54 protein-coding genes (1 of these 54 running past the window's edge) are annotated in these 57,671 nt (G+C 38.4%); 46 read left to right on the top strand and 8 right to left on the bottom strand.

All coding sequences use genetic code 11. The features are described from left to right. Window positions 1–166, top strand: partial view of a cold-shock protein gene (locus RWU19_RS05630; RefSeq protein ID WP_002292860.1) — the 3' portion only. Its footprint begins 35 nt before the window's first position; 166 of the gene's 201 nt are visible here — the last part of the coding sequence; the start codon falls outside the window, past its left edge; its stop codon occupies window positions 164–166. 49 nt (window positions 167–215) lie between these two features. On the opposite strand, the gene RWU19_RS05625 is transcribed toward RWU19_RS05630, so the two are convergent. Then, complete coding sequence (locus tag RWU19_RS05625; RefSeq protein ID WP_123838065.1) at window positions 216–1,664, bottom strand: helix-turn-helix domain-containing protein; 1,449 nt, start codon at window positions 1,662–1,664, stop codon at window positions 216–218. 536 nt (window positions 1,665–2,200) lie between these two features. Between RWU19_RS05625 and RWU19_RS05620 the strand changes: the two genes are divergently transcribed. From RWU19_RS05620 to RWU19_RS05600, 5 genes are all read left to right on the top strand, one after another. Then, window positions 2,201–4,285, top strand: coding sequence for an adhesive domain-containing protein (locus RWU19_RS05620; protein ID WP_316032187.1), 2,085 nt, complete (start codon window positions 2,201–2,203; stop codon window positions 4,283–4,285). A gap of 108 nt (window positions 4,286–4,393) precedes the next feature. After that, window positions 4,394–6,073: a hypothetical protein gene (locus RWU19_RS05615; RefSeq protein WP_123838158.1), complete on the top strand. Its 1,680-nt coding sequence runs from the start codon at window positions 4,394–4,396 to the stop codon at window positions 6,071–6,073. Between the two features lie 5 nt (window positions 6,074–6,078). Beyond that, entirely contained in the window at window positions 6,079–6,318 is a 240-nt protein-coding gene (locus RWU19_RS05610) for a hypothetical protein (protein ID WP_024635873.1), read from the top strand. A gap of 37 nt (window positions 6,319–6,355) precedes the next feature. Further along, complete coding sequence (locus RWU19_RS05605) at window positions 6,356–7,846, top strand: Mur ligase family protein (protein WP_123838159.1); 1,491 nt, start codon at window positions 6,356–6,358, stop codon at window positions 7,844–7,846. Window positions 7,847–8,203: 357 nt separating this feature from the next. Next, window positions 8,204–9,430, top strand: coding sequence for an LCP family protein (locus RWU19_RS05600; RefSeq protein ID WP_024635874.1), 1,227 nt, complete (start codon window positions 8,204–8,206; stop codon window positions 9,428–9,430). 117 nt (window positions 9,431–9,547) lie between these two features. On the opposite strand, the gene RWU19_RS05595 is transcribed toward RWU19_RS05600, so the two are convergent. Continuing rightward, entirely contained in the window at window positions 9,548–10,018 is a 471-nt protein-coding gene (locus RWU19_RS05595; protein WP_002310332.1) for a TspO/MBR family protein, read from the bottom strand. A gap of 276 nt (window positions 10,019–10,294) precedes the next feature. Here RWU19_RS05595 and RWU19_RS05590 point away from each other — a divergent pair, with 276 nt between their 5' ends. Together RWU19_RS05590 and RWU19_RS05585 are read left to right on the top strand one after the other, a co-directional pair. After that, window positions 10,295–11,842 carry a fibronectin type III domain-containing protein gene (locus tag RWU19_RS05590; RefSeq protein ID WP_024634798.1) on the top strand — a complete coding sequence of 516 codons (1,548 nt, stop codon included), beginning with the start codon at window positions 10,295–10,297 and terminating at the stop codon, window positions 11,840–11,842. 157 nt (window positions 11,843–11,999) lie between these two features. Further along, complete coding sequence (locus RWU19_RS05585) at window positions 12,000–12,578, top strand: lytic polysaccharide monooxygenase (protein WP_002315302.1); 579 nt, start codon at window positions 12,000–12,002, stop codon at window positions 12,576–12,578. Between the two features lie 171 nt (window positions 12,579–12,749). Here RWU19_RS05585 and rlmD read toward each other — a convergent pair whose 3' ends face one another. Continuing rightward, window positions 12,750–14,132, bottom strand: coding sequence for a 23S rRNA (uracil(1939)-C(5))-methyltransferase RlmD (gene rlmD, locus RWU19_RS05580; RefSeq protein ID WP_002343015.1), 1,383 nt, complete (start codon window positions 14,130–14,132; stop codon window positions 12,750–12,752). Window positions 14,133–14,238: 106 nt separating this feature from the next. Between rlmD and recX the strand changes: the two genes are divergently transcribed. The 3 genes from recX to RWU19_RS05565 all read left to right on the top strand — a co-directional run bounded on the left by recX (window position 14,239) and on the right by RWU19_RS05565 (window position 16,834). Further along, entirely contained in the window at window positions 14,239–15,036 is a 798-nt protein-coding gene (recX, locus tag RWU19_RS05575) for a recombination regulator RecX (protein WP_025477265.1), read from the top strand. Continuing rightward, window positions 15,029–16,207, top strand: a complete 1,179-nt coding sequence (gene mutY / locus RWU19_RS05570; protein WP_316002453.1) for an A/G-specific adenine glycosylase — start codon at window positions 15,029–15,031, stop codon at window positions 16,205–16,207. The genes recX and mutY overlap by 8 nt, the downstream gene beginning before the upstream one ends. 93 nt (window positions 16,208–16,300) lie before the next feature. Then, entirely contained in the window at window positions 16,301–16,834 is a 534-nt protein-coding gene (locus RWU19_RS05565) for a DUF402 domain-containing protein (protein WP_002310342.1), read from the top strand. A gap of 79 nt (window positions 16,835–16,913) precedes the next feature. Here the strand turns inward: RWU19_RS05565 and RWU19_RS05560 are convergent, their stop codons facing one another. Further along, on the bottom strand, window positions 16,914–17,348 hold the full coding sequence (locus tag RWU19_RS05560; protein WP_002315298.1) for a GNAT family N-acetyltransferase: 435 nt from the start codon (window positions 17,346–17,348) through the stop codon (window positions 16,914–16,916). 141 nt (window positions 17,349–17,489) lie between these two features. On the opposite strand from RWU19_RS05560, the gene RWU19_RS05555 reads away from it, so the two are divergent. The 4 genes from RWU19_RS05555 (at window position 17,490) to RWU19_RS05540 (ending at window position 22,631) form a co-directional block, all read left to right on the top strand. Continuing rightward, window positions 17,490–18,608, top strand: coding sequence for an AI-2E family transporter (locus RWU19_RS05555; protein ID WP_002315297.1), 1,119 nt, complete (start codon window positions 17,490–17,492; stop codon window positions 18,606–18,608). Window positions 18,609–18,735: 127 nt separating this feature from the next. Next, window positions 18,736–20,112, top strand: a complete 1,377-nt coding sequence (locus tag RWU19_RS05550; protein ID WP_002315296.1) for a hemolysin family protein — start codon at window positions 18,736–18,738, stop codon at window positions 20,110–20,112. A gap of 396 nt (window positions 20,113–20,508) precedes the next feature. Next, window positions 20,509–22,089: a peptide chain release factor 3 gene (locus RWU19_RS05545; protein WP_002343012.1), complete on the top strand. Its 1,581-nt coding sequence runs from the start codon at window positions 20,509–20,511 to the stop codon at window positions 22,087–22,089. A gap of 290 nt (window positions 22,090–22,379) precedes the next feature. Beyond that, window positions 22,380–22,631 carry a hypothetical protein gene (locus RWU19_RS05540; RefSeq protein ID WP_002315293.1) on the top strand — a complete coding sequence of 84 codons (252 nt, stop codon included), beginning with the start codon at window positions 22,380–22,382 and terminating at the stop codon, window positions 22,629–22,631. A 40-nt stretch (window positions 22,632–22,671) separates the two neighbouring features. On the opposite strand, the gene RWU19_RS05535 is transcribed toward RWU19_RS05540, so the two are convergent. After that, window positions 22,672–22,992 (bottom strand): DUF1827 family protein, encoded by a 321-nt coding sequence (locus RWU19_RS05535; RefSeq protein ID WP_002315292.1) that lies wholly within the window; start codon window positions 22,990–22,992, stop codon window positions 22,672–22,674. A 283-nt stretch (window positions 22,993–23,275) separates the two neighbouring features. Next, window positions 23,276–25,510: an ATP-dependent Clp protease ATP-binding subunit gene (locus RWU19_RS05530; protein ID WP_002315291.1), complete on the bottom strand. Its 2,235-nt coding sequence runs from the start codon at window positions 25,508–25,510 to the stop codon at window positions 23,276–23,278. A gap of 476 nt (window positions 25,511–25,986) precedes the next feature. Here RWU19_RS05530 and RWU19_RS05525 point away from each other — a divergent pair, with 476 nt between their 5' ends. The 6 genes from RWU19_RS05525 to RWU19_RS05500 all read left to right on the top strand — a co-directional run bounded on the left by RWU19_RS05525 (window position 25,987) and on the right by RWU19_RS05500 (window position 31,729). After that, window positions 25,987–26,253, top strand: coding sequence for a phosphocarrier protein HPr (locus tag RWU19_RS05525; RefSeq protein WP_002287602.1), 267 nt, complete (start codon window positions 25,987–25,989; stop codon window positions 26,251–26,253). Continuing rightward, window positions 26,253–27,980 carry a phosphoenolpyruvate--protein phosphotransferase gene (ptsP, locus tag RWU19_RS05520; protein ID WP_123838161.1) on the top strand — a complete coding sequence of 576 codons (1,728 nt, stop codon included), beginning with the start codon at window positions 26,253–26,255 and terminating at the stop codon, window positions 27,978–27,980. Before RWU19_RS05525 ends, ptsP begins: the two co-directional genes overlap by 1 nt. 170 nt (window positions 27,981–28,150) lie before the next feature. Next, window positions 28,151–29,197 carry a glycosyltransferase family 4 protein gene (locus RWU19_RS05515; RefSeq protein ID WP_002315289.1) on the top strand — a complete coding sequence of 349 codons (1,047 nt, stop codon included), beginning with the start codon at window positions 28,151–28,153 and terminating at the stop codon, window positions 29,195–29,197. Window positions 29,198–29,213: 16 nt separating this feature from the next. Next, complete coding sequence (locus RWU19_RS05510) at window positions 29,214–30,437, top strand: glycosyltransferase family 4 protein (RefSeq protein ID WP_002341271.1); 1,224 nt, start codon at window positions 29,214–29,216, stop codon at window positions 30,435–30,437. Between the two features lie 88 nt (window positions 30,438–30,525). Beyond that, complete coding sequence (locus RWU19_RS05505; protein ID WP_002341272.1) at window positions 30,526–31,413, top strand: NAD(P)-dependent oxidoreductase; 888 nt, start codon at window positions 30,526–30,528, stop codon at window positions 31,411–31,413. A gap of 85 nt (window positions 31,414–31,498) precedes the next feature. After that, on the top strand, window positions 31,499–31,729 hold the full coding sequence (locus RWU19_RS05500; protein WP_002287607.1) for a YkuJ family protein: 231 nt from the start codon (window positions 31,499–31,501) through the stop codon (window positions 31,727–31,729). Between the two features lie 56 nt (window positions 31,730–31,785). Here the strand turns inward: RWU19_RS05500 and RWU19_RS05495 are convergent, their stop codons facing one another. Then, window positions 31,786–32,751: a GIY-YIG nuclease family protein gene (locus tag RWU19_RS05495; protein ID WP_002343008.1), complete on the bottom strand. Its 966-nt coding sequence runs from the start codon at window positions 32,749–32,751 to the stop codon at window positions 31,786–31,788. A gap of 305 nt (window positions 32,752–33,056) precedes the next feature. On the opposite strand from RWU19_RS05495, the gene RWU19_RS05490 reads away from it, so the two are divergent. The 21 genes from RWU19_RS05490 (at window position 33,057) to RWU19_RS05390 (ending at window position 49,327) form a co-directional block, all read left to right on the top strand. Next, window positions 33,057–33,497: a MarR family winged helix-turn-helix transcriptional regulator gene (locus tag RWU19_RS05490; RefSeq protein ID WP_002310362.1), complete on the top strand. Its 441-nt coding sequence runs from the start codon at window positions 33,057–33,059 to the stop codon at window positions 33,495–33,497. Window positions 33,498–33,506: 9 nt separating this feature from the next. Then, complete coding sequence (locus tag RWU19_RS05485; RefSeq protein WP_002341274.1) at window positions 33,507–34,469, top strand: beta-ketoacyl-ACP synthase III; 963 nt, start codon at window positions 33,507–33,509, stop codon at window positions 34,467–34,469. A gap of 53 nt (window positions 34,470–34,522) precedes the next feature. Continuing rightward, window positions 34,523–34,747 (top strand): acyl carrier protein, encoded by a 225-nt coding sequence (locus RWU19_RS05480; protein WP_002287614.1) that lies wholly within the window; start codon window positions 34,523–34,525, stop codon window positions 34,745–34,747. A 106-nt stretch (window positions 34,748–34,853) separates the two neighbouring features. Continuing rightward, a complete protein-coding gene (gene fabD, locus RWU19_RS05475; RefSeq protein WP_002341275.1) occupies window positions 34,854–35,771 on the top strand; it encodes an ACP S-malonyltransferase in 918 nt (305 codons plus the stop codon). Window positions 35,772–35,782: 11 nt separating this feature from the next. After that, window positions 35,783–36,520, top strand: coding sequence for a 3-oxoacyl-[acyl-carrier-protein] reductase (fabG, locus tag RWU19_RS05470; RefSeq protein ID WP_070770762.1), 738 nt, complete (start codon window positions 35,783–35,785; stop codon window positions 36,518–36,520). A gap of 18 nt (window positions 36,521–36,538) precedes the next feature. Next, entirely contained in the window at window positions 36,539–37,774 is a 1,236-nt protein-coding gene (gene fabF, locus RWU19_RS05465) for a beta-ketoacyl-ACP synthase II (RefSeq protein WP_002344091.1), read from the top strand. Between the two features lie 2 nt (window positions 37,775–37,776). Beyond that, entirely contained in the window at window positions 37,777–38,253 is a 477-nt protein-coding gene (gene accB, locus RWU19_RS05460; protein WP_002341278.1) for an acetyl-CoA carboxylase biotin carboxyl carrier protein, read from the top strand. 24 nt (window positions 38,254–38,277) lie between these two features. Continuing rightward, complete coding sequence (gene fabZ / locus RWU19_RS05455; RefSeq protein WP_316002443.1) at window positions 38,278–38,697, top strand: 3-hydroxyacyl-ACP dehydratase FabZ; 420 nt, start codon at window positions 38,278–38,280, stop codon at window positions 38,695–38,697. A 7-nt stretch (window positions 38,698–38,704) separates the two neighbouring features. Continuing rightward, complete coding sequence (locus RWU19_RS05450) at window positions 38,705–40,084, top strand: acetyl-CoA carboxylase biotin carboxylase subunit (protein ID WP_070770764.1); 1,380 nt, start codon at window positions 38,705–38,707, stop codon at window positions 40,082–40,084. Further along, the gene (accD, locus tag RWU19_RS05445) at window positions 40,085–40,954 is read left to right on the top strand and encodes an acetyl-CoA carboxylase, carboxyltransferase subunit beta (protein WP_002310370.1); all 870 of its coding nucleotides are present in this window, start codon (window positions 40,085–40,087) and stop codon (window positions 40,952–40,954) included. Next, window positions 40,947–41,732: an acetyl-CoA carboxylase carboxyl transferase subunit alpha gene (locus tag RWU19_RS05440; RefSeq protein WP_316002442.1), complete on the top strand. Its 786-nt coding sequence runs from the start codon at window positions 40,947–40,949 to the stop codon at window positions 41,730–41,732. Before accD ends, RWU19_RS05440 begins: the two co-directional genes overlap by 8 nt. A 227-nt stretch (window positions 41,733–41,959) precedes the next feature. Then, window positions 41,960–42,487 (top strand): YqeG family HAD IIIA-type phosphatase, encoded by a 528-nt coding sequence (locus tag RWU19_RS05435; RefSeq protein ID WP_002310373.1) that lies wholly within the window; start codon window positions 41,960–41,962, stop codon window positions 42,485–42,487. Further along, a complete protein-coding gene (yqeH, locus tag RWU19_RS05430; protein ID WP_002310374.1) occupies window positions 42,484–43,593 on the top strand; it encodes a ribosome biogenesis GTPase YqeH in 1,110 nt (369 codons plus the stop codon). Before RWU19_RS05435 ends, yqeH begins: the two co-directional genes overlap by 4 nt. A gap of 15 nt (window positions 43,594–43,608) precedes the next feature. Further along, window positions 43,609–43,920 carry a ribosome assembly RNA-binding protein YhbY gene (yhbY, locus tag RWU19_RS05425; protein WP_002310375.1) on the top strand — a complete coding sequence of 104 codons (312 nt, stop codon included), beginning with the start codon at window positions 43,609–43,611 and terminating at the stop codon, window positions 43,918–43,920. A 9-nt stretch (window positions 43,921–43,929) separates the two neighbouring features. Beyond that, entirely contained in the window at window positions 43,930–44,580 is a 651-nt protein-coding gene (locus RWU19_RS05420) for a nicotinate-nucleotide adenylyltransferase (RefSeq protein ID WP_002316969.1), read from the top strand. After that, window positions 44,564–45,157, top strand: a complete 594-nt coding sequence (gene yqeK / locus RWU19_RS05415; RefSeq protein ID WP_002314176.1) for a bis(5'-nucleosyl)-tetraphosphatase (symmetrical) YqeK — start codon at window positions 44,564–44,566, stop codon at window positions 45,155–45,157. Before RWU19_RS05420 ends, yqeK begins: the two co-directional genes overlap by 17 nt. Window positions 45,158–45,178: 21 nt before the next feature. Further along, window positions 45,179–45,538, top strand: coding sequence for a ribosome silencing factor (gene rsfS / locus RWU19_RS05410; RefSeq protein WP_079997869.1), 360 nt, complete (start codon window positions 45,179–45,181; stop codon window positions 45,536–45,538). Window position 45,539: 1 nt separating this feature from the next. Beyond that, window positions 45,540–46,280, top strand: a complete 741-nt coding sequence (locus tag RWU19_RS05405; protein ID WP_024634809.1) for a class I SAM-dependent DNA methyltransferase — start codon at window positions 45,540–45,542, stop codon at window positions 46,278–46,280. A 219-nt stretch (window positions 46,281–46,499) separates the two neighbouring features. Next, window positions 46,500–47,651 carry a nucleotidyltransferase gene (locus tag RWU19_RS05400; RefSeq protein ID WP_002343003.1) on the top strand — a complete coding sequence of 384 codons (1,152 nt, stop codon included), beginning with the start codon at window positions 46,500–46,502 and terminating at the stop codon, window positions 47,649–47,651. 130 nt (window positions 47,652–47,781) lie between these two features. Continuing rightward, window positions 47,782–48,501, top strand: a complete 720-nt coding sequence (locus RWU19_RS05395) for a YebC/PmpR family DNA-binding transcriptional regulator (protein ID WP_002290860.1) — start codon at window positions 47,782–47,784, stop codon at window positions 48,499–48,501. Window positions 48,502–48,679: 178 nt separating this feature from the next. Then, window positions 48,680–49,327: a hypothetical protein gene (locus RWU19_RS05390; protein ID WP_002290861.1), complete on the top strand. Its 648-nt coding sequence runs from the start codon at window positions 48,680–48,682 to the stop codon at window positions 49,325–49,327. A gap of 82 nt (window positions 49,328–49,409) precedes the next feature. On the opposite strand, the gene helD is transcribed toward RWU19_RS05390, so the two are convergent. After that, window positions 49,410–51,689, bottom strand: coding sequence for an RNA polymerase recycling motor HelD (gene helD, locus RWU19_RS05385; RefSeq protein WP_123838162.1), 2,280 nt, complete (start codon window positions 51,687–51,689; stop codon window positions 49,410–49,412). A 277-nt stretch (window positions 51,690–51,966) separates the two neighbouring features. Here helD and RWU19_RS05380 point away from each other — a divergent pair, with 277 nt between their 5' ends. From RWU19_RS05380 to RWU19_RS05365, 4 genes are all read left to right on the top strand, one after another. Further along, a complete protein-coding gene (locus tag RWU19_RS05380) occupies window positions 51,967–53,790 on the top strand; it encodes a heavy metal translocating P-type ATPase (protein ID WP_123838163.1) in 1,824 nt (607 codons plus the stop codon). A gap of 46 nt (window positions 53,791–53,836) precedes the next feature. Further along, window positions 53,837–54,016 (top strand): 2-hydroxymuconate tautomerase, encoded by a 180-nt coding sequence (locus tag RWU19_RS05375; protein WP_002287649.1) that lies wholly within the window; start codon window positions 53,837–53,839, stop codon window positions 54,014–54,016. A gap of 335 nt (window positions 54,017–54,351) precedes the next feature. Further along, complete coding sequence (thrS, locus tag RWU19_RS05370) at window positions 54,352–56,295, top strand: threonine--tRNA ligase (protein WP_002290867.1); 1,944 nt, start codon at window positions 54,352–54,354, stop codon at window positions 56,293–56,295. A gap of 221 nt (window positions 56,296–56,516) precedes the next feature. After that, window positions 56,517–57,365, top strand: coding sequence for a MurR/RpiR family transcriptional regulator (locus RWU19_RS05365; RefSeq protein WP_002290869.1), 849 nt, complete (start codon window positions 56,517–56,519; stop codon window positions 57,363–57,365). Window positions 57,366–57,671: the final 306 nt, after the last annotated feature.

Genomic DNA, 57,671 nt, shown 5'->3' with positions numbered 1-57,671 from the left:
AAAAGGATTTGGGTTTATTACAGTAGATGGCGGAGATGACGTATTTGTTCATTTCTCAGCAATTCAAGGAGACGGCTTCAAGAGCCTAGAAGAAGGCCAAGAAGTAGAATTTACGATTGTTGAAGGTGCGCGCGGTCCTCAAGCTGCTGAAGTGACTAAATTATAATAATTTGTTGGATAAAGACACGACTTCTTAGGGAGTCGTGTCTTTTTGTCTATTCAAGAAGTTTTTTGATTTCTTGACTAAGTAAATAGATTTGTTCACTAGACATTTCATAACTAATTGTCAAGCAAGGTACATCTTCTTCATAAGTAACGGTTTTTAAAGAAGTATCAGTTGTTCGGATGATCAATTCCGGCTTAAATAAAAGGTCGTTAGTAAACACAACATTTAAATACATACTCAGCTGTTCTTGAAGAATTTCCATATATGCTAACTCCAAACCAATCGGAAGGTCACTCTCAAATTTGATTTTGATTTCTTTATTAAAGTAAGTAGGAGAAATGATCAACATGAACGCTTCTGCTAAATTCCAAGAATGCAACCAATCAAGTTCCTCAGATTCGTTTTTAAATTGTTCCGTCAATCGGTTGATTTCTCGGTGGAATGCCGGATAACTCATCTCGATAAAAGAGGTAATTTCATGTTTGACGATCGAAAATTGAGGAAATAGCAATCCATGCATCCCATTTGCGAGCAGTGTACTGTTCAACAGCGACTTTTTTGAATGGAGTTGGGCAGACTTAAATCGATTGGAATGAATATAAGAATAAAAACTAGTCTGCAGTTGTTTTACAGGGGTCGCAATTTTTGTATGGATACGCAAAGCAGTTTGCAGATAGTCCTCTTTCAAATAAAAAGCAGCCCGAGATTGCATCCAAAGAAACAAGAACATGCTATCTGTCAGACTGAAACGCATACGTTTATAATTCGTTGTTAACTCTTCAGCCATTTTTTCAAAGCCATTCCAAAGGTCAAGTGAAAAATCAGGTAATTCTTTTGCTGGAATAACGTGTCCTTGTTGAGAACGAAGATAAGTAACAGCTAGTATAAAGGACCATTCGATCATTTTTATCTTATTTGGTTTTTGATGGACAATGGCAAAAGAATCCTCCACTTCTGAGAATAATTGATGAAACTCTATTGAAGCAAAAGGCCATTCAACACTGCGATAGGATGGCCATAGTATCAAATAAATCAAATAACGAATTTGCATCTCACTTCCTTTGAAATACATCTCGCCTTTTTTTGTTTTGATCTGCAGTTGATATTTTTTTAGTATCTGATTGATGCGAGTAATGTGCCGCCGAAGGATGGATTCACTGATGTTATTATCTTCAGTGAATTCCGCAATCGTTACTTTCGAGTCAAGGCATAAATTTTTCAATAGATGAAAAATAGGCGAGCGCTTCAAAATGGAAAGAATCAATTCTTGAAAATCCGAATTGGTACCTAAAAATAAATAATTACGCCCTTCCTTTCTGAACTGATCGCTAATGGAGAGGGTACGTACTTGTTCACAATAATTTTGTACAGAACGTTTGTCACAAGCAGTGAATTCAGCTAATTGTTCGATAGACCAAATTTTATTGGAATGATAGATGGTATCAAGAATAGTAATCTGCAAACGTGTGGTCTTTTCCAATAATGAATAAAAATCCATGAATTTTAGTTCCTCCAATCAATAATTAGTACTTAAGTTATCTTGATATTAAAAAATAATGTTATTTTTATCAAAAAATGTATGAATAAAAAACAATTTATAATAAAAAAAGTTTGTTATATGAAAAGCTATACCTTTAGTTTGATAGACAAAAGATTAATTTTCTCGTTATTTTATTTATTTGTGAATAAATTTACTTCAAAAAAGATAAAAATATTTTTTATTCTTTTATGCTTAATTTCATTATAATTCATCTCATAAAAAAAGCATAATTTTATACTAAAAATAGAAAATCGATTATTTTGTACTTTATTTTCGTGAAAACTGGATGGTTATTTAAAAAAAGATTAAAACTTAATAATAGATTTATCATTGAGATGTTGTTAAACTTCCTCTGACTTAAGTTGAAAACAAAATCTGCACAAAAAGATATCTTTTTGATTAAAAAATGATAGCTAAGGGGTGTTGTAATCTTTTCTTTTTTATAACGATCAAAAATTTGGGGATGAACGATAGAAGGGTGACAGGAGGACAAAATGAAAAAGGATTATAAAAAAAGTATGAACCAGAAGGCACGGGCAAAAAGTAGATCGAAAAAAATCTTGCTTGCCGGTACATCCATTGCAGCTGGCGTGATGTTAGGGATCACACCAATCTCAATGGCTACGCCATTATTTACTATTGGTTCTCAACAAGTACATGCAGATGTAATCAGTGGGCAACTGTTTAACAATTTAAGTACAACGAATACTAGTGGGACTACAGCTGCTGCCCCATTTCTTCTTCAGGGGGCGAGTCGGGATGTTGATTTTGTTATATCAGCGAATAGTGGTATTGATGTTAGCGTGATTAATGGAACGCGTCGTGCTGTCTTAGCTATTCCAGAAGAAATGCAAGGATTGGTCACTCCGAATGGAACGGGTACTTTCTACACAGATATTTTGCTTCCAGGAAATAGTTTAGCACCTCTATTAAATATTGTAGATGGAGCGGTGACTACTTTGGTAGGAGCAGTAGAAGGTTTGATTAATTTGAATCCTTTAGCTACAGTGAATCTTTCGGAAGTTTATGAACAACTTGCTTTATTGAATAATCTAAGTACACTGACTTCTGCTGAAGTAGAATTGCAGCTTCAAATGCAAGGGGATGAATACATCTACGGAGAGCTAGACGGTGCCTTGGAAACCGTGTTACGAGAAAATTTAAGTAATATATTGAGCGGAATCAATAATGCAGTTCAAGCAATCGAGGCAACTTCAACTGGAGGGCTTCTTGGAGATGCAGCGGCCGGAACAATCAATACTGCTTTAGCAGTTACAGTCAAGCCAGCGTTCAATCTTACGTTTAATACCGCTTTGGCATTGGTGAATGTCGGTTCTTCTTTCCTTGGTAATCTTGCTGATGCAAGTATTTTGGGTGAAACGACTGTTACTATACCGACAACGATCCAAGATCCTACTTATGCAGACTTAACAAATGCAGGTGTCGACATGACTGTTCCTTATGAAGCAGGATTTATCGGTACCATTCTTAAATCAGACATTCTATCGATCTCTATTGCTTCGAATGTTGATGGCTATTCTCCAGTGTTTTATGCAGCTGAAGAAGTCACTGCTCCTTATAACGTAGAAGTTACAGGTAATTCTACTGATGGTTATGAGGTGACTGGGATGGCAGATCCCAATGCCACAGTTCGTATTTATGATGACGAAGGAAATATGATTGCAGAGGGACAAGCAGATGAAAATGGTAATTTTGCTATTCCAGTCTCGGCAGAAGATGTTGTGCCCTTAGAACAGATCCAATTGATTGCTTATGATGAAAATGGTGTAGCAAGTGCGCCAACAGCAGCAATTATTCCAGATGATGATGAAGGAGATGCGGACGCGGATGCTGATGCGGACGCCGATGCCGACGCAGATGCTGATGCGGACGCCGATGCCGATGCTGATGCTGATGCTGATGCTGATGCCGACGCCGATGCTGATGCCGATGCTGATGCTGATGCCGACGCTGATGCCGATGCTGATGCCGATGCGGATGCTGATGCCGACGCAGATGCCGATGCGGATGCTGATGCGGATGCCGACGCTGATGCAGATGCCGACGCGGATGCCGATGCGGACGCTGATGCGGATGCTGATGCTGACGCGGATGCCGATGCGGACGCGGATGCAGATGCCGATGCTGACGCTGATGCTGATGCCGACGCTGATGCAGATGCCGACGCTGATGCTGACGCTGACGCGGATGCGGATGCCGATGCTGACGCGGATGCGGATGCGGATGCCGATGCGGATGCCGATGCCGATGCCGATGCCGATGCTGACGCCGACGCTGACGCCGATGCTGATGCTGATGCCGATGCTGACGCTGATGTTAATCATCCAATGGGAGACATACATTCTCATGATCGAGATCCAGGCCAGATGCCAATAAGACATGGTCATTCAAATACACCAAAACCAAGTACTACAGGTGGTTCTACACCGAAATCCTTGCCAAAAACTGCTGAGACACTTCATAGTTCACTTTCTTGGTTAGGAGCAGCTCTGTCTACACTATCTGGTTTAGGAATTTGGAAAATCAAAAAAAATAAAAAAACAGATAACAATGAATAATTAAGAAAGAAGCCGTTGCGGCAAGCAGTTCCGTATCTATGATTTTTTGATAAAAACGGATGTTCAGATTTTGTTTGCCGCAACTTCTTTTTAATATGAGGTGATTGAGTGCTAGTTAAGACAAAAGAAAGCTATTTGCCAGCAATCAAAGAAATGATAGAAACAATTGAAACAAATGTATCAAAACAATTGTTGATCGTCTCTACAGGAGATTTTACGAATAGAGGAAAGATCTTTGAATTCTACGGCAGTAATTTTGATATGATTTGGCGGAATTTTTTGACAGCTTACCATGTCAATAAGCTGGATCAGACGACTTATTTAAGAATTGATATTGCTATTGAAGAAGAAAAAACCAACTATGAACAGTTTATACAGCGCTTAAAAAAAATTAGAAGAAATAATTACATTGATTTCAATGTGAGAATCGATGGGTTGAGAAAAAGAAGTTTTTTAAAAGAAGAACTGGTAGCAAATGCGATCATCAAACCTAGTAAAACACATAAAGTTGGGAAGAATCTTCCTGATTTAAGAATCGACGCTCAAAATTACCGCAGTTATGTGAAACGCAAGTATGGTCGTGAAGAGACAGATCTCAGCTACTTGGAGCGTTCTGCGTTCTATTATTTTAAAACAAAATCTTTTTATTTTGAAGACGGTCATATTTATCCTTTGAAAGATTACGGTAATGGAAATTGCTTACGGGAAGTTTCATATGAAAATTTATCAGAAATAACAGATTTAGTGATCGAAAAAGGAAGTATGTATCTACAAAACCAGCTAACTGCTACAGGGAAATTTATTTACGGATATTATCCTTGTTATAATCAACTGCTTAAAGGTTACAATTCCGTGAGACACTTTTCGTCTTTATATGCGCTAGCCGAAGCAGCAGAATACTTTTCAGATGAAAAAATGCTCTTAGATGTTGAAAAAGGTTTATCTTGGGGGATTGAAAATCTGACTTCGGAGACTGACGGTTATTTTTTAATCAAGGATTATTTAAACACAGAGATTGAATATAAGCTAGGAGCACAGGCTACAGCAATCTTAGCTTTTTCAAAATACATCCAACAAACAGGTGATGAACAATACGTTCCAATCCTAAATCGTCTGATAGAAACTGTTTCCGCTAAATTTTTAACAAATGAGCATCGAACGATTCATGTACTTAATGCACAACTAGAAACGAAAGAAAAATTTCGGATCATTTATTATGATGGTGAAATTTTATTCTCTTTGCTTCGAGCATATGAGATTTTAGGCAATAAAGAAGTTTTTGCTATATGTCAAGGTTTGATGGACCAGTTCGTAGCGAACGACTATCAAAAGTATCATGATCATTGGTTAAGTTATGCGACCAATGAAATGCTGAAACATAGCCAGACAGAAGAATATTATCGCTTCGGTATAAAAAATGCGTTAGATAATATCGACTTTATTGATAAAAGAGATACTGCTTATCCTACGATGCTGGAATTGCTTGTCGCTGCTTCAAAAATGATGAGAAAATTGGAGTTCAGCACGTGGAGAAAAACGATTTTTGCTGAAGAAACTGACTTCTATAAGGTAAAAGAAAGAATAAATACAGTAATGAAAAAAAGGGTGAGACATGAGATTACTACTGGGGTCATGTTCCCTGAATTTGCTCAATTCTTCAAAGAACCAGAAACAATAAAATATGGCTTTTTTGCACGTCATGATCGTTTTCGTATGAGGATCGATGATGCAGAGCACTTTTTATCAGGATTGATTAACTATCGAATGTATGATCAAAAGAAGGAGTGAGAAGAATGGTTGGATTCATTCGCTTTGCTGCATTAGCTGCATTTGGTGTTTTCTATTTAGGTCTTAAAATACGTCGGAAAAATGATCATAAAAATAATCTGAAAGAATCAGATTTAAGTCAATATAAGAAAAATGAAGATGGGTTGTATCCTTGGGAAGTGGATCAAGATGACTCTCCGAAAAGGATCGAACCGAATGCCTCCAGATATGTAAACCAAGCAAGGCCAAGAAGAGGCAGGTGGTAAACCATATAGAAAAAACAAGAAAAACAGGAGGAGAGTTATGACTTCTATACATTCATTATTAGTTGATATGGATGGCCATTATTTAAAGAAATATGGAGATTTAGATAGAAATATCCAAGATGTTGAATATTTCTCAGGCCACTTAAAACGAAACATGGATTATTCTGATACGATGTTTGTTTGTGTTTCGCCAGAAAGAAGGAGTTACGTCAATCGAAAGGTCGTGAGATGGCGAGATGGAAATGAACAAATCATCGGAAAAGAAAATTGGTTTGGTGTGATCGTTACTGAAAAACCAATCATGGATCCGTCAGTGACGACACCACAGTTCATCGTAGAAGACAGTTGGAAATTTTTATTGGAATTATCCGCGAAATTGCGGTCCTGTTTTGTAAATCCGGTTGTTGCGATTACCGGGTCAGCAGGGAAGACTTCTACGCGAATGATGATCACTCATTTGCTTCAAGAAGAGAAAGTTTTGGAAAACAGGGGAAATCACAACGTTCGGTTTGCTGTTCCTTTATACATGAGTAAATTACTTTCTAATCCTGATGTCTTGAATCTTGAAGTTTCTGTCAATGCTTTGAATTCATATGATACAGGGTCGATGTCTAATTTGATACAACCAGATATTGCTATTGTGACTTCGATTGGAGAAGCACATCTTAGTTCTTTAAAAAATACAAAAGGAGTAGCAGTGCATAAAGCAAAAATTTTCGAAGGCCTGAAACAAGATGGAATCGCCATCATCAATGGAGATATAGGAAAAGAAGAATTTTCAATTTTAGTAAGCGCTGCTGAGAAAAGAACCAGCAAAATAGTGGTCTATTCATTACATGATGCTTCAAGAGATGTTTTTGTGAAACAAATCTCACAAAAAAGAGAATATTGCGAAGTCCTAGTTTCTTTTTTCGGAGAAGATATTTTATTGAAACTTGCAGTTTCTTCAGAAGGGATGATCGCTAATTCATTGGCTGCGTTGATTGTAGCAAAAGAACTGAAAAAAGAGATCTCTCCATATATAAAAAAATTTGAGACATTCAAACCACTACCTAAGATATTGGAACGTACGATTTATACATCAGAAACAGGGACAGACTTCACCTTTATTGATGATACGCATAACGCTTCATTGCCTTCCATGAAAAATGCAATCAATTACTTTGATGGGATACAACCATTTTATAAAGGAAATAAAGTCTTGATACTTGGACAAATCGCTGATTTAGGCGATTCAACAAAGCAAATCCACCGCTTTGTACAAGAGGAGTTAAACCAATCGGCTGCCACGCATATTTATGGTTATGGGGAACATTTTAAATTGCTTTTTGAAGAAGGACAGAAAACAGATGATCGGCTTCAATGGTTCGATTCACTTCAGGAATTATGCAATGATCTGGAAACAAAACTAATAGAAGACAGTTTAGTTTTAGCAAAAGGATCAGTTACTGGAAGTGATTTTCATGAAATCGGCAAATATGTGCGTCAGATCGGAAACAAGCATAATATGAAAAGTCAGACTTTATAGAAGGTATTAGGGAAACGCCATGTTAGTCTGAACAGAGTAGAGAGGAATCGTTAAAATGACGGGAAAGGAGTGTGGCAGGTCGATGTCACACTCCTATTTTTGTGAAATACCTGGTTGTTCAATTTTTCTAGCAAAAAATGCATAAAAAAAGATAAAACGGTTGTAAACTGCGTATATTCGGGCTTTCGAACTTTTTCGTGGTGTGGTATGATAGTTAAGAATTTTGAGAAAATTTTTAAAAGAACGGTTATTATACAAGAATTATTTTTTAAAGTTTTCTTATGATTAAAAAGTGAATTTGCTGATTGAACAGTTGTATGAGACAATATTTTAGAAAATGTGAGACAGAGGTGTACTATGAAGCGATGGCAAAAAGTTCTATTAACCTTATTAGGTATACTCGTTTTGCTGATAGCCGGATTATCAGCATACGGTATCAGATTTATGGGAGAAGCGAGCCAAACAGTAAACAAAATATCTAAAAACTCTAATCGAATATCTTCCAAACGTTCTGAGAAAGTAAGTATTGATGACAAAGAACCGTTTTCGGTTTTGCTATTAGGTTTAGATACCGGTGGATTAGGAAGAACAGAACAAGGGCGTTCTGATACGATGATGGTAGTAACCGTTAATCCGAAACAAAAAAAATCAACGATTATCAGTTTGGACCGAGATATTTATACGAATATCGTAGGGTATGGAACGGTAGATAAATTAAATCATGCCTATGCATTTGGCGGCGTCGAAATGGCCATGGATTCAATTGAACAACTGCTTGATATTCCTATTGATCATTATGTAACCATCAATTTGGACGGTATGGAAGATTTGATCAATGCGGTCGGCGGCATCAAAGTGAATAATAAAATCGACTTTACGTTGGATGGTGTCCATGTACCAGTAGGTGAACAAACATTGGATGGAGAAAAAGGATTAGCCTATTCCCGAATGCGACACGAAGATCCAGAAGGAGATATCGGGCGACAACGTCGTCAGCGGGAAGTAGTGACGAAAATCGTCAATAAAGTTTTAAGTTTAGATGGCGTAAGCAATTATAGAAAAATTTTAAAAGCAGTCGAAAACAATGTGACAACGGACTTGAATTGGGATGACATGCTTGATGTAGCAACGAATTACACGGCAGCATTCGAAACGATCAAACAAGACCAGTTGCAAGGTGAAGGTCAAATGATCAATGAAGTCTACTATCAGATTTTAGGACAAAATGATCTTCTTTCGATTCAAAATGAACTGAAGAAACAATTAAATATCAAAACAAGTGACACATTACCTAATTTGAAAAATGAGAATGCTTCAATGATGTTCTTTGATGATTCGGAAGATGCCGATTCGACAACCGGTGATGGATCGAATAGTGAAGGATACACTGATTATTCTTCCTATTCAGAAAACACCTATGATCAGTACCAAGATCCGAATACCTATTATCAGCAAACAGAAGATACAAGTCAGTACTATACACCAAGTCAAGATACTCAAAGTTATGATCCTTATGCTGGACAGGAACAAAATGGTTATGGTTATGACCAGAATAATGAGTATGGAACAACAAGTGGGTACTAGAAAAAAATAGTTTGGTTAATAAAGAGTGCCACCTAAATTAGACAATAAAATCTAACTTAGGTGGCACTCTTTCTATGTGTTAAATATACTTTTTAACAAGTTTTCAGTTTTTAGCACTTAGTTTAAAAAATAAATCGAATAATTCAGTAGAGTTGCGAATAGAACCCATAAATAATAAGGAATCATGAGCCACATGACTAGGCGATGATGCAACCATAATTGATACATAAGCACTGACAAGAAAATAACCAAAAGTGTAATATCGATTGCTGCAACGAAGATATTTCTTAAATTAAAAAATAGAGCAGTCCATATGAAATTAAAAATGAACTGAATCACAAAAAGACCTACAAGGTTGTTTCGCTGTTTTTTGTTGTTGTGATTAAGCAACAAATAAAGAGAAATACCCATCAAAATATACAATAAGGTCCACATTGGTCCAAATATCCAACTAGGTGGTGCAAATGGCGGAAGTTGTAAAGAATAGTAATATTCTCCAGGATTTCCGCTAAGCAATCCTGATAAAAAGCCTAATATGACAATTCCTATAACACAAACCCAAAAACGAATATCTTTTATCATCTTCATTCTATTAACTCCTTTCTATAATAATATTTTACATGAAGAATCACAGCAATACCTGTATTTAGTTTGTGAAGTAAGAATAATGGAGAAATATTGTTATTTAAAAAAGTTAAAAATTTGTTTATATGAATCATGAATTTGAAAAAGATCGTATTAAATAATTCTCATGTTTTTTACAATTCGTTATTTTCTTATTAACTTCTGTTACAATCTATATTGTAATCGATTACATAAAAGCTTGGCTGAAGTAAAAAATTATACATAGGAAGGTTGATAAATATGAAAAGAGGTTTACGCAAAGTACTTACTGGGGCGGCACTCAGCACGATGCTTTTTTCTCCTGCATTGCTGATTCAAGTACAAGAATCATCTGCAATCGAACAAACAGTAGTGACTAATCCCGATTTTGGAGTAGGACAAGGAATTGAGTGGCCAAAACAAGTAGTTGCTCCTTATGTGGATATAACTGCTTATTCTTCTGATGAAGAACTATCTAATAATGGTGCATTGAACTTAGCAGCTGTTGCTCAACAAACAGGACAGAAATTTTTTAAATTAGGTTTTTTACAGGCAAGAGGTATTAGAAATGGTCGAATCGACTGGGCTTGGGGTGGTTTTAATGGTCTAAGTGAGATTGATAATGACGAATGGCAGTATGAAGGAATCAAAAAATCTATTCGGGAATTACGTCAAAATGGCGGAGATGTAGCTGTTTCGTTTGGCGGACTGAATTCAGGAGCATTTTGGGAGGTCACTCAAAATCAAGCACTTTTATATGATGCCTATATGGAAGTTATCCAAGGCTATGGATTGACACGTGTAGACTATGATGTCGAAGCCGCTGCGATGGGATATGAAGAGAATTTGGCAAATGCAAAAGCGGTAAAGAAAGTTCAAGAAGCAACTGGTGTAGAAGTAACGTTGACCTTGCCAGTCATGGATACTGGCCTGATTTCGACCGGATTAGCAGTGTTACAAGCTTATCTGGAGGCAGGAGTGGATTTGACAAATATCAATCTAATGACGATGTGTTACGGAAGCAGTGTACCAGATTATGCCCAAGGGTCGCTTGATGCTGTGGATAATACAATGGTGCAGTTAAAAGAGTATTATCAAAGATTTATGGGAACGACTTTGACGACAGAACAAGCATATGCTAAATTAGGAACCACTCCATCAATCGGATTTGAAAGCGAAGCTCATCCATACTTTACAGCAACGATGTTCAATCGAGTTGTTCAGCATGCAAAAGAACGAAATATTGGGATGGTTTCCTACTGGTCAATGAATCGAGATTCAAAGGTCGATGGAGGACAAGGACAAGTCAATAATCGGTATGAATTTTTAAATGTGGCACAACGTTTTACAGATGACACACCTCTTCCAGAAGACAAAGAAAAACCAACTATTCCAGAAAATTTTAAAGCAGAATTGGTGACCTCTAGGCGTGCTGCGCTAAGTTGGTCGCCTGCGACAGATAATGATTTTATTGAAAAGTATAACCTTCGATTGATTGGAAACGAAGAAGTAGTTGAAAGAAGCACAATAGATACCCGGTATACTTTTGAGAATTTAAAAGAGAATACAACTTATACAGTGGAACTTACAGCAGAAGACCGTTCTGGTAATATTTCGGATAAAACAACATTGACGTTTACAACATTAGCGGACAATGAAAGTGAATATCCAGTATGGGATCCTGAAAAAGTTTATATGGCTGGCGATCGTGTTGTATACGAAGGCATCATCTATGAAGCTAAGTACTGGACTCAAAACAATAATCCAAGTGAATCTGGAGAATGGGGACCTTGGAGACAGATTTCTTGATTCATAGGTATATATGAAAAATAAATAAAAAATGTAAACAGGAGTTTTATTTAGCTCCTGTTTCTTTTTATTTTAATATAAAATTATAAAAGCATAATGTTTGCGCTAACATAATAAAGCGTTTACAATGTGTGTATCAAATGAAGGAGGTTTCTACATGAAAAAGATTAGTACATTATTGTTTATCGGGTTAGTTAGTTTAGGGTTGTTCGGTTTCAGCATTCCAGGTTTCGCACACGGTTATATTACTTCTCCTGGAAGTCGTGCATACCTAGGAACATCAGCAGCAGGGAATCTAAACCAAAATGTCGGAAGAGCACAATGGGAACCGCAAAGTATCGAAGCTACCAAAAATACATTCATTGATGGAAAAATCGCCAGTGCAGGAGTCAGCGGATTTGAACCTTTAGACGAACAAACATCTAACAGATGGCATAAAAATATGGTCAATCCAGGAACATTGAATATTACTTGGAATTTAACAGCGCAACATCGGACAAGTACTTGGGATTACTACATTACCAAGCCAAATTGGAACCCTGATCAACCTTTGAAATTTAGCGATTTTGAATTGATCACAAAAATAGACGACAAAGCAACCGTCCCACCAAAAACAGTCAACCAAACAATCACACTTCCTCAAGACCGCAAAGGATACAATGTGATTTTAGCAGTATGGAATATCAGTGATACGACAAATGCATTCTATCAAGTGATTGACGTGAATATCCAATAATAATCAAAAGGGCTGTGACAAAAAACGTGTCACAACCCTTTTTTTGAATAAGCAGTGTTCGCCTGCCAACTCCTCGGTCACAAGTGACAATAGTCATCAAACATGAAAAGCTTTTTTTGAAATTGTTCCTTGTGACTCGGAGCTGAATGGCAGGCTCACGCCTTCTCTCATTTAATCAGCAAGTCTCGTCATCTTCACGACGACTTCACAACGTGCAGTCTGAGGAAACATATCAACAGACTGTAAATATTCAACATTGAACTTTTTACTTAAATGAACCAGATCTCTGGCAAGTGTAGAAACGTTACAGGAGATATAAACAAGTTTTTTTGGTGGAAATTTCAGTAACGATTGAATCAATGCGTTATCCAAACCCGTACGTGGCGGATCTACGATGATACCATCTGGCTGAAAACCTTCATTCAACCATTTAGGTAGAACTTGTTCGGCTGTACCGACTTCATATCGAGTGTTGTGATACCCTAATCTTTCCGCATTTCTTTTTGCATCAGCGATTGCTTGAGGAACGGTATCCATTCCTCGGACTTCTTTGACCTTTTTTGCTACACTTAAACCAATCGTACCAACTCCGCAATAAGCATCTACGATTGTTTCATCAGGCTGGGCATCTAATGCTTTGATTCCTTCACCATAAAGCAGTTCGGTCTGCTGAGGATTCAACTGAAAGAAGGCGCGAGGAGAAAGATCGAAAGTCACTTCATTGATTTGTTCTTCAATGGCTTCTTTTCCCCATACGTGGATCGTTTCATCCCCCATCACGAGAGATGTTTTTTGTGCTTGGACATTTTGCATGATCGAAACAACTTCGGGCAGGCGTTCATTGATCTCACGAATCATTGCGTTTTTTTGTGGGAATTTTTTACTGCGAGTAATAAAAACGACTTGCAGCTCTCCAGTTTTGACACCGATTCTGACCATGATCGTGCGGAAAATACCACTGTTTGTCCGTTCATCATAGATGGGTGCATCAAATTTATTCAATAGTTGAACAACAGTATTCATCACTTTTTGTGTTCGGGGTTCTTGTACCAAACAGTCTGTTATAGGAACTAACTGATGCGAGTTTGCTTCATATAAACCAGCTTCGGCCTTTTGCGTTTGTTTATTTTTTCGTAATTGAAATTGTGCTTTGTTTCTATAATGCCATGGATCATCCATCCCAATCGTCGGTAACAACTGGTAGGATCGAAAGCCTGCTGGTTTGAATTTTTCCAATGCTTGCAAGAGTAGATCCTTTTTAAAATCCAATTGTGCTTGATAGGCTAAGTGTTGTAATTGACAGCCACCGCATTCATAATAAACAGGACATGGCGCCACTACGCGATCTTTGCTTGGTTTTTTGACTTTTATTAATTCTCCTTCTGCATAACGAGGAGTTGCTTTCGTGATTTTGACTAGTACTTCTTCTTTTGGTAGTGCATACGGAACAAATATAATCAATCGTTTGAAATAACCAATTCCTTCGCCATTTATGCCTAAACGCTTGATTTTCAAAGGAACCGTTTGTCCATTTTTGACAATTGTTTCTGCCATAAGTATCTCCCTTTTTCTTTTTTCTGTGGTTTATTCTAACATATAATACCTGATTACGGGGATTTTCTATGGTATGATAGAGAATATATGTTCGAGGAGGATGTTTATGTTAACCGTTACGAGAATCAGTAAAGGCAAAGGCCCTTTCTATCGCGTAGATTTATCTGAAGGAGAAGCTTTACAAGTATCTGAAGATGTATTAGTACGCTATCGTTTGTTAAAAGGACGGGAATTAGACGAAGAAACTATCCAAGAGATCAAGAAGAGCAGTGGAGCTGATTTCGGATTTCAGCTAGCAATGAATTACTTAAGCTATCAGTTACGGTCAGAAAAAGAAATCCGAACATACTTAAAAGAAAAGGAAATCCTTCAAGAAGATCGAAATAAAATCGTAGCCCGCTTAAAAGAATTGGATCTTGTCAATGATTTGGTCTATGGGGAAAGTTATGTGCGCACGAATATGCGCTTAAGTGACAAAGGTCCAAAAAAATTGTCACAGCAAATGCAGCAAAAAGGATTAAAACCAGAGATTATTGAACAGGCGCTCGACCAGTATACAGTTGAAGACCAAGTTCAAAATGCACGTCAAACGGCTGAAAAAATATTTGGAAAAAATCATGGGAAAAGCCAAAAAGAATTATTGCGGAAAATCCAACAAACTCTGATGACAAAAGGTTTTTCTCAAGAAGTGATCCAACAAGCGATGGCTGATCTTCCGCAAGAAGTAGACCAGGAAACAGAATATGATTATTTAGTCAAACAAGGGGATAAACTATGGCGAAGAAATTCAAGATTTGAACCTAAAAAAAGAAACCTAAAAGTAAAACAAAGCTTATATCAAAAAGGATTTGATTTGGATATGATCCAGCGATTCATTACGGAAAAGGAAGAGGAAAGTGAATAAAGAATGGGAAAAATGGACAGACGAAGAAACAAAAGAATTTCAAGATCAGTTCATTCAATGGTATGAACAAGAAAAAAGAAACCTGCCATGGCGCTACAATCGGGATCCTTATCGTATCTGGATCTCTGAGATCATGCTCCAGCAGACCAGAGTAGATACAGTGATCGATTATTTCTATCGCTTCATGGAATGGTTTCCTACAATTGAAGAATTGGCAACTGCTCCAGAAGAAAAGCTTTTAAAAGCTTGGGAGGGGCTTGGTTATTACTCAAGAGCCCGAAACATCCAAGCAGCTGCTAAACAGATCATGTCTGAATTTGACGGAAAAATGCCGCAAACGCCTGAAGAAATCAGCTCATTGAAAGGGATAGGCCCCTATACGACAGGAGCGATAGCAAGTATAGCATTTGGACTTCCAGAACCTGCAGTTGACGGTAACGTGATGCGAGTAGTCAGCAGATTGTTTTGCATTGAAGCAGATATCGCCAAAGCTTCCAGCAGGAAAATCTTTGATGAAGCGATGCGGAAAATCATTGATGAAACGTATCCAGGTGAATTCAACCAAGCAATGATGGATCTAGGCTCAGCTATCTGTACACCAACTTCTCCAAAGTGTGAAGCTTGTCCGATCCAAGCCTTTTGTTTAGCCAACAAACGAGGGATCCAAACGAGCTTTCCTGTAAAAACAAAAAAAGCAAAGCCAAAAGACGTTTATTATATCAGTGCGGCTCTTCAAAATCATTCTGGAGCGTATTATTTTGAAGAAAGAGATAGCCAAAAACTGCTAGCGAATATGTGGACATTTCCAATGGTGGAAGTGACACAAGAGGAGTACGAGCGATTGAAAAAAGGATGGGAAGCAAAACGGGAAGTCGATTTGTTTGATGATCTAGTAGCAGAAGACGGAAAAGAGCTTCCCTTCGAAAAGCAGGAACTTTTTATTTGGCAGACACGTCATTTAGGAGAAGTTACTCATGTCTTTAGTCATCTGAAATGGCATGTCCTCCTTTTTTACGGACGGGCAACCGAGGAAGCAGAACAGGAATTTACCGAGAACAAAACTTCGAAGTGGTTGAAGCCTGCTGCATTTGATTCGGTCGTTTTTCCGAAGGTACAAATGAAACTAGTGGAAAAGTTGGAGAAAAATCGAAACAATAGGAATCCTTTCTAGGCAAAGCTCATTTTTATTGATATAATAATTATGATGTCGGTGTAATGAACACCCAAACACAAAGCACAAAATGCTGCTTAAGGAAGGGTTGCTATGGGAGTTCCAAAAGAAGGAGAGTTTGTGACGATCCAAAGTTACAAGCACGACGGCAGATTGCATCGAACGTGGCGAGATACCATGGTATTGAAAACAAGCGAACACTCTATGATCGGCGTGAATGATCACACATTAGTTACTGAATCTGACGGACGCCGATGGGTAACGCGCGAACCAGCGATTGTGTATTTTCATAAAAAATACTGGTTCAATGTAATAGCAATGATCAGAGAAAAGGGGGTTTCCTATTATTGTAATCTAGCTTCACCTTTTTTGCTGGACGATGAGGCCTTGAAATATATCGACTATGACTTGGATATCAAGGTGTTTCCTGACGGCGAGAAACGACTATTGGATGTCGATGAGTACGAGATGCACAGCAAAATGATGAATTACCCGAACGATATTGACTTCATCCTAAAAGAAAATGTGAAGATTCTGGTTGACTGGATCAATAATGGAGATGGCCCGTTCTCAGAAGGCTATATTGATATTTGGTATGACCGTTACAAGCAATTGTCGCGTAAGTAAACGCAAAAAAGAACAGTAAGCCAGTGAGAAATCTTTCTCAAAAGCTTGCTGTTTTTTTGTTTTTTTTTCGAAAAATTTTTTATAAAGTCTTTTTCATATAAATGTGAGGCATGCCAGCGTCTTCAAAAGGCTCACCGTAAGCTATGTAACCAAGCTTTTCGTAAAAAGCTTCCGCTGTAGACTGCGCTCCTAATAAAATCGTATTATAGCCTTGATTCTTAGCAAAGGTTTCTGCTTCTTCAATTAATAGCTTACCTAAGCCTTGGTGTCTGTATTCAGAAAGAATCGCCATTCGCTGTAATTTCATTTTTCCGTTTTCTAAAGGCAAAAGACGTACAGTTCCTTGCGGTTCTTTTTTATCTGAGTACAAGACGAAATGGATGCAATGTGCTTCATCTTTATCTATTTCTCGAGACAAAGGGACACCTTGTTCGACTACAAAGACTTGATGTCTGATTCTTACAGCATCTAAGTAAATATCGCTCATTGTATCTTTTGTTTGTACAACTTTCATGGTCTAGCCACCTTCCTTTCGTATAGTATACTGGAAAATAAAATAAATAAAAAGTATGGAAAGTTTTCAAAAATAAAAAAAGAATAAAAGAATTTTTAGCGAATATAATATATACTAGGAAGAAAGAAAGGAGGAAATCTATTGTTTGAAAAACTTAGACAGTCTAAACTAATGTTTTGGTCGCTTGAATTATTGATCATAGCTGCACTAATCATGATTTCATCAGAAATAAATTTTATTTTTGAACCGATCGGGACATTTTTTTCCACGTTATTTGCACCCGTACTGATTGCAGGCTTTCTTTACTATTTGCTGAATCCTATCGTCAAGCTGCTGATGAAAGCAAAAATCAAAAGAATATGGGCTGTCGCAATTGTGCTGCTCCTTTTAGTTGCAGCAATTATTTGGATTTTACTCAGTGTCATTCCAAGTCTAGTACAGCAAATTTCCTCATTGGCATCCAATATGCCTGATTTTATAAAACAGGTCGAAAATTGGTTAAAAGAGGTTGCCGAATTGCCTGTGTTCAAGGAAGTTGATATCAATAAATATTTTGAACAATTAGATATTTCTTACGGGACGATCATCCAACAATTCCTTAGTGGCGTTTCCAACAGTTTAGGTTCGATCGTTGGAACGATTGCTTCGGCAACCGTAGTGATCATTACGGCACCCTTCATCTTGTTCTATATGTTGAAAGATGGCGAAAAACTAGTGCCAAACATCCAACAGTTTTTCCCAGAGAAAAGAAGAAATCAAATTGTGGAATTATTGGGACAGCTGAATAAAACATTAGCTAATTATATTAGTGGACAAGCAATTGAATGTCTATTCGTCGGCACTTTTACATTTTTAGGATATATGATCATCGGTGTAGATTATGCTTTCTTGTTTGGGGTCATTGCAGGATTGACGAACCTGATACCATATTTAGGACCTTATCTAGGGCTAGCACCTGCATTTTTAGTGACGATCTTCAACGATCCGATAAAAGCATTGCTTTGTTGTTTAGTTGTACTAATCGTCCAACAGTTAGATGGAAACATCATTTATCCGAATGTAATTGGGAAATCACTGAAGATCCATCCATTAACGATCATTATCGTCCTTCTAGTAGCAGGAAACATTGCCGGATTGCTTGGTATCTTCTTAGGTGTTCCTTTTTATGCAATCTGCAAGACAATCATTTCCTATATAATCAAAATCATCAAGGAAGATAAACAAAATGAAAACAAGAAAAAAATTGCTACGACCTCGTAGATAGTTTTAGTACACTTGTTTTTATTGCAAAGAAAATTGCTTTGTGATACCATTTTAACGTGGCTATAGTGCCACGTTTTTTTCTATCGTAAACTAAAAATTAATTTTATAAGGAGAGAATGCGATTATGAATGCTGACCCTGAGAGTCAGTCGCTGTTAGCGCAGATTTTATTATTGATCGTTTTGACATTGATCAATGCTTTTTTAGCAGCTTCCGAAATTGCTGTTGTTTCGATCAATAAGAATCGAATCGAGCAAAAAGCTGATGAAGGAGATGTGAAATCTCAAAAGCTTTTAAAAATATTGCAGAATCCAAATAATTTCCTATCGACAATCCAAGTAGGAATCACTTTGGTCAACATTTTGTCTGGTGCGTCACTAGCGAATACTTTATCGGAACGGTTAGCTCCGGTATTAGGTGGCGGTACAGCAGCAAAAAATATTGCAAATATCATTGTGCTGGCTATTTTGACCTATGTATCGATTGTTTTTGGAGAATTGTACCCTAAACGTATTGCTTTAAATAAATCAGAAGAAGTCGCAAAGTTCACTTCAGGGCTGATACGCTTGATCGGCGTAGTAGCTAAGCCCTTTGTCTGGTTGCTTTCTGCTTCCACAAGTTTGTTGGCACGTATCACACCGATGACCTTTGATGATGAAGATTCAAAAATGACCAGAGATGAAATGCGTTATATGCTTGAAAACGAAGGCGTATTGAACAACGAAGAATTGGAAATGCTCCAAGGGGTTTTTTCTCTTGATACGAAAGTTGCCCGAGAAGTAATGGTCCCACGAACGGATGCATTTATGATTGATATCAATGACACTGTGGAAGAAAATGTGAATGAAGTTTTATCGGAAAACTATTCAAGAATTCCTGTCTATAATGAGGACAAAGATAAGGTAGTTGGAATCCTTCATACAAAGAATTTACTAAAAGCAGCCCATAAATTTGGCTTTGATCATTTAGATATCAAAAAAATCATGCAGGAGCCTTTATTCGTTCCTGAAACGGTCTTTATTGATGATCTATTATATGAAATGAAAAAGACACAGAATCAAATGGCTATTTTATTGGATGAATATGGCGGTGTCGTTGGTTTAGCAACATTAGAAGATCTTTTAGAAGAAATCGTCGGAGAAATCGATGATGAGTCAGATGAAGTTGAGAATCTTTATGAAAAAATCGATGAACACGAATATATTATCCAAGGACGAATGCTGATTGATGAATTCAATGAAGCTTTTGACAGTGATTTGCATATGAGTGATGTAGACACGATGGCTGGTTATTTGATTACAGCATTAGGCATGATTCCAGATGAAGGCGAAAAGTTATCGTTTGATGTCGATAATATTACGCTGGTTTCTGAAGAAATGGAAGGTTCTCGAATCCTTAAAATCCGTGTCATTTTTCATGATCCGGAAGAAACAGAAGCGGAACCTGAAGAAGAACGCAGATACTTCAGAAAAGAATTCGAAGATGACGAACCAAGAAGATAATTGGAAACTTGGTTATAAAAGAAAGACGTGTTGCTTGAATAAACAAGCAACATGTCTTTTCTTTAGTCAGCTGACAAAAATATTTGACTCTTATGATTTGGTGGCTTTTTCATTCGCTGAATCCATGCTATACTGATTCAGTTGTAGTAGTTAACAGAGGTTGTAAAAAAGCTGTCCTGTATCAAGTAATAAAAACAGCCAAGCAAAAACAGCTTCTCCTGTTTTTTGGTTGGTGGGGCTTATTACCGATGCAAGCTTTTAAACACCGTTTACTTGGAAAAAGGAACGGCGACACGGCTTTTGTCACAGCCCTATATGAAATTGTCTTTCCTTAAGAGAACAGACAATCTGTCTAGAAAAAGATAAATAATTGAATGGAAGAAATGGAGTTAGGTTATGAATAATCCAGAATTAAAGCAGCAAGTGGACAATCGCAGAACATTTGCGATCATTTCCCATCCGGATGCGGGGAAAACAACGATTACAGAACAATTACTATTGTTTGGTGGAGCTATTCGTCAAGCCGGAACTGTAAAAGGAAAGAAAACAGGTAATTTTGCCAAATCAGACTGGATGGAAATCGAGAAACAACGTGGAATATCTGTCACTAGTTCTGTTATGCAGTTTGATTATCAAGGAAAACGAGTAAATATCTTGGACACTCCAGGACATGAAGATTTTTCTGAAGATACTTACCGTACTTTGATGGCCGTGGATAGTGCGGTCATGGTAATCGACAGTGCCAAAGGGATCGAAGCACAGACAAAGAAATTGTTTCAAGTGGTTAAAAAACGTGGCATCCCGATTTTTACTTTTATCAACAAACTAGATCGTGATGGTCGCGAACCATTAGAACTGTTAGAAGAATTAGAAGAGTTATTAGATATCGAGTCTTATCCGATGAATTGGCCAATTGGTATGGGAAAAGGTTTAGAAGGTCTTTATGATATTTACCATAATCGTGTAGAGTTTTATCGTCCGGAAAATTATCAAGGAGAACGTTTAGTAGAATTGGATGAAGATGGTCTGCTTCCTGATAATCATCCATTAACTGAAAATTCCTTATATGAACAAGTCTTAGAAGAAGTAGAACTACTCAAAGAAGCTGGAGATGCATTTAATCAAGAAAAAATTGCTCGTGGCGATCAGACACCAGTATTTTTTGGTTCTGCATTAACTAATTTCGGTGTACAGACTTTTTTAGAAACTTTCGTTGAATTAGCACCAGCTCCTTATGGGCATAAAACACAAGATGATCAGATGGTAAGCCCTTATGAAGAAGAATTTTCAGGTTTCGTATTCAAGATACAAGCAAATATGAACCCAGCCCATCGTGACCGAATCGCTTTTGTCCGAATCTGTTCTGGAACATTCGAGCGAGGAATGGATGTCTGGTTAGAACGTACAAATAAAAAATTGAAATTAAGCAATGTTACGCAATTTATGGCAGATTCGAGAGAGAATGTCGAAAAAGCAGTAGCAGGTGATATTATCGGTGTATATGATACTGGTAATTATCAGATTGGAGATACATTGTTCGAAGGCAAACTAAAAGTTGCTTATGAAGAACTTCCTTCATTTACTCCAGAGCTGTTCATGAAAGTGACTGCTAAAAATGTCATGAAACAAAAATCCTTCCATAAAGGAATCTATCAATTGGTTCAAGAAGGAGCGATTCAGCTTTATAAAACATATCTAACGGAAGAATATATCATTGGGGCTGTTGGTCAGCTGCAATTCGAAGTATTCCAATATCGTATGTTAAATGAGTACAATGCAGAAGTCATCATGTCTCCGATGGGGCACAAAATTGCTCGCTGGATTGATCCGGAAGATTTGGATGAGAAGATGAGTTCAAGCCGTAATATCTTAGCGCGTGATCGTTTTGATCAGCCGTTGTTCTTATTTGAAAACCAATTCGCAGAACGGTGGTTTGCGGATAAATATCCTAATGTAAAATTAAAAAGTTTGATGTAAAGAGGTTGTAAAAAAATTGCGTTGCATCAAGTAATAAGGAAAGCCAAACAAAAACAGCTTCTCCTGTTTTGGATTTGGTTGAATACCGTTTACCAAGAAACCATGAGTCTGCCACTCAGTTTCAAGTGCAAATAAAAATTTTGAAAATACATTCTTATACTTTGTTGATAGCCGTGACGGATTTTCCGTTACGGTTCTTTTTATCGTTTAAAACTATAAAAAATATCTAATCTAAAAAAATATAAAAATTACTTTGCGTACATACTATTAAAGAGAGGAGGGTTTGTGAAATGGAAACAGAATGGCAAAGGCGTCAAAGAAAAAAACAGAAAAAAGCAGAAATGTTACGATTATGTCGATTGTTGGATGTAAAAGACTGGGACAAAAACGAGCAGATTGCACAAGAAGTGCGATCAATCATCCAGAAAGAAGAAAAAGTAAAAAATAAAGATACGAGTAGATCAAAAAATGAAAAGAGAAAGACACAAAAGAAGCGTAAAAAAATAAAGAGCCAGAAAGCAAAAGAAACAAATGAGGCGTGAATCGTCTCATTTGCTTCTTTAATTATGTTCAAAAAGTTGATTACACGGCTAACGTCGCGCCTAATTCATGTTTTGGAATAGAGATTTCAACAAGCCCGGCCAATTCGATTACTTTGATTTCATCCTCGTGGTAAACAGCATCTTTGATTTTATCCAAGAAATAATTTTTAGCTTCTTCGATTTCTTTCGGCTGGATTTTACGTTTATCATTGATTAACAAAATTTCATTATGTTCAGGGGCTTCAGTGTAGACAATAGTGGTATTTCCGGCTGTGTAGACTTTGACCAGATGGGCATCAGTGTTTTCAAGCTGGTTCAATACAAGACGGGAATGGCTGTTTGTTACATTTACCAATTTCATGGCGCTCACCTCTTTTATGTATTTTTAATTGCTTGTTTCTCTTATTATAATTTCTTTTTTATAAAATGAACAGTATTTTGACTTTTCTGAAAAAAGAGAGCGTGGAACAAAAGTAAAGAACACTTTTGTCTCACGCTCTAAACACGTATAAACGGCGGAAGCAGAAGCAACTCCTTCGGAAATAAGCTGAAATTCACAAAAATTTGAAAAGCAATTTTCGTGAATTCCTTCTTATTTCTTGGAGTTAAACGCTTCTGTCCCAGCCTCTATATACATACTAGGTTTACTCAGCCGTTTCTTCGGTTGATTCTTTTGCTAAACGTTCTGGTTTAGAAGTCACGATGATTTTTCCATCCTTATCCAATTTTGCTTTCAGCTCGTGAATAGAAGGGTGGTCAAGGTAAAATTCAGCGATGCCATCTTCGATTTGTTCTTGGATTGTTCGTCGAAGGGGACGAGCACCCATGGATGGATCATAACCTAAGTCAACTAATTTTTCTTTGACATTCGTAGGAACTTCGATATGAAGTTGCTGTGCTGCCAGCATTTGATTGACATCGTCTAGCATCAGTGTAACGATGGTCATCAAGTTTTCTTTTGACAAAGCACTGAATTCGATGATTCCGTCAAAACGATTTAGAAACTCTGGTGTAAAGTAATTATTCAATTGATTTAATACCGAACGAGTAACACCTTCACGTGCCGCACCAAAGCCAACATTTGCTTCTACTTTACCAGTACCGGCATTACTTGTCATAATGATGATCGTATCTTTAAAGCTGACGGTTCTTCCTTGTGCGTCCGTCAATCGGCCATCATCTAAGATTTGCAAGAACATGTGCAAAACATCTGGATGAGCTTTTTCAACTTCATCTAATAAGACAAGACTGTAAGGATTTCTCCGAACTTTTTCTGTTAATTGACCAGCTTCTTCGTATCCAACATAACCTGGAGGAGAACCAATCAATTTAGAGACACTGTGTTTTTCCATATATTCAGACATATCGAAACGAATCATTGAATCTTGTGAACCGAATAATTCATAGGCAAGCTGTTTGGCAAGTTCTGTTTTACCTACACCGGTTGGTCCGACAAATAAGAAGGAGCCAATTGGACGATTCTGTTTGTTCAATCCAACACGGTTTCGGCGAATTGCTTTCGCTACACGGTCTACAGCGTTATCTTGGCCAATGACATGAGCCTTCAAGTCATCTGCTAAGTTTTTCAATTGTGTCTGTTCTTTTTCTTTTAATTCACCCACCGGAATACCTGTTCGTTGTTCAACGATTTTTTCCATATCTTTTTCGGTGATGACAGGTGTTTCTTCTTCAGTGAGCTGGCGTTCTTTCATTTTTTGAAGTTTGTTGATCTGGTCACGGTAATAAGCCGCTTTTTCGAAATCTTCTTCTCGAGAAGCAAGAACTTTTTGTTCTTCCGCTTCTTGTAGTTTTTTCTCGATCGTTTTAGGATCAACGATTTGGATCGTTAAATTTTTCTTAGAACCTGTTTCATCTAGCAAATCGATGGCTTTATCCGGCAAGAAGCGATCTTGGACGTAACGATTGGATAAAGTTGCGGCTGCTTCGATGGCTTCATCAGTATATTTTACATGATGATAGTCTTCATAACGTTTTTGCAGTCCTTTCAAGATACTGATCGTTTCTTCGACAGTTGGTTCATCTACTCGTACCGGTTGCATACGACGCTCTAAGGCAGCATCTTTTTCGATGATGCGGTACTCGTTTAAGGTAGTAGCACCAACCATCTGCAATTCTCCTCGAGCTAAAGCAGGTTTTAAAATATTACCAGCATCCATGTTTCCGTCGCCTGCGGAACCAGCGCCGACGATTTCATGCACTTCATCTATAAATAGGATCACATTTTCTGCTTGACGAATTTCTTCAATCAATTTTTGCATACGTTCTTCAAATTGACCTCGTATACCAGTACCTTGGACTAAGGATACGACATCTAAACGAATGACTTCTTTGTCCATTAATTTTTGTGGGACATCGCCATCTACGATTTTTTGTGCTAACCCTTCAACAACTGCTGTTTTACCAACACCAGGTTCACCAATCAAGACAGGGTTGTTCTTAGTTCGGCGATTTAAAATTTCGATGACACGTTTGATTTCATCATCACGACCGATCACAGGGTCGATATCCCCTTGTCGAGCTTGTTCAGTGATGTTGATTCCGTATTCTCCTAGTAAACCTTCCGTATTTCCTTGAGGTGGTTGTCCACCATTGAAGTTGTTGTTTCCACCAAATTGTGTTGGCGGTGTTTGCTCATAGTTTCCTTGCTGTTGCATTTGGCGAGACATGGAACGGAAAAGATCGTCCAAACTGCCAAATCCAAATGGGTCGTTTTGGGCCATACTAGTTAGACCTCCATTTTGCTGATTTTTGATTTTTTGATAACAGCTCTGACAATAATCAAGTTGTGTCCGCTGACCATTGACAGTGGCATACAAGTGAATCGTTGCCTCATTCTTGCCGCAGTTTTGACAAAGCATGAATCATTCACGTCCTTTCACAAAAATGGGTACATCCATATTTTACATCTCGTTTTTCATGAGGTAAAAGAATAACCCCTATTTTTTAGGGATTTATGAGGTAGTAAAGGTAAAATGTCTATTGACCATTCCTGACCTTTGATTCTTATTATACTAAAAATCGAAAGGGAAGCAAGTAATTCGTTTCATATAAAAACAAAGAAGGTCAAAGGAAAGAATGATGAACGTCAGGAGAAGAGAGAGCGACAAGAAAAAGAAAATAAACACGTTTGTTATAAAATGTGAAGAAAAGGATGAAAAAGAATCCGGAATAATTTGAATACTTTTATCTGAAATTGAATGAAAACTGTTGTATCTAACGAAAAAAAATGTTAATCTTTACAGATGAAAGGGTGACACTTGTTAGGATTCTCTGAATTACTAAAAAAGAAAACCCTCACATAAAAACAACACTCACTTAAAGGAGACCGATTAATATGGAAAAGAAAGAATTTCACGTAGTAGCAGAAACTGGGATCCACGCACGTCCAGCTACATTATTAGTACAAACAGCAAGCAAATTTAACTCTGATGTAAACTTAGAGTATAAAGGTAAATCAGTAAACTTGAAATCAATCATGGGCGTTATGTCTTTAGGTGTAGGTCAAGGTTCTGATGTTACTATCACTGCAGAAGGTGCTGACGAAGCTGACGCAATGGCAGCAATCGTTGAAACAATGAAGAAAGAAGGCTTATCTGAATAATGGTTGAAATGCTAAAAGGGATTGCCGCTAGTGACGGTGTAGCCGTTGCAAAAGCTTACCTGCTAGTTCAACCGGATTTAACATTCAGTAAGGCAACAGTAGAAGATACTGCGGCTGAAGAAGCTCGTTTGGATGCTGCATTAGCTAAATCTACTGAAGAATTGCAGCAAATTCGTGAAAAAGCAGCGCAAAGCTTAGGTGAAGCAGAAGCGCAAGTATTTGATGCCCATTTGATGGTTCTTTCAGATCCAGAAATGGTAGGTCAAATCAAGCAAAACATTAAAGACAACAGCGTAAATGCTGAATCAGCGCTAAAAGAAGTAACGGATATGTATATCGGTATGTTCGAAGCAATGGAAGACAATTCTTACATGCAAGAGCGTGCTGCAGATATTCGTGACGTTGCTAAACGTATTTTAGCGCACTTATTAGGCGTTACTTTACCAAATCCATCAATGATCAACGAAGAAGTGGTCGTTGTTGCACATGACTTGACTCCAAGTGATACAGCACAATTAGATCGCAATTTTGTAAAAGCGTTTGTAACAGATATTGGTGGACGTACTTCACATTCTGCTATCATGGCACGTTCTTTAGAAATCCCAGCGATCGTTGGGACAAAAGAAATCACTGCTAAAGTCAAAGAAGGCGATATGTTGGCTGTTAACGGGATCGAAGGCGATGTGATCATCGATCCTACAGAGGAACAAAAAGCTGAATTTGAAAAAGCAGGTGCGGATTACGCAGCACAAAAAGCAGAATGGGAAAAACTAAAAAATGCAGAAACTGTCACAGCTGACGGCAAGCATTTTGAATTAGCTGCAAACATCGGAACACCAAAAGATCTAGTTGGTGTTCATAACAATGGTGGAGAAGCAGTTGGTCTGTACCGTACTGAATTTCTATATATGGATTCTCCGGACTTCCCAACAGAAGATGACCAATACGAAGCTTACAAAGCTGTATTAGAAGGTATGGAAGGAAAACCAGTTGTTGTTCGTACAATGGACATCGGCGGGGATAAAGAACTACCATATCTGCAATTACCTCATGAAATGAATCCATTCTTAGGATATCGTGCATTACGTATCAGTTTATCTGAACAAGGTGACGAAATGTTCCGCACACAAATGCGTGCATTACTTCGTGCATCTGTTCATGGTAACTTACGTATCATGTTCCCTATGGTAGCTACGCTCAAAGAATTCCGCGCAGCAAAAGCGATCTTTGAAGAAGAAAAACAAAAATTGATCAGTGAAGGCAAGGAAGTATCTGATACAATCCAAGTCGGCATCATGATTGAGATTCCAGCAGCAGCAGTCTTAGCAGACAAGTTTGCAAAAGAAGTGGATTTCTTCTCCGTAGGTACGAACGATTTGATTCAATACACAATGGCAGCAGACCGTATGAATGAACGCGTTTCTTACTTGTACCAACCATATAACCCATCAATCTTACGTTTAATCAAAAATGTAATTGATGCAGCACACGCTGAAGGAAAATGGGCAGGTATGTGTGGAGAAATGGCTGGAGATCAAACCGCTGTTCCGTTGCTAGTAGGTATGGGTCTAGATGAGTTCTCAATGAGCGCGACATCTATTCTTAAAACACGTAGTTTAATGAAACGCTTGGACACAGCGAAAATGGCTGAACTTGCTGATCGTGCATTGAAAGAATGCGATACGATGGAAGAAGTCGTTGAACTTGTTCATGAATATGTAAAATAAACAACGTATCAAAAACTGGTGTAGCTTGTAAAAGAGCTACGCCAGCTTTTTTGTTTTCTGTTCTTTTTTAAGAAAACGTTTTTGTCAGCAAGATTAGACAAAAATAGGGCTTAAGTTTGAGTGACAGTTTGGAGGCTATGTTATACTATATAAATGAAGGGGGACGTAAGGTGAAGGTATTATTATATTTTGAAAGTGAAAAGATGCTTGCAAAATCTGGCATCGGGCGTGCGCTTGATCATCAAAAACGTGCTCTGACGGAAGTCGGTATCTCTTATACACTAGACGACAAAGATGATTATGACATCCTGCACATCAATACATACGGAATCAATAGTCATAATATGGTCAATAAAGCCAGAAGAGAAGGTAAAAAAGTTGTCTATCATGCGCATTCAACAGAGGAAGACTTCCGAAATTCCTTTATCGGATCGAACCAGCTTTCTCCTATTGTAAAAAAATATTTGGTGGGATTGTACCAAAAAGCGGACTATTTGATCACGCCAACACCTTATTCAAAACAGTTGTTGGAAAGCTATGGTATCCGTGTACCGATTCAAGCTATTTCCAATGGGATCGACCTAGAGAAATATCGCCCTGATCCAATGAAAGAACAAAAGTTCAGAGAGTATTTCAAACTATCTCCGGATCAAAAAGTAATCATTTGTGTCGGTTTGTTTTTCGAACGTAAAGGAATCATTGATTTCGTAGAAATTGCTAAGAAGATGCCCGACTATACATTCATTTGGTTTGGTCATGTTCCGATGTACTCGATTCCTCGAAACATCCGGAAAATTGTAAAAGAAGACCATCCTGAGAATGTTCTGTTTCCTGGATATATACGAGGGGAAATCATCGAAGGAGCATATTCAGGTGCAGATCTATTCTTTTTTCCTTCTTATGAAGAGACGGAAGGAATCGTTGTTTTAGAAGCTTTAGCAAGCAAGCAAAATGTACTTGTTCGAGATATTCCAGTGTATAATGGCTGGTTAGAAGATAGCAAGAACTGCTATATGGGGAAGACAAACGAAGCGTTTATCCAACTGATTCAACAGATTACCAATGAAGAGCTACCGAGTTTGACACAAGCCGGTTATCAAACAGCAAAAGAACGAAGTATCAATAAAATCGGTGAAGAACTAAAAAACGTATATGAAAGTGTGCTGAATGAAAAAGTCTCTAGCAAATTAAAAAAAGTACATCAGACAAAGGACTAGTTTGGAGGCGAAAAACATGAAAATCGGCTTTTTTACCGATACCTACTTTCCGCAAGTCAGCGGAGTGGCTACATCGATCAAAACATTAAAACAAGAATTAGAAAAACATGGGCATGAAGTCTATATCTTTACGACAACCGATCCTAATGCGGACAAGTTGGAAAAAGATGTGATTCGAATGCCAAGTGTACCGTTTATTTCTTTCAAGGATCGAAGAGTTGTTGTTAGAGGCATGTGGTATGCTTATTTGGTTGCCAAAGAACTAGAATTAGATCTGATCCATACCCATACAGAATTCGGAGCAGGAATACTCGGGAAGATGGTAGCTAAGAAGTTGAAAATACCCCTGATCCATACTTACCATACGATGTATGAAGATTACCTTCATTATATCGGTAAAGGAAAAGTGATCAGGCAATCCCATGTAAAATACTTATCCAGATTATTTGCCAATCATACGACAGGTGTAGTCTGTCCAAGTGAACGTGTTATTGATACATTACGTAGCTATGGTGTAGTAGCACCGCTTCGTGTGATTCCTACTGGTATCGACATTGAGAAGTTCAAACGTTCTGATATCACTCAGGAGGACATCAACAAGTTAAGGGAGTCGTTAGGACTTCAGGAAAATCATCTGATGATTCTTTCTTTAAGCAGGATTTCTTATGAGAAAAATATCCAAGCATTGGTTAACGGATTTCCTCAGGTTATCTCGGCTTACCCTAATGCCAGATTAGTTATTGTAGGAAAAGGTCCTTATGTAGAAGAGTTAGAGGAATTAATTTCCGAACTGCAGTTAGAAGAATTTGTGCAGTTCACAGGAGAAGTGGACAATAATGATGTAGCCCTTTATTATAAAGCGGCAGATTATTTTGTCAGTGCTTCTACTTCAGAGACACAAGGGCTTACTTATACCGAAGCGATGGCAGCCGGCACGCCTTGTGTCGTAGAAGGAAATGCTTATTTGAACCGATTGTTCGATCATCCTTCATTAGGGAAAACTTTTGAAACCGATGAAGACTTTGCACCCGCACTTATTGATTATATTTCCAGTGAAGTCCCTAGAGATTCGAAGGTTTTAGAAGCCAAACTTTATGACATTTCGTCTACTCATTTCGGCGAAGCCATGATCGAATTTTATCAAGATATGGTTGTTTACCATGAAGAAGAGATGCGAAGAAAAGAAGAAGAAGATTCGATTGAACGAATCAAAATCAAATTAAATTCATTTAAAAGATAAAATTCAAACATTTTTTATAAAAAAATCCTTGTTTCTAGCGTATACTAGCATAGAAGCAAGGATTTTTGATTTTTAGGAGGTCGAAAGAATGAAACTAGGTTTTATCGGAACAGGCGTTATGGGAAGTGCTGTTGTACGCCATCTACTAGAAGCAGGTCACGAAGTCGCTGTTTATAATCGGACAAAAGCAAAAGCTGATCCTTTAGTAACAGAAGGAGCTGTCTGGGCGGATACACCAAAGGCTGTAGCAGAACAAAGCAATATTCTGTTCACAATGGTAGGTTATCCTAAAGATGTAGAAGAAATCTACTATGGAGAATCGGGGATTTTTTCTGCAGATGTCTCAGGACGTATTTTAGTTGATTTGACTACAAGTACACCAACTCTGGCAGAAAAAATTGCAAAAACAGCAAAAGAAAAAGGTGCAGATGCGTTAGATGCACCGGTGTCAGGCGGTGACTTAGGAGCAAAGAATGGCACACTGACAATCATGGTAGGTGGAGAAGAATCGGTCTATGATCAAGTACTTCCTTTATTCAAGGAATTTGGTACGACATTTACATTGCATGGCTCTGCTGGGAAAGGTCAGCATACGAAAATGGCCAATCAAATCATGATCGCAGGCACGATGACAGGAATGACGGAAATGCTTGTCTATGCACAAAAAAACGGTCTCGATTTAGAAAAAGTGATTGAGACACTTTCGGGAGGAAGTGCAGCTAACTGGTCTTTAAGTAATTATTCCCCACGTATCTTGAAAGAAGACTACACGCCTGGTTTTTTTGTCAAACATTTTATCAAAGATTTAAAGATTGCATTAGAAGAAGCAGAAAAAATGAACCTTGTATTGCCAGCAACCATCCAAGCATTGAAACTATATGAAGAGTTGGCAGATAAAGGTTTTGAGAATGACGGAACACAAGCGTTGATCAAACTTTGGTGGCCTGAAGGGAAAATACCAGAAAAAAAATCATAAAAAACGAGTTTTTTTAGAGAAAATCAATGCAAGTAGGCTATGCTTTTGATACAATATAACAGAAATAAGAAAAGGAGGACCTCCGATGACACATTCACAATTAGTCGCAATCATAAAACGACTGGAGGCTATGGTCGAGTCAGCAGATAATGAACTGCAAGTTCGCCGTTTTGAAAAAGAAGGCGTAGAAAAGTGTACAGTAACTTATGATAAAGCGACCGATACGTTTGAATTAACTGAAACAGATACTCATCAGCAATACGAATTCGATAATATCGATATCGTAGCGATGGAAATCTATGACTTAATCCAATAAATTTTAGGATAATTGACATTTGAAGTTGAAGATGCCTAAAAGAAGCCGAGAAGCAGCTAATTTAGTTGCTTTTCAGCTTCTTTTTTGTTTAATTGTTCCATTTCGATCTGTTCCTTTTCTAATTTTTTGCGGTAACTAATCAAAATTTGTACAGGATCGATTTCTTCTTTTGATAATTGGCGTTTCAAAGATAAATGAGCTTCTTTTTTTTCATAATAAAAGTCAGGTGGATTGTCCCCAGAAGCAATCATTGTTTCTGCAAGCTGTCCGTAACAAATAAGGTAGTGCTTTTTCTGACTTTCATCCGCTGCCAGTGGCATGCTGAATGTGAGGGATGGTGTTCTTAAAAACTGCTTTTGTTCTTGGATCCGTCTGATGAAATAAGTAACTAATTCGATATCTTTTTGAAGCATGCCAGCTTTTTCGAAATTCAGCTGATAGATGAAATGTTGTTGTCTCTTTTTTAAGTAAGTCAGCAGTTTTTTATTGCGACCCTGAAACAGTCCTTGGATCTCCTTCTTTTTCTGTTCAAAAGTCATTTCCTGTAAGTCAGGAAGCTGGACTCGCAAAGCTAATAAGCTGATTTCAGACAACCAAGGCATTTGATACGTTTCTTCCATTATACGCAAAATAGACGGCATTTTTTTATAGAGACGAAAAGGCCCGTATGTTCGAGCCGTGGGAGTATCTGTTAATACAAATCCCTTATTGGAAATATGTACATAATTGTAGTTACTGAAATAATTCATTTGTCGGTTATAAAAAGGACGGTAATGTTGGATCAGTTGACACTCAAGCAACAAAGCATCTAATTCTGTATCTACTACGACGAAATCAAAATCTGTTATATGATGAATCATACGTAATACTTTTTTTGAATGCTGTTTATTCTGATGAAAATAGCTGCTTACTCTATTTTTGAGCCGTTTTGCTTTACCAACATAGATGACCATCCCTTCTTGGTTTTTCATAAGATAGACACCCGGCAGCATGGGGAGATTTTTTATTTTTTCTTTTAACATAGGGTCTCCTTTCACGCTTTGAATAAAAAGACTATAACAAATTTTGAAATAATGGACAAGTTTTAGGAAATTGGATCATTCTATCAACAAGAAATACTTTGATAATCAAAATATGTCAGTATAATAGTTTTTCTAATAAAGTAAATAAAAAATACTGATCTATCAGTTTTTTTAAATGAGTAAAATATTAAAATAAACTCATATAGCAAAAAAATGAACTTTTACGGTTGCATTTTGAAAAAAGTTAAGATATAGTTTGAACATCAAAAGATTTGATAATCAAACTAATTAGTGGACGGTGGAACATGGAACCAGATTTAAAAACAGTAAATGATTATCTTGTTAGTGTCTTCAATGATATTTTGACAATCGAAGAGTCTGAGTTGAAAAAATCTCAATTCAAAGATCTGTCAATCACAGAGATGCACACGATCGAGGCAATCGGGATGTACAAGAAAAAAACAACTTCAGAAGTAGCCAAAGAACTATCAATTACTGTTGGGACCTTGACCACTGCTATTAACAAGTTAGTAAAAAAAGGCTATGTCGAACGTATCCGCAGTGAAGATGACCGTCGTGTTGTAAAGTTGGGACTAACGAAAAAAGGAAAGTTACTGTTTCGGGTCCATCAGCATTTTCATCGTGAAATGGTCAAGAACATCTTAGAAGGAATGGCTACGGAAGAACAGCATGCCTTGCTGGATGCACTGAAAAACTTGCATGACTTCTTGCAAGACTATAAGTGAGGATATTTAATGGAACAATTTGGAATGATTACTGCAACAGCCAGCGTCCTTCCTGAAAAGATCATTACGAATAATGATCTTTCCAAGATGATGGATACCTCGGATGAATGGATTTCATCAAGGACGGGTATTCGTGAACGAAGATGTGTAACAAATCAGGAGACATCTGATTTATGCCTCTTAGTGGCGGAAAAATTGATGCAACAAAAAAAGCTGAACCCTAAAGATTTGGATTTTATCTTAGTAGCAACAATGTCGCCCGATTACACGACACCATCTGTAGCAGCACAAGTACAAGGAAAATTGGGAGCAGCTAATGCTATTGCTTTCGATATCAGCGCGGCATGCTCAGGATTTGTTTATGCGTTAAGCATGGCTGAAAAAATGATCCGCTGCGGCTCAACTAAAGGATTGGTAATTGGTGGTGAAACACTGTCTAAGCTAATCGATTGGTCTGATCGCACGACTGCTGTATTATTTGGTGATGGAGCAGGCGGGGTTCTCTTAGAAGCAAACCCACAAAAAAAATTGCTGAAAGAAAAATTAGCAACTGATGGTACCAGAAGTACCTCACTGACTGCTGGCTACCAGCAAAATAAAAACCCGTTCTATTCAGAAGATTCAGAAGGTTCGTATTATTTGCGAATGACCGGCAGAGATATTTTTGATTTCGCCGTTCGAGATGTTGCAAACAATATCCAAGAAGTCATGAAAGACACGCCAGTTGATTATCTGCTTTTGCATCAGGCAAATCTCAGGATCATTGAGAAAATCGCCCGAAAAGTAAAGATGCCGCAAGAAAAATTCCTGACCAATATGGATAAGTACGGGAATACCTCTGCTGCAAGTATCCCTATTTTATTGGATGAAGCAGTTTCTAGCGGAAAGATCACCTTGGGAAAACAACAGAAAGTAATATTTACAGGCTATGGCGGAGGTTTAACGTGGGGAAGTATTCTCATGGAGCTGTAAACTGTTAAATTATAAAAATAAAAAAGCAAACAATATCGGAGGAATATATTATTATGGTATTCGAAAAAATTCAAGAAATCATTGCAGAAGAATTAGGAAAAGAAACTGAAGAAATCAAATTGACTACTGACATCCAAGAAGACTTAGAAGCTGACAGCTTGGATTTATTCCAAATCATCAATGAAATTGAAGATGAATTTGATGTAAAAATCGAAACAGAAGACGGAATCAAAACGGTTCAAGATTTAGTGACTTACGTAGAAAAACAAACTGCATAATCATTAAAATTAGGTTGGGGGCTGGGACATTTCCTGAAATAGGGATGTCTCGGCCTTTTTGAATAAGAAGAATCAAACATATATTCTGGATATATTGGAGAAAAACATGAAAACAGCATTCTTATTTAGTGGCCAAGGTGCACAATATCAAGGTATGGGAAAAGATTTATATGAAGAAGCCGTTGTAAAGCAGACATTTGATGAAGCAAGTGAGATTCTCGGCTACGATATGGCCGACCTCTGCTTTTCAGAAAATGAACGTTTGGATCAGACACAATATACACAGCCAGCTATTCTAACAGTCAGCATTGCGTATTATCGCTTATTGAAGGAGCATGGAATCGTCCCAGATGCAGCTTTAGGACTGAGTTTAGGAGAATATTCGGCATTAGTAGCCAGTGATGCGTTATCCTTTACTGAAGCCGTTGCACTAGTAGCGAAGAGAGGCGCTTATATGACGGAAGCTGCCCCAGCTGGAAGCGGAAAAATGGTCGCAGTAATGAATGCACCGATTGAGACGATTGAGGAAAGCTGTCATGAAGCAAGCAAGTACGGCATCGTGTCTCCTGCTAATTACAATACACCTCAGCAGATCGTGATCGGTGGCGAAGAAAAAGCCGTAGATGAAGCTGTTTTGCTCTTAAAAGAAAAAGGAATCAAAAGGATGATCCCACTAAATGTCAGTGGACCTTTCCATACAGCTATTTTAGCACCAGCATCAAAAAAACTGGCGAAGGATCTAAGTCATATTCAATTTTCTGACCCTTCTTTTCCAGTCATCAGCAACACAACAACGGAAATAATGAAGAAAGAGACGATAGCGGGACTACTTGAACAGCAAGTCATGCAACCTGTTCGTTTCTACGAGAGTATCCATAAATTAAAAACAATCGGTATCGAGCAAGTCATTGAAGTCGGTCCCGGAAAAGTATTAAGCGGATTTATGAAAAAAATTGATAAAACGATACCAGTTCTGCGTGTTGAGAATAAGCAGACATTTGATGAAACAATAGCAAAATTATAAGGAGGAAGGTTATGGATGTAAAAGGGAAAAATGTATTTATCACAGGTAGCACAAGAGGAATTGGCAAAGCGATGGCCTTAGCTTTTGCAAAAGCTGGAGCAAATATTATTTTGAATGGGCGCGGAGAGATTCCAAAAGAAAAGATAGAAGAAATTGAAGCATTCGGTGTAAAATGCGTAGGAGTTTCCGGCGATATCTCTGATTATGAGAAAGCAGGACAAATGATCAAAGAAACAGAAGAAAAGCTTGGATCGATCCATATCTTAGTAAACAATGCCGGAATCACAAATGACAAACTTGTGATGCGGATGGATGCAGAAGATTTCAAAAAATGTCTGGATATCAATTTGATCGGTACCTTCAATATGACGCAGCACGTTTTGAAAAAAATGATGAAACAGCGAGAAGGGGCCATCATCAATCTCTCTAGTGTATCTGGATTGATTGGAAATATCGGACAAGCAAATTATGCAGCTAGCAAAGCTGGTGTCGTAGGATTGACAAAATCGGTTGCACGAGAAGCTGCGACTAGAGGTATCACATGCAACGCCATTGCACCAGGATTCATCACAACTGATATGACGGAAGTTTTAGCAGATAAAGTCAAGGAGCAAGCGGAAAAGCAAATTCCAATGCAACGTTTCGGACAAGTAGAAGATGTTGCACAAACAGCAGTTTTCTTAGCACAAAATCCATATATCACCGGCCAAGTCATCAATGTCGATGGCGGATTGGTCATGCACGGATAAGAAAAGGAGAGCAAATAAATGAATCGAGTGGTAATTACTGGCTATGGAGTCACTTCACCTATTGGAAATGACGCAGACAGCTTTTTGAATAGCTTAAAAGAGGGTACGAATGGCATCGCACCAATCACTAAATTTGATGCTTCAGAAACAGGGATTACCTTAGCGGGTGAAGTCAAAGATTTCCCTTACGATAAATATTTTATTAAAAAAGATAGCAAACGAATGGATATGTTTTCGATCTATGGGATCTACGCTGCTTTAGAAGCAATGGAGATAAGCGGTTTAGATAAAGAAAAAATGAATCAAGACCGGTTTGGTGTCATCATCGGATCAGGAATCGGTGGTCTTCCGACAATCGAAAATCAAGTTATCCGTCTGCATGAAAAAGGCGCAAAACGAGTTTCTCCAATGTTCGTGCCAATGGCGATTGCCAACATGGCAGCTGGAAATATTGCTTTGCGAGTAGGCGCAAAAGGTATCTGTACAGCTATCGTAACAGCTTGTGCTAGCGGAACGAATTCAATCGGTGAAGCATTCCGTAACATCAAACATGGTTATTCAGATGTCATTCTTGCTGGAGGAACAGAAGCAACGATTTGTGAGATGGGGATTGCTGGATTTGCAGCTTTAACTGCACTTTCGGAATCAACTGATCCTAATCGTGGTTCGATCCCGTTTGATGAAAATCGAAATGGTTTTGTGATGGGGGAAGGAGCAGGTGTTCTAGTTCTTGAATCTTTAGAGCATGCACAAGCTCGCGGTGCCAAAATCTATGGAGAAATCGTTGGATACGGTTCAAATTGTGATGCTTACCATATGACAGCCCCTACTCCAGATGGTTCTGGTGCGTCTAAAGCAATGAAGCTTGCGATGGAAGAAGCTGGTATACAGCCGGAGCAAGTTGGATATATCAATGCGCACGGAACGAGTACGCCAGCTAATGACCAGGCAGAAGCAAAAGCAATCCAACTCGCACTAGGTGAAAATTTCAGAGATACTTATGTCAGCAGTACGAAATCAATGACTGGACATTTATTGGGAGCAGCCGGCGGGATCGAAGCATTAGCCACTCTGATGGCATTGGAACATCAATTTATCCCACCTACGATCAATGTAGAAAAACAAGATCCTGAGATTGATTTGACAGTTGTCAAAAACGAAAGCAAACCTGCAAGCTTTACTTATGCAATGAGCAATTCATTAGGGTTTGGCGGACATAATGCGGTTCTTTGTATGAAACGCTGGGAGGAATAATTTTGGATATCAATGAAATTAGAGAATTAGTTAGTCAATTTGATCAATCTTCGCTAACGGAATTTGACTTGCGTGAAGGTCAATTTGAATTGTACATGAATAAAAATAAAACAAGTCGAGGCATGAATATGGTTCAAACAAACGAAACGTTGCCAGTTTCGGAGCCAGTTAACGCCATGCCTGAACAAGCAACAACTGTTCCAGAACCAACGAAGGAAAAAGAATCGGTAGTATTTGATGGAATCGAGGTTGTTTCGCCAATCGTGGGAATCGTTTATCTGCAACCGGCACCAGACAAACCAGCTTTCAAAAAAGAAGGTGATCAAGTTGCCAAAGGAGAAGTTATCTGCATTATTGAAGCGATGAAACTAATGAATGAGATAACTAGTGAGGCCGATGGAGTAATCACAGAAATCCTTGTAGAAAACGAGTCAGTTGTTGAATATGGGCAGCCACTCTTTAGGATCCAGCCAAAATAAGCAAAGCAGGAAAGAGGGAAATAAATGAACATACAAGAAATCAAAGAAATTATTCCGCATCGTTATCCAATGCTTTTGATTGATCGAGTGGAAGAGATGGTTGAAGGAGAACGGATCATTGCTAAGAAAAATGTAACGATCAACGAGCCCTTTTTTCAAGGACATTTTCCAGAAGAGCCTGTTATGCCAGGGGTACTGATTGTTGAAGCAATGGCGCAAGCAGGAGCAGTCGCATTACTTTATCTTGAACAGTTCAAGGGTAAAACGGCTTACTTCGGCGGATTAGACAAAGCAAAATTCCGTAAGAAAGTTACACCGGGCGATACCTTATATCTTGAAGTTGAGATATTGAAAGTGAAAGCCTCAGCCGGAATAGGCAAAGGAATCGCTAAGGTTGACGGTAAAAAAGTAGCCGAAGCGGAATTAACCTTTATGATTGGATAGGTGAAATATGTTTTCTAAAGTCTTGATAGCTAACCGTGGCGAAATCGCTGTGCGTATCATTCGTGCATGCCGCGAATTAGGGATCCAAACCGTAGCGATATATTCAGAGGCAGATGCCGAAGCACTTCATACACAGCTAGCAGATGAAGCAATCTGTATTGGTCCGGCAAAAGCGGTTGATTCATATCTGAATGTTCAAGAAGTACTGAGCGCTGCAATCGTAACAAAAGCTGAAGCAATTCATCCAGGTTTTGGATTTTTATCTGAAAATAGCCGGTTTGCCTCCATGTGTGAAGAGTGCAATATCACATTTATTGGTCCTAAAAGCGCAACAATTGATGCAATGGGGAATAAAATCAATGCGCGTCAATTGATGCAAGAAGCAAATGTCCCGGTCATCCCAGGAAGTACTGGTGTATTATCTACTGTAGAAGAAGCATTGGAAATAGCAGACAGGATCGGTTATCCAGTGATGCTGAAAGCAGCTGCAGGCGGTGGCGGGAAAGGCATTCGAAAAGTTCAATCAAAAGAAGAACTTCCACAGCATTTTTCTTCAGCTCAGCAAGAAGCAGCAGCGGCATTTGGAAATGATGATATGTATTTGGAAAAAATCATTTATCCTGCTCGCCATATAGAAGTTCAGATTTTAGGTGATCATTTTGGCAATGTCATTCATTTAGGTGAACGAGATTGTTCTTTGCAACGTAACAATCAAAAAGTACTGGAAGAATCTCCTTCTGTAGTGATCTCACAATCAAAAAGAGAAGCACTAGGAGACGCTGCTGTTCGAGCAGCTAAAGCAGTCAATTATGAAAATGCCGGAACGATCGAGTTTCTGATGGATGAAGCAGGCGATTTTTATTTCATGGAGATGAATACTCGAATCCAAGTGGAACATCCCATAACAGAAATGGTCACAGGGATCGATTTAGTAAAAAAACAGGTAGAGATAGCAGCCGGTGAGCCTTTGAATGTGCGTCAAGAAGAAGTAGTATTCCAAGGACACGCCATCGAGTGCCGAATCAATGCAGAAAATCCCGCTTTTCATTTTGCTCCTTCACCAGGGAAAATCCAAAACTTGCTACTTCCAGCAGGTGGGATGGGGTTGCGGGTAGACAGTGCGGTTTATCCAGGCTATACGATTCCGCCATATTATGATTCAATGATTGCGAAAATTATTGTCCATGGAAATACACGTTTTGAAGCATTGATGAAGATGCAGCGAGCCTTAAGTGAATTTATCACAGAAGGGATCATTACGAACGCAGAATTTCAGATGGATTTGATTAGTCATCCAGCAGTAATAGCAGGTGATTACAGCACAGCATTTTTACAAGAAGAATTTTTACCGAATTGGACACCAGAAACGGAGATAGGAGGCGCATAGATGGCTCTGTTTAAGAAAAAGAAATATATTCGGATCAATCCTAATAGAGAGAGCAAACCTGCTAACTCGCCATCTGTTCCCGATAACATGTGGGCGAAGTGTCCAAATTGCAAACATATTCTTTATACGAAAGACATCGGTGAAGAAAAAGTATGCCCCCATTGCGGATACGCTTTTCGAATCGGTGCATGGCAGCGTCTAGCTTTGATCATTGATGAAAAAAGTTTTGAAGAATGGGATACGGATCTTGTAACCGAAGATCCGCTAGCATTTCCTGAATATACGGAAAAAATAAAAAAAATGCAAGATAAAACGGGGCTTCATGAAGCAGTCCTCACTGGTAAAGCAACCATTCAGGGAATTCCCTTCATTATTGGAGTGATGGACCCCAATTTTATCATGGGAAGTATGGGCACGATTGTTGGAGAAAAAATCACTAGGTTATTCGAACGAGCAACAAAGGAAAAACTTCCAGTCGTTTTGTTCACGGCTTCAGGAGGCGCTCGGATGCAAGAAGGCATCTTTTCTCTGATGCAGATGGCGAAAATCTCTGCTGCTGTCAAACGGCACAGTAATGAAGGCCTTTTTTATCTAACTGTTTTGACAGACCCGACGACCGGAGGAGTAACTGCCAGTTTTGCAATGGAAGGTGATATCATTTTAGCAGAACCCCAAAGCTTGATTGGTTTTGCTGGAAGACGTGTCATCGAACAGACGATCAAGCAGGAACTTCCAGAAGATTTCCAAAAGGCCGAATTCTTATTGTCTCATGGTTTCGTCGATCAGATTGTTCCCCGCATGGAATTGAAGCAGAAAATCCATACGCTTCTTGAATTGCATACACAGAAAGGATGGATAGATCGTGGATAAAACAGCACATGATGTCGTTCAGTTAGCAAGAGCTAAAGAACGATGGACTAGCTTGGACTTTTTTGAAGAGATCTTCGATTCTTTCGAGGAATGCCATGGTGACCGTTTATTTGCAGATGACGAAGCGATTGTTGGTGGCATCGCTCGATTAGATGGCAAACCAGTAACAGTGATAGGTATTCAAAAAGGAAGGGATCTTCAGGAAAATATCCGCAGAAATTTTGGTTCTCCTCATCCTGAAGGCTATCGCAAAGCTTTACGACTGATGAAGCAAGCGGAAAAGTTCAATAGACCGGTGATTACATTGATCAATACAGCAGGTGCCTATTGCGGTATAGGAGCAGAAGAGCGTGGCGAGGGAGAAGCAATTGCCAAAAATCTGCTCGAAATGTCTGATTTAAAAGTACCAATCATCGCCGTCATCATTGGTGAAGGTGGAAGTGGCGGTGCCCTTGCTCTAGGTTTAGCGGATGAAGTCTGGATGTTAGAAGAAACGATCTATGCTGTGCTTTCCCCAGAAGGGTTTGCTTCGATTTTATGGAAAGACGGCAATCGCGCTGCAGAAGCAGCCGAGTTGATGAAAATTACTGCACCAGAACTACGTGAGCTAGGGATCGTGGATCGAGTGATTCCTGAAACGTTCAACGGCGAGCAGTTGCCACGGCAAAAAGTCGCTCACATCATGAAAAAAGCGTTGATTGAAAAATTAACGGAACTTGTTCGATTCGACCAGCATGAACTATTGGAAAAACGATACAAGAGGTTCCGACAATATTAGGTGTTTAACAACTAAGCAAAGAGTAAAGAATGATTCTTGCTCGCTTAGTTGTTTTTTGTTTCTAAATTTTTATGTGATCAATCTTTATTTTTGGTCATTTTGTAAAGAAATGCTTTTTCTGAAAGAGGAACGAGTATAGAGGTAGTTTTTTTTGCTGATATGCAGTATAATACGGGGTTGAGGAGTACTTTATGTGCTCCTTCATTTTTTGCAGATGAGGAGACAACATGTTTTCAAATTACAAACCAACATGGATGGTAGAAGCCATCTATCAGATTACACCTGCCCAATTAAAGAATCTAGGCATTAAAGCAGTATTGACAGATTTAGACAATACGTTGATTGCATGGAATAATCCAGATGGAACAGAAGAGTTGCTTACTTGGATTTTAGAAATGAAAAATGCAGGAATCCCTGTTGTTGTTGTTTCAAACAATAATTCAAAACGTGTCGCGCGAGCGATTGAAAAATTTGATCTTTTGTATGTTGCACGAGCAATGAAACCTTTAGCAAGAGGGATCAACATAGCAAAGAAACAATTGGATTTAGCAGATGATGAGATAGTAATGGTAGGCGATCAGATCATGACTGATATACGTGGAGCCAACCGTGCAGGGATACGTAGCATCCTTGTAAAACCCATCATCGCAACAGATAGTTGGAAGACACAATTTAATCGTTTTTGGGAAAAAAGAATTATGGCCTATCTATTAGCAAAATACCCTGATATGGGCTGGCGAGGTGGAATCGAATGACAGAAGAATTACAATGTATCGGCTGCGGTGCCGTTATACAAACAAGCAAACCCGGTGAATTAGGATACACGCCGCAAACGGCTTTGGAAAAAGGGTTAGCTTCCGGGGAAGTCTATTGTCAGCGTTGTTTCAGATTACGCCATTATAATGAGATCCAAGATGTCTCATTGACGGATGACGACTTTTTACGCTTACTGAATGAATTAGGGCAAAAAGATGCATTGATTGTCAATGTGGTGGATATTTTTGACTTCAATGGTTCACTGATTCCAGGACTACACCGTTTTGTCGGTGATAATCCAGTACTTTTAGTGGGAAACAAAGTGGATATATTACCGAAATCATTGAAAAAACCTAAATTAACACAATGGATGAAGGAACGTGCTCACGAAGCAGGGATTCGTCCAGTAGATGTATTACTAACTAGTGCTAAGAAATCTCATGAGATGACGGAACTATTAGAAAAAATTGAAGAATACCGCGATGGACGGGATGTCTATATCGTCGGAGTAACAAACGTAGGGAAATCAACGCTTATCAATCAAATCATCAAAAATACAGCGGGAGTACAAGATGTGATCACAACCTCACAGTTTCCCGGAACGACCTTGGATAAAATCGAGATTCCTTTAGATGATGGACATTTTTTGATTGATACACCGGGGATCATCCATCGACATCAAATGGCGCACTACTTAGGTAAAAAAGATTTGCGGATCATTGCCCCGTTAAAAGAAATCAAACCTAAAGTTTATCAGCTGAATGAAGGGCAAACACTTTTCTTGGGTGGACTTGCAAGGTTTGATTTTATCAGTGGCAATCGTGCTTCATTTATTGCTTATGTGTCAAATGATGTAAATATTCATCGAACGAAACTGGAAAAAGCAGACGAATTTTATCAAAAACATGTAGGTGGATTATTACAGCCTCCTCGTCCTGATGAAGTCGAGGCATTTCCGGAGCTTGTTCGTTTTGAGTTTTCTGTGAAAGAAAAAACAGACATCGTTTTTGCCGGTCTAGGCTGGATCACTGTAACAGCGCCAGCAGTAATTGCGGGCTGGGCGCCAAAGGGTGTAGATGTATTGAAACGCAAAGCATTGATTTAAGGAAGAAGGAAAATTATGAGTTTAAGAGGAAAACAAAAGCGTTTTTTACGTAGCAAAGCGCATCATCTTCAGCCGATTTTTCAAATCGGTAAAGGTGGAATTAATTCAGCAATGATCGTCCAAATTGAAGAAGCTTTAGAAAAAAGAGAACTGATCAAAGTATCTCTACTTCAAAATACAGATGAGGTTGCAGAAGAAGCAGCTCAAGTATTAGAAAAAGAAATCGACTGTGAAATCGTCCAAATCATTGGACGAGTGATCGTATTATACAAACCTTCTACAAAAGAAAAGTATCAAAAGTTATCAAATGAAGTAAAAGCAATATAAGGAGTGACCATGATGAATACGCAAGCTAAGACATTTGTTCATTCACAACTATTTCCTAAAGAAATGCCTCAATTCTTAGAGAAGAAAAAGCAAGTAGGGATCCTAGGCGGAACGTTCAATCCCGTTCACCTTGCTCATTTAGTGATGGCTGAACAAGCTGGCCGGAATTTAGGTCTTGACCGCGTATTTTTAATGCCTTCTTATCAGCCGCCTCATGTTGATGAGAAAGAGACGATTGATGCAAAACACCGACTCAACATGTTGGAATTAGCGGTGGAAGACAACCCTTTTTTGCAGATTGAAACGATTGAATTAGCTCGTGGTGGGAAAAGCTACACCTATGATACGATGAAGGAATTGACACAAAACAATCCGGATACAGATTATTACTTTATTATCGGCGGGGATATGGTAGAATATTTGCCAAAATGGTATAAAATCGATGAGTTGACTTCGATGGTCAATTTTGTGGGCATACGTCGACCAGGTTACACAACAGATACGCCATATCCTGTGATTTGGGTAGATGTACCTGAAATCGACATCAGTTCCACAAAAATACGTCAAAAGATCAAAGAAGGCTGTTCTATCCGCTATCTTGTTCCAGATAAAGTAATTGATTATATCCAAAATGAAGGGTTGTATGAAGATGGACTATAGTAATGAATATACTGCTTATTCTAGAGAAAACCTGATGCAAAAAATACAGATGAGAATGAGCGAACAACGCTTCAAGCACGTGCTTGGAGTAGAAGAAACAGCTGTTGCTCTTGCCAAAAAATACGGTGCTTCTCCTGAAAAAGCTAGTATCGCTGCATTGACACACGATTATGCGAAAGAACGACCAGATGAGGAGTTCAAAATGGTGATCGTAAGAGACGGTTTTGATCCAGAATTATTGAATTATAATAATGCTATCTGGCATGGGCTTGTTGGTGCTTCATTTGTAGAACGGGAATTAGGAATCACTGATTCAGAGATTCTTCACGCGATACGAGTGCATACGACTGGCGCTGCTAAAATGAGTCTCCTGGACAAAATCATTTATGTAGCAGATTATATTGAACCAGGTCGGGATTTTCCTGGGGTGCAAGATGCACGGACAATTGCATGGGTTGATCTAGATGAAGCAGTAGCATTTGAAACAAAACATACGCTATCCCATCTACTTGCACAAGAACAACAGATTTATCCAAAAACAATCGAAACATATAATTACTGGGTAGCAAAAAAATAAGCCACTCAATATTAGGAGGAAATCATCATAGATAGTAAAGAACAATTAAAAATTGCGGTTAAAGCAGCAGATTCAAAACGGGCAGAAGACATTATCGCTTTAGACGTTCGAAATGTTTCCTTGTTAGCAGATTATTTCATGATCTGTTCAGCAAATAGTGAACGTCAAATCAACGCAATTACAGAAGAAATCATTGATAAAGAAGAAGAAAACAAATATGAAGTAAAACGTATTGAAGGAAAAGAAGGCGGAAAATGGGTATTGATCGACCTTGGAGATTTGATCGTACATGTTTTCCATGCGCCAGAACGAAGCTTCTATAATTTGGAAAAACTATGGTCAGATGCGCCGTTAGTCGATCTTAATGAATGGTTGGATTAACATGGCTTATGAAACATTTGCTTTCATTTACGATGAAGTGATGGACGAAATGCTTTACCAGCAGTGGTTAGCTTTTTCGAAACGTCATTTGCAAGAAGACACAAAAAATATTTTGGAACTGGCGTGCGGTACTGGAGCATTAGCGGTTGCCTTTGCAAAAGATGGATATGAAGTGACAGGGTTAGACCTTTCAGAAGAGATGTTGATGATCGCGAGCCAGCGAGCATATGAAGAAGACGCATCGATCCAATTTGTAGAAGGCAATATGCTCGATTTATCAGAAATCGGTCAATATCAAGCAATTACTTGTTTTTCTGATTCGTTGTGCTACATGAAAAATAGACAAGAGGTACAGCAAGTTTTTGATGAAGTCTATCAAGCGTTAGAAGAAAATGGCCGATTTTTATTTGACGTGCACTCCACCTATCAAGTAGACGAGGTTTTTCCAGAATATAGCTATCATTATCAAGGGGATAATTTTGCTTTTTTGTGGGATAGCTATCCAGGAAGTGAAAAACACAGCATCGAACATTTTCTGACTTTTTTCGTTGAGGAACCAGAAGGATCTGGGCGATTTGTCCGTGAAGATGAACTACATGAAGAGCGTACCTATCCATTGGAAAGCTATTTAAGAATGCTGGAAAACAGTGGGTTTTCGAAAGTCGAAGCATTTTCTGATTTTACAGACGAAGCAGCATCAGAGAAATCAAAGCGCTGGTTCTTCGTAGCATACAAAGACTAGCAATTTTGCCTGCTCGAGTTAACAAGAAAAAGAATAAATCTTCAACATAAATTATATATCCGAACGATATAGGCATTGCTCTTGCGGTGCAGCTTTTCTTCGCAGAAGTATTGTGTTTGCGAGAATAGTTTATATAGTTCGGGTATTTTTTCTGATTTTTGACTTTTCCTTACTTGTCTCTAGTGTTTTTTTATCGATAAACTATGAAGGAGGACGGACATGAAAAGCTGCGGGATTATCGTAGAGTACAATCCATTTCACAATGGACATCGCTATCATGCTGAAATGGCACGAAAAACAACAGGAGCAGAGGTCGTCATTGCTGTAATGAGCGGGAATTTTTTGCAACGAGGCGAACCAGCTATCATCGATAAATGGCATCGTGCGAATGAAGCTTTGCAAAATGGTGTGGATTTAGTAGTAGAGCTTCCTGTCGAATGGGCGGTTCAGTCAGCTGATTATTTTGCCAAAGGTGCAGTGAAAATCTTGCAAGCATTGGACTGTGACAGTTTGTGTTTTGGAACAGAAGAAGAGACTTCGTTTGACTATGGTAGTTTCGGCCGATTTGTTCAACAGAATCAAGATAAGATAGAAGAGTCTTTTCACGAACTGTCTGATCAAACGTATAGTTATCCGCAAAAAATGACTGCAGTTTTTCGCAGTCTGTATCCCGATATTGCGCTTGATTTTTCTTCACCCAATCATATTTTAGGATTAAGTTATGCAAAAGAAAATGCTAAGTATATCCACCCTATGGAGTTACATCCGATCCAGCGTAAAAGTGCAGGCTATCATGAAAAAACAATCACAGATCAAACAATAGCCAGTGCAACAGCCATTCGCCATGCGTTAGAAAAAGGAAAAAGGATCGCTGGACTTGTGCCATTTCAGACAGAAGAAGATCTTTCCACTTGTTCGTTACAGACTTGGGAATCCTATTGGCCGTATTTGCGTTATCGGTTGTTATCTTCTACTTTGATGGAATTGACAGATATCTATCAGATGACCGAAGGAATAGAAACTCGCATGAAGACAGCAGCTGCAACAGCTAACGGTTTTGCGGATTTTGTGTCAAAAGTAAAAACAAAGAGATATACATGGACGCGGATCCAAAGATTATCTTGTTATGTCTTGCTGAATATCAAAAAGCAAGAGATTCCTATCCAACAAAATAAAAACTATCTTCGACTACTTGGATTTACCGATGCTGGAAGAAGATTCTTAAAAGAAAAAAAAGAGATTTCTATTTATTCCCGAATCGGAAAAAAAGAGGCACAAGAAGCGGAACTGTTAGTTAGAAGTGATCAAATCTATCAATTGGGAGGCAATATTCCAGAACAGAATTTCGGACAAATCCCAATCCAAGTATAGACCTTTGACTGAAAATGAGAAGAATGAAGGAAGAAAGAAAAAAAGCTTCACAGAATCGTGATTCACAAGTATAATGGAACAGGACGTTTTTGCGTTATGAAACTATCAAATCAGAAAGCGAAGTGAAAATATGGGACGTAAATGGGCAAATATCGTAGCAAAGAAAACTGCTAAAGATGCTAATAATAGCCGGATTTATGCAAAATTTGGGATTGAAATCTACGCGGCAGCAAAATCAGGTGATCCTGATCCGCATGCAAACCAAAAACTACGTTTCGTCATTGATCGCGCTAAAACTTATAATGTACCAAAACATATTATTGACCGAGCAATCGAAAAAGCAAAAGGTGCAGGAGATGAAACATACTCTGAATTACGTTATGAAGGATTTGGACCAAGCGGCTCAATGGTGATCGTTGATACATTGACAAACAATGTGAATCGAACAGCAGCAGACGTACGAGCAGCATTTGGGAAAAATGGCGGGAACATGGGTGTTTCTGGAGCGGTTTCTTATATGTTTGACAATACAGCGATCTTTGCATTTGCAGGAGAAGACGCTGATGAGATCCTTGAATATCTAATGGAAAAAGACATCGACGTTCGTGATGTGATGGAAGAAGATGGACAAATCATCGTTTACGGTGAAGTAGCGGATTTCCATAGTATCCAAGAAGCATTAAAAGAAAAAGGAATCACTGATTTTTCAATTGCTGAGATCCAAATGATTCCTCAAACCGAAGTTACATTATCTTCAGAAGACCAAGAAACATTTGAAAAAATGATTGATGCGCTAGAAGATCTAGAAGATGTACAGCATGTGTTCCATAATGTGGCATTAGAAGACTAAGCAATCAGTTTTAACGAAAAGCATTCAGTCTTTTTCAAAAAGCAGGACAATCTCACTAACAGATTGTCTTGTTTTTTTGTGTGATTTATTTTCTATTCTAATTCAACCTGTGGTATGATGAGAGCATAAGTATCATATGAAATGATATGAAGTATGTGGAAGATGGACGGGGAAGAATATGGAAGCAAAAATCACTTTAGAACCTTTTGAACGTATCTTAAGCGGTTACCGCAAAGTAGAAGAGTTAGCAGTGAACGTAACTGATTGTTCAAAATTAGCGCAAAAATACGCAAGATTCGGCGTTGAAGGCTATCGATTAGGAAACTATGTCGGTACAGGGTATCTGAACCGTTATTTAGAGTGTATGGTGGACCGCGCACCAATGCTGATTTATAGACAAAAATATTTGATTCCGCTGCTTTTTCGTCGTTCTGATTCAGCCTTTCGGTTATTTGAAGAAGAGTATCGGATGGAGGCTTTCTTTCTACTATTGGAGTGGAGCTTAAAGCATCATCCTGAAAAAATTCTCATCGAAAGAAATGAGAAGATAGATACGAAAAAAAATAAAGTGGTCGATAGTGCATACCTAGCATTTCGTGTATCAGAAATTTTGGATTGTGGGGGGTATCCAATCAGCAATTTCCAATCAATCGATCAGTTCATTGAATGGAACCGAATTTACCGATTGATCGACAATGGCGGTATTGGACGTCATAGTAAGGTATTTGACCCAGAATATCCAGAAAACATGGAAGAACTGAAAATGATTATTTCGCTTGTCAAATTAAAATATCCTGAAACAGATTTGGATTTATATATAGAATAAATGATAGAATTACTTTTTCTGCAATTATTACTGTAACTAAAAAGACAACTGCTAACATTAACGATAGCAGTTGTCTTTTTAGTTACAATACTTTTTTCTCATAAGATGAAATATCCATATTGTTTAACAAAGGACTTTCATTATTGGATGTAAAAAGTGTCAATTCATGCATCGCGCGTGTACACATGGTGTAAAGGATCAATTTGTCTTGTTGAGAAGAAAAATGATCTGCATCTACATCCCACAAGAAAACTCGGTCAAACTCCAGACCTTTTGCTAAAAAGGCCGGAAGTAAAATAATGGAACGCTTCATAAAATCACTCTCATTTAAAATCAGCTGGACTTGTTGTTTCAACTCGTCTGGCAGTTGAGCATAAAGAGTCTCGCATTCTTCTTGGGTTTTAGCAATGATTGCTGTACGCCAATACCGGGCTTTTCCCTGAGTCGTTCGAATGGTATCTGCTAACCAATTCAGTTTGACATCATCAGTTGTTCCTTGGATGAGCAAAGGCAAATCGCCTTTTCTTGCTGTAGTCTCTACTCGATGTTCTTTTGCAATAAAGTGATTAGCAAAATCAGTGATTTCTTTTGTGGAACGATAGCTTGTCGTTAATTGGAAACGGGTGACTTCACGGTCCACGAAAAGTTCTTCCAATGATCCCACGATCGTTTCATTTCCAAAGACATTTTGATTTAGATCTCCACAGAAAGTCAAATTTGCTTTTGGGAACAAGGCTTGCAACAATGCGACTTGTGATGGTGCGAAATCCTGCATTTCATCAATAAAGATATAGCGAGCTTTGTGTGTGACCGTCACCGGATACGTTCGGCGCATCAGTAAAAAGAATAGGACAGCATCCTCTTGGGGCAACTCTCTTTGACGCAAATGTGTACGAATAGTTGCTAAATGTTCTTGCCATCTGGTCTCGCTGATTTTATGCCGTGTCAGAAGAGAAAGTGGCACAGTTTGTAAAAAGTGGAGATATTGTTTCGTTATATTGACAAATTGATAATTCATGATTCCTCGATGAATTCGACGGAATCGTTTACGTACGATTTGGTTAGCCAGTTTTTTACGTAAGGAACGCTCCTTTTGTTCTGTATATTCAAGATTAGGATCTGTTGCGTATAGTTCTTGGAGCTGCTCTTCCGCGAGATCTTTGACCCATTGTTGACGTGTTTCATCTTTTTGCAGACCGCCTAGTTTTTTCAGTAGTTTCGTTTGTAATAGAGAGAGTCTGTGGTGTAAGGGAAGTTGTTCATTTGTTTCTTTATACCATTGGCGAATCGATTCCTTTGATAGGATCGTACGGCCATTTATTTTCATATCACGGAACAAGGGACCGTAGCTTGTGATGCTTTGGATATAGCGATCAATCTGATCCACTAAGGTCAATCCGCTTTTCATCACTTGTATCGGATCTTTTTCGCCTAGCAAAAAACCACTTTCCTGTTGCTGTTCGTCTAATAAAGAAAACTCTGGCAACAGCTGTGAAATATAATTTTTGAATGTTTGTGTAGGCACACCGCTTTCACCTAATGAAGGCAATACAGTCGAGATATAATCAGAAAACAAATGGTTTGGTGAAAATAGAAGCACGTTTTCTGCCTCTAGCCATTTGCGATTATGATACAACAGAAAAGCAATACGTTGAAGCAGAGCAGACGTTTTTCCGCTTCCGGCGATTCCTTCAATCAGCATAACTTTACTTGTTGTGTCCCGAATGATTGCATTTTGTGCTTTTTGTATCGTAGAGACGATATTTTTCATATGGTTGCTTGATGCTTCGTCCAATATCTCTAGCAAAAAGTCATCGTTGATTACTTCCGACGTATCTACCATAGATAAAATACGTCCTTCTTGGATTTTAAATTGTCGTTTCAACTGCAGATCGACATCTATTCTATCTGTTTCAGTTTCATAAAATGCGGGACCAATCTCACCTTCATAATAAAGGTTGGCAATTGGTGCGCGCCAGTCAATAACAATTGTTTCTTCTGCTAGATCTCTTAAAGAAGCGATACCTAGATACAATGTTTCTGTTTCACGGTCTTCTTTAAAATCGATACGGGCAAAGTAAGGACTGTCTTTCATAACAGACAACGTTTGTAGGCGTTTTTGCTGCGCCTCAAGAGTATGATATTTTAAAAGCAATTCTTGCTCATGTTGACGATATTCAACAGCAGATTCATAAAAAGCTTCATTGGAACCAGCTCGAATCTTGTGATTAGCTGTGTCTTTTGTCGAATGATTCATTTCTTGAGTCAATTCTCGTTGTTTTGTATCCAGCATATTTTGTTCGATCTGGATTAGTTCGATCGTTTCATCCACGTGCGTTTGTTCTAGTTGTTTCTCATTCATCACATGTTTGCTCCTTCCGCCGTAAATAACGAATTAAAAGTATAGCACAGTTTTTCGAAAAAAGGTACTTTTTAACGGATGAATCGAAAAAAGTCCTCTTTGCTCGATAGATTCGTTTATCGGACTGGCGACTATTGGAAACGCTGATAGTGATAGTTGTTTTCAATTAAGGCCTATTGTTTTAAAAAGTGTTAAGCAAGGACTATGCTTAAGAGAAAGAGAGGCAATTGAAGATGGATGACTAACCTCTAAGTCACAAAAAAGAGGAGAAGAAACTATGACACATTTTAAAAAATTTTTACTTACTTTATTTATTGGCGGAGTAGCTTTGTTAAGTGAATTTGTTTTCCATCAGCCGGGACTTGCTTTTATGATTGTTGCATTTACTGGAGGGATTCTCGCCTTCTTGATGTTTTTGGAAATGATCAAAACATTGCGTTCAGGAAGATATGGTGTAGATATATTAGCGATTACCGCAATCCTTGCAACATTAGCCGTCAAAGAATATTGGGCTAGTTTGATGATATTGATCATGCTTACAGGTGGAGATAGTCTAGAAGAATACGCGAATAAACGAGCAGGTAAAGAATTGCAATCTTTATTAAACAACACCCCAAGAATCGCCCATCGATTCAAAGAAGGAAGATGGCAGGATATAGTAATTGATGAAATAAACGTGGATGATCAGCTGCTAGTCAAGTCTGGCGAGCTTGTACCAGTTGATGGTCGAGTGATCAAAGGAGAATCATCAGTCGATGAATCTTCTTTGACAGGAGAGTCTCGTCCAGAAACAAAGAAACCTGGAGATCAGATCATGTCTGGGTCTTTAAATGGAGACGGATCAATCCAAATGATTGCTGAAAAACGCGCTGCAGATAGCCAATATCAAATGATCATTAAATTAGTCGAAGAATCAAAAGAAAAACCTGCCCGATTCGTCCGTTTAGCTGATCGTTATGCGGTTCCCTTTACATTGATCGCATATTTGATTGGCGGTATTTCTTGGTGGTTCTCAAAAGATCCTTTGCGTTTTGCAGAAGTATTGGTCGTAGCATCGCCTTGTCCATTGATTTTAGCTGCGCCGATCGCTTTAGTTGCTGGGATGAGCCGTTCAAGTAAAAACGGGATTGTTGTTAAAACTGGAACAACGATTGAAAAGCTCGCACGTACAAAAACGATTGCTTTTGATAAAACAGGAACGCTTACCAAAGGAATATTAGAAGTAGAGGCGATTCAACCAGTCAATGGAATGAAAAAAGAAGAGCTACTTATGTATGCAGCAAGTGCAGAACAGGAATCTAGCCATATCTTAGCTCGTTCGTTAGTGAACAACGTGAAAAACAGCCAACTGTATCCTGTTAGTCAACTGAAAGAAGTGACAGGTCAAGGAATCCAAGCAGTAGTCAATAATCATGACGTAAAGATTGGACGCGCTTCTTTTGTTTCAGTGGAAGAAATCGAGACTTCTGAAACAGCAATCTATGTAGCCATTGATCAATCCTTTGCAGGAACCATCCTATTTTCGGATCAGATTCGCTCAGAAGCAGCAAGGACAATCAAAGAGCTAAGAAATCTTGGTGTGAAAAATTTGATGATGATTACCGGAGATGGATCAGCCATTGCTCAAGCGATTGCAGAGGAAGTCAAATTAGATTCTGTACATGCTCATTGCTTGCCTCAAGACAAATTGACTATTTTAGAACGTATCCCTAAAGATCAACGACCTGTGGCGATGATAGGAGACGGTGTGAATGACGCACCAGCACTTGCTGCTGCAGATATCGGCATTGCAATGGGCGCTCATGGTTCTACAGCTGCTAGTGAAAGTGCAGATGCGGTCATCTTGAAAGATGATCTTTTGCGTGTAGCAAAAGCAGTAGTGATCTCAAAAGATACGATGAGAATAGCGAAACAATCTGTACTGATTGGCATCTTTATTTGTATTTTTTTGATGTTAATAGCAAGTACGGGTCTGGTTCCTGCGTTATTCGGGGCTGTTTTGCAAGAAGTCGTGGATACGGTCTCTATCCTGAGTGCGCTGAGAGCAAAAAAAGACCCAGCCATTTTTCCGGATTCAGTACCCAAGACAAACATAGTATGATAGAATCGAGATGAAAAAAGAACAATCAGAAAGAGGAGAGAACATTATGCCATTCGTACATGTCGAATTAGTAGAAGGTCGCAGTCCGGAACAATTAGAAAATATGATGAAAGATATCACGGAAGCTGTTCATAAAAACACGCAAGCACCAAAAGAACACATCCATGTTATCATCAACGAGATGAAAAAAGGAACATACGGTGTAAATGGGGAATGGAAAAAATAAGTTTGGTTTCACACTTGATTTTTCTATTTATTAGTGGTTAAATAAACACATAATTGATTGATGAGAAAGCCAACTGAATTTGAGAGTCTTCGATAAGAGAGGAAAAGCTAGGCTGAAACTTTTCCAGGAGAAAACCAAAGGATGACCACTTTCGAAACCCTTGTTGAAGCAAGGGCGGTCGGACCGTTACAACGTTTAAGGAACGCATGTGCGTTTGAACATTAGGTGGAACCACGAACTTTTCGTCCTAGTATCTCTTTTCAAGAGATGCTAGGATTTTTTGTTTTTCAGCTTGATGATCTGATCAATCAAAACATTTCAAGGAGGAAACTATTATGATAAAAATTACTTTTCCAGATGGTGCAGTCAAAGAATTTGAGGCTGGTACAACAACATTGGCAATCGCTGAAAGTATTTCAAAAAGCTTAGCAAAAAAAGCTTTAGCTGGTAAAGTGAACGGCAAACTTATTGATTTGACTCGTCCAATCGAGGAAGATGCAAGTATTGAGATCGTCACACCAGACCATGAAGATGCACTTGGATTAGTCCGACATTCAGCAGCTCATTTGATGGCTCAAGCAATGCGCCGCCTCTATCCAAATATCCACTTTGGTGTTGGGCCAGCTATTGATTCAGGGTTTTACTATGATACAGACAATGGACAAAATCAAGTAACTGCAGAAGATCTTCCCGCAATCGAAGCAGAGATGATGAAAATCGTCAAAGAAAATCTGCCAATCGAACGCCGTGTTCTTTCGAAACAAGAAGCATTAGAAATTTTTGCAAGTGACCCGTACAAAGTAGAACTGATTAGTGAATTGCCAGAAGAAGAAGTGATTACTGCCTATCAACAAGGTGAATTCATCGATTTGTGCCGTGGACCACATGTTCCGTCTACTGGTCGTATACAAGTATTCAAATTATTATCAGTGGCAGGTGCTTACTGGCGTGGAAACTCAAACAATCAAATGATGCAACGAGTTTACGGAACAGCCTTTTTTGATAAAAAAGCTTTGAAAGAATATATCCGTCTGCGTGAAGAAGCAAAAGAAAGAGATCATCGTAAACTAGGGAAAGAACTTGACTTGTTTATGGTTTCTCCAGAAGTTGGTTCTGGTTTGCCATTCTGGCTTCCAAAAGGGGCAACAATCCGACGTACGATCGAACGTTATATCGTAGACAAAGAAGTTAGTCTAGGTTACCAACATGTGTATACACCGATCATGGGAGATGTTGAGTTGTACAAAACATCTGGACACTGGGATCATTATCAAGAAGACATGTTCCCGCCAATGGATATGGGAGATGGCGAAATGCTTGTTCTTCGTCCAATGAACTGCCCTCATCACATGATGGTCTACAAAAACGCCATCCATTCTTACCGTGAATTACCAATTCGTATCGCTGAATTAGGAATGATGCACCGCTATGAAAAATCAGGTGCTTTGTCAGGTTTACAACGTGTACGAGAAATGACGTTGAACGATGGTCATACATTTGTTCGTCCTGACCAAATCAAAGATGAATTTAAGCGTACGCTTGAATTGATGGTCGCAGTATATGCTGACTTCAATATTACAGATTATCGTTTCCGCTTAAGCTACCGCGATCCAAACAATACAGATAAATATTTTGATGATGATGCAATGTGGGAAAAAGCCCAAGCAATGCTGAAAGCTGCTATGGATGAATTAGAGCTAGATTACTTTGAAGCAGAAGGTGAAGCAGCCTTTTACGGACCAAAATTAGATGTCCAAGTCAAAACAGCTCTTGGGACAGAAGAAACATTGTCAACTATACAATTAGACTTCTTATTGCCGGAACGTTTTGATTTGACATATGTTGGAGAAGATGGGGAAAATACGCATCGTCCAGTGGTTATCCACCGCGGAATCGTTTCTACGATGGAACGTTTTGTCGCCTATTTGACAGAAGTATACAAAGGCGCTTTTCCAACATGGCTAGCACCAATACAAGCGACAATCATCCCTGTTTCTGTTGATGCACATGGCGATTATGCTTATGAAATCAAAGAACGCTTGCAAATGAAAGGTTTACGTGTAGAAGTCGATGACCGCAATGAAAAAATGGGCTATAAGATTCGTGCCTCTCAAACACAAAAAATTCCTTACCAATTAGTTGTCGGTGATAAAGAATTGGAAGATGCAACAGTGAATGTACGTCGTTACGGAAGCAAAGAAACAGCTGTAGAAGATTTGAATATCTTTATTGATGCTATGGAAGCAGAAGTCAAAAATTACAGCAGAGAAAACAAATAGATAAATCATCTATAAAAAAGCACTAAATAAAAAACAATCCAAACAATAGAGAACAGATATTCTACAATCCCACAGATGGTCAATAGAATTTGTGGGATTGATGGAATGAGCTATCCTATTGTGCGGATTGTTTTTTTGTTTTTTTATCCAGTACACGACCGTTAACAAGGAACTGATATGGTATACTTACATAGACGATTATTAAAAGGATGGAGGAACTTATGAGCGTAATTAGTCGTATTGAAAGTATGATGGAAGATTATTCTTCAGCAGAAAAAAAGTTGGCCAACTACATTATTGGAAATATTGAGAAGGTCCCCACAATGACAGCTAATGAATTAGCGGAGGCTTCAGGTTTGAGTGCGCCGACAGTTGTACGTTTTTCAAAAAAAATCGGGTTTCAAAGTTTGACAGACTTCAAAATCACGATTTCAACAGAATTACAGACTGGAATCGATGAAGGATTTAGCGATATCGAAGCAAATGAGTCCTTTTACTCTATCAAAAACAAACTTGGGAACAATGCGCAAGTAGCGATAAAAGAAACAGTAGATATTCTGGAAGAAGAAACGATCCAAAAAGTCGTAGAATGTTTGGAATCGGCTGAGTCTGTTTTTTTATATGGTGTTGGTGCCTCTTCTTTAGTGGTAGAAGACATTCTGCAAAAATGGTCTCGTGTCGGTAAGCCAATCATTTTTGAAAAAGATATCCATGTCTTGCTCCCACAACTTGTCAGCAATGAGAAGAAGAAAGTACTTTGGCTTGTTTCGAACTCAGGGAGAAGCGCAGATGTAGTTGCATTAGCTGAGCTAGCAAAAAATATGAATATCGAGATCATTGCGTTGACGCAATTTGGAAATAACCCACTTAGCAAGATAGCCGATGTACTCGTACAAACATCAAGACCAAAAGAAATCACCAATCGAAGTGCGGCAACCAATTCACTTTTGGCCCAATTCGCTACGATTGATATCATTTTTTATTTTTATATGGCTAAAAACGAATCACTTAGTGAAAAAGTGAAAAAAACAAGAGAAGCAATCCAAGACTATTTTATGGATTCAAAATAAAAAAACTAAATTTACCTTACTATTTTTGATATAAGTTTTTTTAGAATAACAACTTATAGTTTTCCACAAAGAAATGTTCTATTAAAGTGTTTCACGACTTTAGAAAGCATAATTTTCAAAAATAAGTTTAGTTTTTAATGAAAAAAATAGTTGGATATGCAACTTCAGAGGTTTGCTGTGAAACAAAAAGTTGATTTTATCTTGAAATTAGGTAAAGAATTTCTTGCTCCGCTCATTTTTTCTTTTTTATTAAGAAGTTTTTGGGTACAATGAAGCATGAATGTAAATAGGCGGAAGGATAGGAAA

This window comes from Enterococcus sp. 2STP, from assembly GCF_032465635.1.
Lineage (GTDB): Bacteria > Bacillota > Bacilli > Lactobacillales > Enterococcaceae > Enterococcus_B > Enterococcus_B lactis.
Note: the sequence above shows the minus strand (reverse complement) of the source record. Positions and strands in the feature narration are given on the sequence as shown.

Bases quoted from the DNA above. Each gene is read 5' to 3' on its own strand.
- RWU19_RS05435 (WP_002310373.1), top strand. From the start codon at position 41,960: ATGTTTTCAAATTACAAACCAACATGGATGGTAGAAGCCATCTATCAG.
- RWU19_RS05380 (WP_123838163.1), top strand. From the start codon at position 51,967: ATGACACATTTTAAAAAATTTTTACTTACTTTATTTATTGGCGGAGTA.
- RWU19_RS05600 (WP_024635874.1), top strand. From the start codon at position 8,204: ATGAAGCGATGGCAAAAAGTTCTATTAACCTTATTAGGTATACTCGTT.
- RWU19_RS05545 (WP_002343012.1), top strand. From the start codon at position 20,509: ATGAATAATCCAGAATTAAAGCAGCAAGTGGACAATCGCAGAACATTT.
- yhbY (WP_002310375.1), top strand. From the start codon at position 43,609: ATGAGTTTAAGAGGAAAACAAAAGCGTTTTTTACGTAGCAAAGCGCAT.
- RWU19_RS05540 (WP_002315293.1), top strand. From the start codon at position 22,380: ATGGAAACAGAATGGCAAAGGCGTCAAAGAAAAAAACAGAAAAAAGCA.
- RWU19_RS05565 (WP_002310342.1), top strand. From the start codon at position 16,301: ATGGGAGTTCCAAAAGAAGGAGAGTTTGTGACGATCCAAAGTTACAAG.
- fabG (WP_070770762.1), top strand. From the start codon at position 35,783: ATGGATGTAAAAGGGAAAAATGTATTTATCACAGGTAGCACAAGAGGA.
- RWU19_RS05395 (WP_002290860.1), top strand. From the start codon at position 47,782: ATGGGACGTAAATGGGCAAATATCGTAGCAAAGAAAACTGCTAAAGAT.
- RWU19_RS05500 (WP_002287607.1), top strand. From the start codon at position 31,499: ATGACACATTCACAATTAGTCGCAATCATAAAACGACTGGAGGCTATG.
- rlmD (WP_002343015.1), bottom strand. From the start codon at position 14,132: ATGGCAGAAACAATTGTCAAAAATGGACAAACGGTTCCTTTGAAAATC.
- RWU19_RS05550 (WP_002315296.1), top strand. From the start codon at position 18,736: ATGAATGCTGACCCTGAGAGTCAGTCGCTGTTAGCGCAGATTTTATTA.
- RWU19_RS05625 (WP_123838065.1), bottom strand. From the start codon at position 1,664: ATGGATTTTTATTCATTATTGGAAAAGACCACACGTTTGCAGATTACT.
- RWU19_RS05560 (WP_002315298.1), bottom strand. From the start codon at position 17,348: ATGAAAGTTGTACAAACAAAAGATACAATGAGCGATATTTACTTAGAT.
- RWU19_RS05620 (WP_316032187.1), top strand. From the start codon at position 2,201: ATGAAAAAGGATTATAAAAAAAGTATGAACCAGAAGGCACGGGCAAAA.
- RWU19_RS05405 (WP_024634809.1), top strand. From the start codon at position 45,540: ATGGCTTATGAAACATTTGCTTTCATTTACGATGAAGTGATGGACGAA.
- accD (WP_002310370.1), top strand. From the start codon at position 40,085: ATGGCTCTGTTTAAGAAAAAGAAATATATTCGGATCAATCCTAATAGA.
- ptsP (WP_123838161.1), top strand. From the start codon at position 26,253: ATGGTTGAAATGCTAAAAGGGATTGCCGCTAGTGACGGTGTAGCCGTT.
- RWU19_RS05610 (WP_024635873.1), top strand. From the start codon at position 6,079: ATGGTTGGATTCATTCGCTTTGCTGCATTAGCTGCATTTGGTGTTTTC.
- RWU19_RS05420 (WP_002316969.1), top strand. From the start codon at position 43,930: ATGATGAATACGCAAGCTAAGACATTTGTTCATTCACAACTATTTCCT.
- helD (WP_123838162.1), bottom strand. From the start codon at position 51,689: ATGAATGAGAAACAACTAGAACAAACGCACGTGGATGAAACGATCGAA.
- RWU19_RS05490 (WP_002310362.1), top strand. From the start codon at position 33,057: ATGGAACCAGATTTAAAAACAGTAAATGATTATCTTGTTAGTGTCTTC.
- RWU19_RS05510 (WP_002341271.1), top strand. From the start codon at position 29,214: ATGAAAATCGGCTTTTTTACCGATACCTACTTTCCGCAAGTCAGCGGA.
- RWU19_RS05590 (WP_024634798.1), top strand. From the start codon at position 10,295: ATGAAAAGAGGTTTACGCAAAGTACTTACTGGGGCGGCACTCAGCACG.
- fabD (WP_002341275.1), top strand. From the start codon at position 34,854: ATGAAAACAGCATTCTTATTTAGTGGCCAAGGTGCACAATATCAAGGT.
- RWU19_RS05495 (WP_002343008.1), bottom strand. From the start codon at position 32,751: ATGTTAAAAGAAAAAATAAAAAATCTCCCCATGCTGCCGGGTGTCTAT.
- fabZ (WP_316002443.1), top strand. From the start codon at position 38,278: ATGAACATACAAGAAATCAAAGAAATTATTCCGCATCGTTATCCAATG.
- RWU19_RS05480 (WP_002287614.1), top strand. From the start codon at position 34,523: ATGGTATTCGAAAAAATTCAAGAAATCATTGCAGAAGAATTAGGAAAA.
- RWU19_RS05530 (WP_002315291.1), bottom strand. From the start codon at position 25,510: ATGCTTTGTCAAAACTGCGGCAAGAATGAGGCAACGATTCACTTGTAT.
- RWU19_RS05365 (WP_002290869.1), top strand. From the start codon at position 56,517: ATGAGCGTAATTAGTCGTATTGAAAGTATGATGGAAGATTATTCTTCA.
- RWU19_RS05505 (WP_002341272.1), top strand. From the start codon at position 30,526: ATGAAACTAGGTTTTATCGGAACAGGCGTTATGGGAAGTGCTGTTGTA.
- RWU19_RS05485 (WP_002341274.1), top strand. From the start codon at position 33,507: ATGGAACAATTTGGAATGATTACTGCAACAGCCAGCGTCCTTCCTGAA.
- RWU19_RS05595 (WP_002310332.1), bottom strand. From the start codon at position 10,018: ATGAAGATGATAAAAGATATTCGTTTTTGGGTTTGTGTTATAGGAATT.
- fabF (WP_002344091.1), top strand. From the start codon at position 36,539: ATGAATCGAGTGGTAATTACTGGCTATGGAGTCACTTCACCTATTGGA.
- RWU19_RS05585 (WP_002315302.1), top strand. From the start codon at position 12,000: ATGAAAAAGATTAGTACATTATTGTTTATCGGGTTAGTTAGTTTAGGG.
- RWU19_RS05390 (WP_002290861.1), top strand. From the start codon at position 48,680: ATGGAAGCAAAAATCACTTTAGAACCTTTTGAACGTATCTTAAGCGGT.
- RWU19_RS05535 (WP_002315292.1), bottom strand. From the start codon at position 22,992: ATGAAATTGGTAAATGTAACAAACAGCCATTCCCGTCTTGTATTGAAC.
- yqeH (WP_002310374.1), top strand. From the start codon at position 42,484: ATGACAGAAGAATTACAATGTATCGGCTGCGGTGCCGTTATACAAACA.
- recX (WP_025477265.1), top strand. From the start codon at position 14,239: ATGTTAACCGTTACGAGAATCAGTAAAGGCAAAGGCCCTTTCTATCGC.
- RWU19_RS05525 (WP_002287602.1), top strand. From the start codon at position 25,987: ATGGAAAAGAAAGAATTTCACGTAGTAGCAGAAACTGGGATCCACGCA.
- RWU19_RS05605 (WP_123838159.1), top strand. From the start codon at position 6,356: ATGACTTCTATACATTCATTATTAGTTGATATGGATGGCCATTATTTA.
- RWU19_RS05400 (WP_002343003.1), top strand. From the start codon at position 46,500: ATGAAAAGCTGCGGGATTATCGTAGAGTACAATCCATTTCACAATGGA.
- RWU19_RS05375 (WP_002287649.1), top strand. From the start codon at position 53,837: ATGCCATTCGTACATGTCGAATTAGTAGAAGGTCGCAGTCCGGAACAA.
- RWU19_RS05450 (WP_070770764.1), top strand. From the start codon at position 38,705: ATGTTTTCTAAAGTCTTGATAGCTAACCGTGGCGAAATCGCTGTGCGT.
- thrS (WP_002290867.1), top strand. From the start codon at position 54,352: ATGATAAAAATTACTTTTCCAGATGGTGCAGTCAAAGAATTTGAGGCT.
- yqeK (WP_002314176.1), top strand. From the start codon at position 44,564: ATGAAGATGGACTATAGTAATGAATATACTGCTTATTCTAGAGAAAAC.